Annotated in this window: 36 protein-coding genes; 10 read left to right on the top strand and 26 right to left on the bottom strand. The window is 38.4% G+C overall.

The window, feature by feature from the left end:
• Positions 1 to 43 precede the first annotated feature (43 nt).
• From CUN59_RS05725 to CUN59_RS05710, 4 genes are all read right to left on the bottom strand, one after another.
• Entirely contained in the window at positions 44 to 1,219 is a 1,176-nt protein-coding gene (locus tag CUN59_RS05725) for a tetratricopeptide repeat-containing S1 family peptidase (protein WP_104386931.1), read from the bottom strand.
• Positions 1,220 to 1,925: 706 nt separating this feature from the next.
• Complete coding sequence (locus tag CUN59_RS05720) at positions 1,926 to 2,447, bottom strand: COP23 domain-containing protein (RefSeq protein ID WP_104386930.1); 522 nt, start codon at positions 2,445 to 2,447, stop codon at positions 1,926 to 1,928.
• Positions 2,448 to 2,702: 255 nt separating this feature from the next.
• Complete coding sequence (locus CUN59_RS05715) at positions 2,703 to 3,209, bottom strand: pentapeptide repeat-containing protein (protein ID WP_104386929.1); 507 nt, start codon at positions 3,207 to 3,209, stop codon at positions 2,703 to 2,705.
• Between the two features lie 363 nt (positions 3,210 to 3,572).
• A complete protein-coding gene (locus CUN59_RS05710; protein WP_104386928.1) occupies positions 3,573 to 5,078 on the bottom strand; it encodes an LCP family protein in 1,506 nt (501 codons plus the stop codon).
• Positions 5,079 to 5,504: 426 nt separating this feature from the next.
• On the opposite strand from CUN59_RS05710, the gene CUN59_RS05705 reads away from it, so the two are divergent.
• The 4 genes from CUN59_RS05705 to CUN59_RS05690 all read left to right on the top strand — a co-directional run bounded on the left by CUN59_RS05705 (position 5,505) and on the right by CUN59_RS05690 (position 10,685).
• The gene (locus CUN59_RS05705; RefSeq protein WP_104386927.1) at positions 5,505 to 6,569 is read left to right on the top strand and encodes a mannose-1-phosphate guanylyltransferase; all 1,065 of its coding nucleotides are present in this window, start codon (positions 5,505 to 5,507) and stop codon (positions 6,567 to 6,569) included.
• Between the two features lie 244 nt (positions 6,570 to 6,813).
• The gene (locus CUN59_RS05700) at positions 6,814 to 8,442 is read left to right on the top strand and encodes an ABC1 kinase family protein (protein WP_104386926.1); all 1,629 of its coding nucleotides are present in this window, start codon (positions 6,814 to 6,816) and stop codon (positions 8,440 to 8,442) included.
• Between the two features lie 465 nt (positions 8,443 to 8,907).
• A complete protein-coding gene (locus tag CUN59_RS05695; RefSeq protein ID WP_104386925.1) occupies positions 8,908 to 9,891 on the top strand; it encodes an ABC transporter ATP-binding protein in 984 nt (327 codons plus the stop codon).
• A 5-nt stretch (positions 9,892 to 9,896) separates the two neighbouring features.
• Complete coding sequence (locus CUN59_RS05690) at positions 9,897 to 10,685, top strand: ABC transporter permease (RefSeq protein WP_104386924.1); 789 nt, start codon at positions 9,897 to 9,899, stop codon at positions 10,683 to 10,685.
• A gap of 103 nt (positions 10,686 to 10,788) precedes the next feature.
• Here CUN59_RS05690 and CUN59_RS05685 read toward each other — a convergent pair whose 3' ends face one another.
• From CUN59_RS05685 to groL, 3 genes are all read right to left on the bottom strand, one after another.
• The gene (locus CUN59_RS05685) at positions 10,789 to 12,129 is read right to left on the bottom strand and encodes a TldD/PmbA family protein (RefSeq protein WP_104386923.1); all 1,341 of its coding nucleotides are present in this window, start codon (positions 12,127 to 12,129) and stop codon (positions 10,789 to 10,791) included.
• Between the two features lie 252 nt (positions 12,130 to 12,381).
• Entirely contained in the window at positions 12,382 to 13,854 is a 1,473-nt protein-coding gene (locus CUN59_RS05675) for a TldD/PmbA family protein (RefSeq protein ID WP_104386922.1), read from the bottom strand.
• A 400-nt stretch (positions 13,855 to 14,254) separates the two neighbouring features.
• Positions 14,255 to 15,961, bottom strand: coding sequence for a chaperonin GroEL (groL, locus tag CUN59_RS05670; RefSeq protein WP_104386921.1), 1,707 nt, complete (start codon positions 15,959 to 15,961; stop codon positions 14,255 to 14,257).
• A 164-nt stretch (positions 15,962 to 16,125) separates the two neighbouring features.
• Between groL and CUN59_RS05665 the strand changes: the two genes are divergently transcribed.
• The gene (locus tag CUN59_RS05665; protein WP_104386920.1) at positions 16,126 to 17,208 is read left to right on the top strand and encodes an MraY family glycosyltransferase; all 1,083 of its coding nucleotides are present in this window, start codon (positions 16,126 to 16,128) and stop codon (positions 17,206 to 17,208) included.
• A 26-nt stretch (positions 17,209 to 17,234) separates the two neighbouring features.
• Here CUN59_RS05665 and fabG read toward each other — a convergent pair whose 3' ends face one another.
• The gene (fabG, locus tag CUN59_RS05660) at positions 17,235 to 17,975 is read right to left on the bottom strand and encodes a 3-oxoacyl-[acyl-carrier-protein] reductase (RefSeq protein WP_104386933.1); all 741 of its coding nucleotides are present in this window, start codon (positions 17,973 to 17,975) and stop codon (positions 17,235 to 17,237) included.
• Between the two features lie 579 nt (positions 17,976 to 18,554).
• On the opposite strand from fabG, the gene CUN59_RS05655 reads away from it, so the two are divergent.
• Positions 18,555 to 19,100: a leucine-rich repeat domain-containing protein gene (locus CUN59_RS05655; protein WP_104386919.1), complete on the top strand. Its 546-nt coding sequence runs from the start codon at positions 18,555 to 18,557 to the stop codon at positions 19,098 to 19,100.
• A gap of 187 nt (positions 19,101 to 19,287) precedes the next feature.
• On the opposite strand, the gene CUN59_RS05650 is transcribed toward CUN59_RS05655, so the two are convergent.
• Positions 19,288 to 19,488 carry a hypothetical protein gene (locus tag CUN59_RS05650; RefSeq protein WP_104386918.1) on the bottom strand — a complete coding sequence of 67 codons (201 nt, stop codon included), beginning with the start codon at positions 19,486 to 19,488 and terminating at the stop codon, positions 19,288 to 19,290.
• 208 nt (positions 19,489 to 19,696) lie between these two features.
• Between CUN59_RS05650 and CUN59_RS05645 the strand changes: the two genes are divergently transcribed.
• Positions 19,697 to 23,452, top strand: coding sequence for a DUF7149 domain-containing protein (locus CUN59_RS05645; protein ID WP_104386917.1), 3,756 nt, complete (start codon positions 19,697 to 19,699; stop codon positions 23,450 to 23,452).
• A gap of 101 nt (positions 23,453 to 23,553) precedes the next feature.
• Here CUN59_RS05645 and atpC read toward each other — a convergent pair whose 3' ends face one another.
• The 4 genes from atpC to CUN59_RS05625 all read right to left on the bottom strand — a co-directional run bounded on the left by atpC (position 23,554) and on the right by CUN59_RS05625 (position 27,976).
• On the bottom strand, positions 23,554 to 23,967 hold the full coding sequence (gene atpC, locus CUN59_RS05640; RefSeq protein WP_104386916.1) for an ATP synthase F1 subunit epsilon: 414 nt from the start codon (positions 23,965 to 23,967) through the stop codon (positions 23,554 to 23,556).
• Positions 23,968 to 24,068: 101 nt separating this feature from the next.
• Positions 24,069 to 25,517, bottom strand: coding sequence for a F0F1 ATP synthase subunit beta (atpD, locus tag CUN59_RS05635; RefSeq protein ID WP_104386915.1), 1,449 nt, complete (start codon positions 25,515 to 25,517; stop codon positions 24,069 to 24,071).
• 676 nt (positions 25,518 to 26,193) lie between these two features.
• A complete protein-coding gene (locus tag CUN59_RS05630; RefSeq protein WP_104386932.1) occupies positions 26,194 to 27,696 on the bottom strand; it encodes a cryptochrome/photolyase family protein in 1,503 nt (500 codons plus the stop codon).
• A 25-nt stretch (positions 27,697 to 27,721) separates the two neighbouring features.
• Positions 27,722 to 27,976 (bottom strand): TIGR03643 family protein, encoded by a 255-nt coding sequence (locus CUN59_RS05625; RefSeq protein ID WP_104386914.1) that lies wholly within the window; start codon positions 27,974 to 27,976, stop codon positions 27,722 to 27,724.
• A 354-nt stretch (positions 27,977 to 28,330) separates the two neighbouring features.
• Here CUN59_RS05625 and CUN59_RS05620 point away from each other — a divergent pair, with 354 nt between their 5' ends.
• A complete protein-coding gene (locus CUN59_RS05620) occupies positions 28,331 to 29,149 on the top strand; it encodes a SirB1 family protein (protein WP_104386913.1) in 819 nt (272 codons plus the stop codon).
• A 4-nt stretch (positions 29,150 to 29,153) separates the two neighbouring features.
• Here the strand turns inward: CUN59_RS05620 and CUN59_RS05615 are convergent, their stop codons facing one another.
• Both CUN59_RS05615 and CUN59_RS05610 read right to left on the bottom strand, forming a co-directional pair.
• A complete protein-coding gene (locus tag CUN59_RS05615) occupies positions 29,154 to 29,354 on the bottom strand; it encodes a PDDEXK family nuclease (RefSeq protein ID WP_207765370.1) in 201 nt (66 codons plus the stop codon).
• Positions 29,351 to 30,712, bottom strand: a complete 1,362-nt coding sequence (locus tag CUN59_RS05610) for a hypothetical protein (protein WP_104386912.1) — start codon at positions 30,710 to 30,712, stop codon at positions 29,351 to 29,353. Before CUN59_RS05610 ends, CUN59_RS05615 begins: the two co-directional genes overlap by 4 nt.
• A gap of 413 nt (positions 30,713 to 31,125) precedes the next feature.
• Between CUN59_RS05610 and CUN59_RS05605 the strand changes: the two genes are divergently transcribed.
• Positions 31,126 to 33,750 carry a DNA polymerase III subunit alpha gene (locus CUN59_RS05605; protein ID WP_104386911.1) on the top strand — a complete coding sequence of 875 codons (2,625 nt, stop codon included), beginning with the start codon at positions 31,126 to 31,128 and terminating at the stop codon, positions 33,748 to 33,750.
• A gap of 232 nt (positions 33,751 to 33,982) precedes the next feature.
• Here CUN59_RS05605 and CUN59_RS05600 read toward each other — a convergent pair whose 3' ends face one another.
• From CUN59_RS05600 to CUN59_RS05555, 10 genes are all read right to left on the bottom strand, one after another.
• A complete protein-coding gene (locus tag CUN59_RS05600) occupies positions 33,983 to 36,067 on the bottom strand; it encodes a prolyl oligopeptidase family serine peptidase (protein WP_104386910.1) in 2,085 nt (694 codons plus the stop codon).
• 168 nt (positions 36,068 to 36,235) lie between these two features.
• The gene (locus CUN59_RS05595) at positions 36,236 to 36,886 is read right to left on the bottom strand and encodes an LON peptidase substrate-binding domain-containing protein (protein ID WP_104386909.1); all 651 of its coding nucleotides are present in this window, start codon (positions 36,884 to 36,886) and stop codon (positions 36,236 to 36,238) included.
• A 171-nt stretch (positions 36,887 to 37,057) separates the two neighbouring features.
• Positions 37,058 to 37,375 (bottom strand): 30S ribosomal protein S10, encoded by a 318-nt coding sequence (gene rpsJ, locus CUN59_RS05590; protein ID WP_015113498.1) that lies wholly within the window; start codon positions 37,373 to 37,375, stop codon positions 37,058 to 37,060.
• A 165-nt stretch (positions 37,376 to 37,540) separates the two neighbouring features.
• Complete coding sequence (gene tuf / locus CUN59_RS05585) at positions 37,541 to 38,770, bottom strand: elongation factor Tu (protein WP_104386908.1); 1,230 nt, start codon at positions 38,768 to 38,770, stop codon at positions 37,541 to 37,543.
• 22 nt (positions 38,771 to 38,792) lie between these two features.
• On the bottom strand, positions 38,793 to 40,871 hold the full coding sequence (gene fusA, locus CUN59_RS05580) for an elongation factor G (RefSeq protein WP_104386907.1): 2,079 nt from the start codon (positions 40,869 to 40,871) through the stop codon (positions 38,793 to 38,795).
• Between the two features lie 177 nt (positions 40,872 to 41,048).
• Positions 41,049 to 41,519 (bottom strand): 30S ribosomal protein S7, encoded by a 471-nt coding sequence (rpsG, locus tag CUN59_RS05575; RefSeq protein ID WP_104386906.1) that lies wholly within the window; start codon positions 41,517 to 41,519, stop codon positions 41,049 to 41,051.
• 384 nt (positions 41,520 to 41,903) lie between these two features.
• Positions 41,904 to 42,287 carry a 30S ribosomal protein S12 gene (gene rpsL, locus CUN59_RS05570; RefSeq protein WP_104386905.1) on the bottom strand — a complete coding sequence of 128 codons (384 nt, stop codon included), beginning with the start codon at positions 42,285 to 42,287 and terminating at the stop codon, positions 41,904 to 41,906.
• Between the two features lie 150 nt (positions 42,288 to 42,437).
• Positions 42,438 to 42,761: a HesB/IscA family protein gene (locus tag CUN59_RS05565; RefSeq protein ID WP_104386904.1), complete on the bottom strand. Its 324-nt coding sequence runs from the start codon at positions 42,759 to 42,761 to the stop codon at positions 42,438 to 42,440.
• Positions 42,762 to 42,887: 126 nt separating this feature from the next.
• Positions 42,888 to 43,307, bottom strand: coding sequence for a cupin domain-containing protein (locus tag CUN59_RS05560; protein WP_104386903.1), 420 nt, complete (start codon positions 43,305 to 43,307; stop codon positions 42,888 to 42,890).
• A 248-nt stretch (positions 43,308 to 43,555) separates the two neighbouring features.
• Entirely contained in the window at positions 43,556 to 45,484 is a 1,929-nt protein-coding gene (locus tag CUN59_RS05555; RefSeq protein WP_104386902.1) for a phosphodiester glycosidase family protein, read from the bottom strand.
• Positions 45,485 to 45,984: 500 nt separating this feature from the next.
• On the opposite strand from CUN59_RS05555, the gene CUN59_RS05550 reads away from it, so the two are divergent.
• Positions 45,985 to 50,670: a glutamate synthase-related protein gene (locus CUN59_RS05550; protein ID WP_104386901.1), complete on the top strand. Its 4,686-nt coding sequence runs from the start codon at positions 45,985 to 45,987 to the stop codon at positions 50,668 to 50,670.
• 117 nt (positions 50,671 to 50,787) lie between these two features.
• Here CUN59_RS05550 and CUN59_RS05545 read toward each other — a convergent pair whose 3' ends face one another.
• Positions 50,788 to 51,735: a polysaccharide deacetylase family protein gene (locus tag CUN59_RS05545; protein WP_104386900.1), complete on the bottom strand. Its 948-nt coding sequence runs from the start codon at positions 51,733 to 51,735 to the stop codon at positions 50,788 to 50,790.
• Positions 51,736 to 52,444: the final 709 nt, after the last annotated feature.

Raw genomic sequence — 52,444 nt, 5'->3', positions numbered from 1 at the left:
ATCTTCAACCGTCTTGTCACCCGTTAAGGATTCTGACAAAATATTATTGTTGTAATTCTCTAATTCTATCTTGGGCTTTTATTAACCATTCTTCATTACCTCCCTGTTGTTGATATAGTTTCACAGCTTGCTGAAAGTCGGATATAGCCTGAGATTTATCTCCTAAATCAGATTTAGCATTTCCCCTTCCATGATAAGCATAGGCATAGTTAGGATTAATCTTAATAGCTTGGTTGTAATCTTGTATTGCAGCTTGCTTATCTCCTAAATCATATTTAGCATTTCCCCGGTTGTTGTAGGCACCGGCATAGTTAGGATTAATCTTAATAGCTTGGTTGTAATCTTGTATTGCAGCTTGCTTATCTCCTAAATCATATTTAGCATTTCCCCGATATATATAAGCATCTGCATTATTAGGAGTAAGACGAATAACTTCTGTAGAAGCTACTATCGCCCCTTGATAATCCCCTTTAGCATACCTATCACTAGCCAAAGCAAAATAATCATCCGCCTTTAAACCTCCTCCTTGGGGTTTAATAGGCTGACGCGCCGCAATTCGCATATAAGTATTAATAGGAACAGCAGCATATCTATCTGTGTTTCCTTGGTTATTTTCCTCTATTAATCCATTAATGCCAATTAACTCACCCTTTTGATTTAAAACCGGTCCCCCACTCATCCCCTTGAGAATTTTATTATTATAAATTAAATTATATCCACCATCTATAGTTACTTGAGTAGCATTAGCGTTAATTTGTCCATCTCGACATTCAAACAAATAAGCATTAATTACACCAGTTTTAGCGGGAAAACCAGCAGCATAAACATTATCCCGACGTTTAGCGTTATCAGAATCACCTATTTTAGCCACTTGATAACTCTTACTACTATTAAACTGCACCACAGTTAAATCTATATTTCCTCCCAAAGGTTTAAGATTTTTAACATCTATTGGATAACGTTGGCCATCAGGAGTGACAAGGGTATATTGTACAGTTTTATCTGCAACGTTATGAAAGGAAGTGAGAACTGTATAAGTATTACCATCACGCTTGATGATAGTTCCTGAACCACCATTTCTATTTTCAATCAAAACAGTGATGTTTTGGGCTGTGTCATCAATTTCTTGAGGACATGGCAAGATTTGTCCTCTCGCTGGGGATGTGAGAGCTATAGATGTGAGAATAAATAAGGTGGGGATAGTATATTTGTAATTCATATAGTTTGTCTGAATCAGGATGTCCAGGATTACAGGATGTACAGGATAGGTTTATTTGGTGTTATTTTAATCTATTATTTGTCTGAATCAGGATATCCAGGATTTCAGGATGTACAGGATGGGTTTATTCGTGGGTATTTTTCAAACTTATAACCATAAGAAATGAGCGCGAAAAGTTTTTTTCACCCCCTTGACAGTTCCTAAAAAACTTGTTATCATGATTTTGATGAGGAAGAACTATCTTTTGTGCATAAGCGAAACATATTAAGACTAATAGTATATTAAACTAATCTTCTTGTGACGTAACCTAAAACAATGAAAGTGTGATCCTAGAAATAGGATAAATAAAGGTAGGTATTCAGTTATAGCAATCCTTCATACCCAGATCCCCGACTTCTTTGACTTATTGTGTCTAAATGATACATTGATCACAGAAGTCGGGGATCTTTTTACATCACCTTAATTCTGATAAATAATACCATTTCTTTGTAAAGTTGCATATAATTTACCCCCCGGCTACGGTGTACAGTCTAATCAAGTTGCCTAATAAGCTGTTACACAGCTAGATCCAATAATCCTAATATTGTTATTTCTTGTAGTGCGGGCATCTTGCCCACAAAAATTTAGGACTTACGCAAAAAACTCTCAAACTCGTGCGTAAGTCCTAGAATTATACAAATTAAATGCACAACAGCTTATGAAGTATTTACTCGCTGGGTAAACTCTCCAAATATCTGTCAAAATCAATCATGATATTGTCTGAACCATTAGCAGTCAAAACTTTGCGACTATCTTTCTCCACAATATTAAATAGTCTCTTGGCAATATCTTGACCTTTTGATTTGCCTATCAAAGTAAATAATATGTTGCTGCGATCGCAAGTGTCAAATACATCTTTTACAGCACAAACCACAGGTTGATTATTCAGTCTACCGACAATAATTTTTTTCAATGTCCCATTATCGTAACTACGCTGAAATCTGGATGATACTTCCTCACAACGATTTCTAATCTTATTGTATGGTCGCGGAAAATCCGTAGATGCAAATTTCATCACTGGATATTTTTTACTATCTTCAGTACGGACGACGGTAAAATATTCACCACCCCTTCTCTCACAGGAGAATTTAGTTCCTGTAGTATAGCCGTAGCTAGACTGATTGCTAGTAAATACACTGGTTAAAACAGTAACACAAGCCAACATTAAGGTTTGGGTTAATCGTGACATATATTTCTATTTTTTTCCTGATAATTTATAAGACTAAGTAGGTGAACCGAAAAATTTAAAGGTATGTGAAGAAAAGTAAAATCGCCCAAAACTCTCTTCGGTGTTCCCCGTTCCCCGTTCCCCGTTCCCTTGCCCCAACGACAAATTTTAACGCTAACCTACTTATGTGCTATTTTATATAATCTTAATCAAGATGTCCAGGATTTAAAAAAGTTTAAAGTTGGGGTTATTTACCTGAAAATGGCTGTAACTATCCTATCTACAACCCAAACTATCCCGTGTAGAAATACCTGTTACCGGGTTAACACCATCAGCCCTTTTACATAGTAGCGATACTTGATAACGATCAATAATTGCGTCTGTAAAATCAGCCCCGGTGATATCCGCATCATAAAAGCGACTACGGGTTAAAGTTGCTGCGGTGAAAATAGCGTTTTTTAGATTCGCACCATCTAGGGTGACACGATCAACTAAAGCATCGCTTAAATTAGCAGATTCTAAGTTGGCTTTTAATAACACCCCTTTAGTCAAAATTGCATTAGTCAAATTCGCACCTTGAAAATTTGTACCGCGCATTTCCGCCGCTACAAAAGTTCCACCAACTAAATTATTATAGGAAAAATCCTGATTTTCTAAACTAGCATTATTGTAATTAATACCATTAGCTTGAGCTAAAACTGATTGAGGATTGATAATTACTAAAAATCCTACTCCGATCACAATTAATATCAAACTGAAAAGGTTTAAAAAAATTTTGTTCATAAATTTGTTTAATTGTTGGCTATCTGTTTCCAGATCCCCGACTTCTCAGATAGATTTATCCTTTGCGAATACAATCAATTAAAGAAGTCGGGGATCTTATCACCTCACCTGTTTCCAGATCCCCGACTTCTCAGACAGATTTATCCTTTGCGAATACAATCAATTAAAGAAGTCGGGGATCTTATCACCTCACCTGTTTCCAGATCCCCGACTTCTCAGATAGACTTATCCTTTGCGAATACAATCAATTAAAGAAGTCGGGGATCTTATCACCTCACCTGTTTCCAGATTTCCGACTTCTCAGATAGATTTATCCTTTGCGAATACAATCAATTAAAGAAGTCGGGGATCTTATCACCTCACCTATTTCCAATCCTTACCAATACGAATAGTGAGATCAGATTCTAAGTCCCCATTGCCTGAAACTTGAATTTCTCCTAAACCTAAAACCTCTCGCAAATCAATCCCCGGTTGTCGGTTGCCATTTTGGACAATAATCTGGGTTTGACGTTGGGTATCTGGCCAGTCAGGAATGGGGTAAACATTAGTAAAACCTTTTCGCTTAAGATAGGTAATTACTTTTTCCGTTAACTGAGGTTGATTAGTCGTATTTTGAACAGCAACTCTACGAATAGACACTGGCCGATTATCTGATGTAAGACTAGCTAAATTTACACCAACATAATCATTTAATAAGCTTTGTTGGCCAGTCATATTCAACCAATAGCTATTGGGATCTTGACTGAATTTACTAAAAGTACCAGGTAACATAGCCATTTGGAAATTATCCCGTTCTACATTAACGGAAAAATTAGCCAAGGCCATAATTTCCTCCATTTTGAGATTAGTATCAAAATACTTTCTCATAATGCGAGTCAATTGGGGCAACTTCGGTAGAACAGTGGGACTGTTGAGACGTTGCAATAGAGAAGTTATGAGTATTTGTTGTCGTTGAACCCTGGGTAAATCTCCTATCCCTTGTTCCTGAAAGCGCGAAAACTGTTCGGCTTGTTCACCGTTGAGATTTTGCCAACCAGGCGCTAAATTGATGGATAAGCCACCATACTGATCTTGATAATTCATGGTTTCGGGTACAAACACATCCACCCCACCCAACTGATCAACTAATTGCCGAAATCCGCTAGTAGAAATACGGATATAACGATCTATGGGGGCGTTACTTAGACTGCGGCTAACCACTCGTGCAGCTAGAACTGGTCCACCCTTAGCATTAGCTTCAGATACCTTAGTTAATCCCTGTTCTGGGATGGCGATCATTGTCCCTCTGGGAATTGAGAGGACACGAATAGATTTATCACTAGGATTTAATCTAACCAACATCATGGTGTCGCTGTTACCAGCAAAACTTTCCGGTGAACCTTCTACAGTACCGGGAACTGGCTCAATACCCATAATTAAAATATTCATGGGTCTTGATAGTTTATACTGAGAAAGCCTAGTCCATAAATCTCCGGGGACTTTAGCTTGATCTTGTCTATTAGTAGCAAATTCGTCGTCTTTTGCTTGGTCTAGGTTACTCCAAAGAGGAGTCCATAATGCCAAACTAGATGCTAACGAGCCAGATAAAATTATACCTAAAACAACGGTTAATACCCATAATAACCAGCGAGGAACTGTTAAGCCTAAACGGTCATAGAGTTCGTTAGGGATAGCACCCACGGATTCAACCACATTGAGGGAAGATTTGCCTGATGGTTTTGGTTTAACTGGGGAATTGGCTACTGGAACTTTTGGCAGTGTTGCTTGATGTTCTGACTGTTGAACTGGTGGTTGTATCACCCCCGGTTCTGAGGTTGCTGCTTGTTGAGGTGTTACCTGATTTTCTGAGCATTGAATTTGTTTAATCACAATTTTCTCCCCACTCAACCACTCCTTAAAGGTATGTTAATACAAGCTACAAATACTGGAAGATAATACAGCAGAAGGAAGAGGGCAGTGGTATGGCTAACGCCACGCTTTGCGAATGACTACGCTCACCAACCGGAGGCAGGACGTGAAACACAGTTCCTATTTGACAACCCAGCCTGGTCTAAACTATGTTTTGGTCTTCAGTCTGTACCTCATTTACCTCGAAACTGCTGTACTAACTATGAAATTTTAGATTGAAGAAACACCAATGAGATATTTTTTTGGTAAAGCTATAATCTATTTCCTATTGCTTGATTCAATATGTAATGATTGCAACATATTTTCTACCAAAATGCTTCAATGAAGACGATCTAAAATTAAATAAATGTACACTTGTATTGTTTTGAATTAGGTGTGTATGCGAACATGAATAATTTATTTTTTCCTGTGATTTTGGCAGGTGGTAAAGGTGAACGTTTTTGGCCTTTGAGCCGACTAGACCGACCCAAACAGTTTTTAAGTCTTGATGGTAGCTCAAGAAGCTTACTACAATCAACTGCTGACAGATTATTAACACTTGTCGCCGGTTGGGAAAACCTGTGGGTGATCACTTCTAGTGCCATTGCTCAAGGGGTAAGAGAACAACTTCCCGATTTACCTGAGTCAAATTTACTGATTGAATCACAGGGACGAGATACGGCGGCGGCTGTTGCTTGGACAAGTTTAGAAATTAAAAAGCGTTACGGGGAAGATGCTATTATTGGTTTTTTCCCTGCTGATCACTGGATTGCTGACCCAGATATATTTGCAGAAACCTTGGCTGCTGCTACTGAATTAGCGACTAATAAAGCCGCGATTGTTACCTTGGGGATAAAACCTAATTTCCCATCAACTGGTTATGGTTATATTGAGCAAGGTGAAAAAATAGGTAGTTTTCACGATTTGCCAGCCTATCACGTTAACCGTTTTACGGAAAAGCCTGACCGAGAAACGGCAGAAACTTTTTTAGCAACGGGACGGTTTAGCTGGAATAGTGGTATATTCGTGTTTCGAGCAGGTGTTGTTTTGGCAGAATTACACACCCATGCACCAGAAATTATTGAACCTTTAGAAGCACAAGGCCCTGATATTTATCCCCAATTACCTAAGAAAAGTATAGATTATGCGTTGATGGAAAAAACAAGTCTAGCTTATGTTTTGCCTGTGTCATTTGGGTGGGATGATTTGGGCGATTGGAATGCTATTGAACGGTTACTGAAGCAGGATGATAATCCTAATGTAGAACTTGCTACTCATGTAGGATTGGATACTCAAGGAGCAATTGTTTATGCCCCCAGTCCTGATGATGTGATTGTTACTATTGGATTAGAAGATGTGGTCATTGTGCGCGATCGCAATGTTACCCTAGTAGTCAAAAAAGACCGCACCCAGGAAATTAAGCAGGTCCTCAAAATCCTGCAAAACGATGGGCGATTTACAGACTTGTTGTAAAAGTTAAAACCCTTGGTAGATGGCTCAAAGTCCTGTTTTTCATTAGACTATTGATAGTATTTTGTGACAGTATATGTCAATTAGTAGATTTGAGCCTCTTTTTTTGGCGATCGCAAACAATCTTTATTATTGCTGAACAAAAACACAATATTTCCCCAGTGGGAGCAGGGGAGCAGGGACGCAGGGGGAAAAATTAACTCTTTCCTGTCAATAATTAACAGTCAACAGTCAACCATCACCAAAAATGTTCTTAACCCAAACAGTTCCTCGTCAACGTGAGATTATCGAAGTAGTCCTCCGCAATGGTTGGGACTATATGAGAACACTGTTGACTGGTGGTAAAGCCGATCAACCCCAGCTACCTCCCCCGGCTGTGTTAAAAAATATTTTGGTAGATTTGGGACCTGTCTATGTCAAACTTGGTCAACTGCTTTCTACCCGTCCTGATTTACTCAGTGCTGCTTATATTGAGGAACTATCAACTCTTCAAGATGAAGTTCCCCCAGTTTCCTGGTTAGAGGTAGAAATCCTGATTCGTAAACAGCTAAAAACTCCACTGGAAGAAACTTTCACTACTATTAATCATAGTCCTGTAGCGGCGGGATCAATTGCCCAAACCCATCGCGCTACTTTGATAGATGGTCAAGAAGTAGCTATCAAGGTACAACGTCCAGGAATTGATGAAACTATCGCCCAAGATATCACTTTAATTCAAGGGATTGCAGATTTAGTCGCCCTGACAGAATTTGGACAAACTGCTGATATTAAATCAATTGCACAGGAGTTTACCAAAGCTTTAGAAGCTGAATTAGATTTTACAAGGGAAGCAGGTTTTACAGATCAATTACGCCGCAATTTATCCCAAAGTCGGTGGTATGATCCCCAAAAGATAGTAGTAGCAGAAATTTACTGGCATTTAACTACAGAAAAAGTGCTAGTTATGGAATGGTTAGATGGTGTACCCTTACTAGCCGCAGACTTGAGCCGTGATGACGATAAGCGCGAAGAAATTACTACTTTACTATTTCGCGCCTTTTTTCAACAAGTATATATTGATGGTTTCTTTCATGCTGATCCCCATCCTGGTAATTTATTTTATTTAATAGATGGTCGCATTGCCATTTTAGATTGTGGGATGATGGGTAGACTTGATCCCCGCACTCAACAAATATTAACAGAAATGTTATTAGCAATTGTTGATTTAGATGCCCAAAGATGCGCTCAATTAACTTTGCAACTTTCAGATTCTGCCCAACCAATTATTTTAGCTAGACTGGAAAATGATTATGATCGTATGCTGCGAAAATATCATAATATTAGTTTGACAGACATGAATTTTAGTCAAGTAATTTATGAAATTTTGCAAATTGCTAGAAATAATCAAATTAGATTACCTAGTAATATGGGTTTATATGCTAAAACCTTAGCAAATTTGGAAGGAGTAGCCAGAAGTTTTAATCCCAATGTAAATTTATTAGATGAAGTTAAACCGTTAATTACAGATTTATTTCGTCGTCAATTATTGGGAGATAGTCCGGTCAGATCCCTATTACGTACAGCCCTAGATATTAAAAGTCTATCTTTACAATCTCCCCGACAAATTGAATTATTATTAGATCGGGTCACTTCAGAAACCTTACAGTGGAACTTATCATTAAATGGATTAGATGGTATGCGTCGCACATTAGATGATGCCGCTAACCGTCTTTCATTTAGTATTTTAGTTGGTTCACTGATTATGGGTGCTGCTATTATTTCTAGTCAAGCACAAACATCACAGCTATCATTTATTAGTATTATTTTATTTACTGCTGCTAGTTTATTAGGATTATGGTTAGTTATCAATATTTTACGCTCAGGGCGTTTAAGATAACTATATTAGACATCTAAGTAGGTTGGCGTTAAAACCGAAGAGAGTTTTGGGCGATTTTACTTTTCTTCACATACCTTTAAATTTTCCGGTTCACCTACTTAGTGAAAATAATTTATCCCTACTACAGGTTGGGATCATGTTACAAATTTTTGGCAATGTGATGGTACATTAATGAGAAGTCTTAAATCATTTCCGGTTGAACACTTATCATATCTGTTGAGGCTAGTAATGGGTTGATGATGGCCAGTTTATGGCTAAGCTGTTGTGAATTTAATTTGTATAATTCTTGCGGGCAAGATGACCGCACTACAAGAAATAACAACATTAGGATTATTGGATCTAGCTGCGTAACAGCTTACTGGGAGTAATGATTCTCCTGGAGAGATCCTTTCTAATCGCCATCTGTGCGATTCTAAGTAAAGAACAGAATATCAAAGTTATCAGCTAGAAGGAAATAAACTTTTTATGTCAATTATTATTGCAGAAAACCTCAGTAAATCCTATTCAGTAGCCATTAAAGATCCTGGTTTAGCAGGAACAATTGCCCATTTTTTCCGCCGCACTTATCGCAATATTACCGCAGTTCAAGATGTTTCTTTTACCATTGAACCTGGGGAAATGGTCGGTTTTTTAGGACCCAATGGTGCAGGTAAAACCACAACTTTAAAAATGCTCACAGGCTTAATACATCCTTCTGGTGGTACAGTCAAAGTAGCTGGATTTACTCCCTTTAAGCGTCAAGAAGCATTTTTACAAAAAATTACTTTAGTCATGGGACAAAAACAGCAATTAATTTGGGATTTACCCGCCCTAGATTCTTTAAGAATTAACGCCGCAGTTTATAATCTTTCTGATAGAGAATTTCAGCGTCGCGTGGGAGAATTAACAGAAATGCTATCTTTAGCAGGTAAATTAACCCAACCCGTGCGAAAATTATCATTAGGTGAACGGATGAAAGCAGAACTTTTAGCCGCGCTTTTGCACCGTCCCCAAGTCTTATTTCTCGATGAACCAACTTTAGGATTAGATGTTAATGCTCAAGTAGGAGTAAGGGATTTTTTAAAGGAATATAATCAGCTATATCAAGCAACCATATTATTAACAAGTCATTACATGGCAGATATTACCGCTTTATGTGAAAGAGTATTATTAATTCATCAAGGACAACTCATGTATGATGGGAAGTTAAATGGATTATTAGAAACTTTTGCTCCCTATCGAGAAATTTACATCGAGTTAGCGCAACCATTAGGACTAGAAAAACTGATATCCTATGGTGATGTGCAAATGTTAGAAGGAAGATCAGTGAGATTTATTGTTCAACAAGAAGCAATGACAAGGACTGTTTCGGAAATTTTAGCTAACTTAGACGTAGTAGATTTAACAGTTCAAGAACCACCAGTAGAAGAGGTAATTGGCAGAGTTTTTCAAAAAGGATTTAACAATTAATAACTATGAAAAAACATTTAAAAAAAATCTCCACATTACTATCTGTATACTATGCCTATATGCTAGAATACAGATCGGAATTATTATTCTGGGTTTTATCGGGATCTTTGCCAATTATCATGATGGGGATTTGGGTAGAAGCCGCAGCCAGTGGTAAATTTGCTTTTAAATCTATAGATTTTGCGCGATATTTTTTTGCTGTTTTTATAGCTAGACAAATTACCATTGTTTGGGTAATTTATGACTTTGAGAAAGAAGTCATAGAAGGTAAACTTTCACCAAAATTATTACAGCCTATAGATCCTATATGGCATCATATTGCTAACCATGTTGGCGAAAGATTAGCTAGAATTCCTTTTGTATTAATTGTATCAATATTATTTTTTGTTCTTTATCCCCAAGCAATATGGTTGCCGGATATAGGGAATGTATTACTATTTACATTAGCAGCAATGATGGGTTTTGCTTTAAGATTTATCATGCAATATACCATAGCTATGTTTGCATTTTGGACAGAAAGAGCAGCAGCTTTAGAAAATTTATGGTTATTATTTTTTCTATTTTTATCAGGTTTAATTGCACCATTAGAGATGTTTCCCGAACCTGTAAGAAACATAGTTATGTTAACACCTTTTCCCTACATAATTAATTTTCCAGCTAGTATTTTAGTAGGACTCCCAGTAGATTTAACCAGAGGATTTTTATCAATGTTAGGTTGGTTTTTCATATTTTTAGGTGCAAATCGTCTATTATGGCGTATAGGTTTAAAGCACTATTCAGGTATGGGGGCTTAAATAATTTATCAAATAGTTATTTCTTTTCTATCTCCGTGTCCTCTGTGCCTCTGTGGTTCAATAAATTACTATTAAGCCGCAGACGCACAAGGTAAAAAAGAGATTAATCTCCAGTAATAGAAAGTTCACTCACCCAAACTCTGGGAGCAACACCTCCCGGTGTTAACTCCACTTCTTTCTCCACATAAACAATTGATTTCAAAAGTTCCAAGAAATCACCGGCTACCGTTGCCGACTCAATACTGGTTTTCTCACCTTTATTCACTAACCAACCATCAAAAGGCAAGGAAAAAGAACCTTGTAAAGCCTTAACACCCGCATGAAGAGCTTGTAAATCATCAATTAAAATTACATTTTCCGCAGTTGCTAAACTCAATTCTTGCTCAGGAGTTCCTGCTGCAAAAACATGATAAAAATTAGGACTGACACTAACTTTCGCGCCAATACTAGCATTACCTGTGGGTTGAGCATTTAATCTTTTAGCAGTTCCCGCGCTATGCAAAAAACTGGTTAAAATGCCCTTTTCTATTAACTTAATTTGGCGGGTTGGTGTACCTTCACCATCAAAACTTTCTGCCCCAATATTAGCAGGGTGTAAAGCATCATCATAAACTGAAAGTAAAGGTGAAGCAATTTCTTTACCAATATCATCAGCTTTCGATAAACTTTGATTATCCAGAATATTTTGGGCGTTAAATAAATTAGAAAAAGCCCCCAATAAACTTAAAAAAGCTTCAGGAGAGAAAACTACTTGATATTTACCAGTTTTGATTTTTTCATAATGCAAATGACTGATAGTTTTCTCGGCAGTTTCTTTAATGCAACCAGCAATATCTAAATCAGCTACACTTTCCTTAACTCGATAAGCACCAGCACTGCGAGGTTTTTTACCTTCTTCTTCAGTTTTGCTGTACAAATAAATAGAAGCCAAAGAATGGGATTCAGTTCTTAAAGCCCCTGCACTATTGAGATAAAATCTGTCAATATCCCTTTGTGCTAAACCATTGTAAGGCACGCTGGTAATAGCAGAATGACTGGCCATTAATTCTTTTTCTGCTACTAATAATTTTTCTATTAGTTCAGAAACAGGTGCTTGCAGGGCTTTTTCTTGGTGTTTATTAGGGATAGGAATAGTTGCTTCTGGACTAAAATCAGGAATATTTTCTTTCACACCAAAAAAACTGGCTTCGTAAGCTGTTTTTAATGCTAATTCTAATCCTTTGGGATCTACATCTGTGGTGCTGGTAACACCCATTGTATTTTCTTCATTCCAAACCCGAACTGTTACCCCAGAACGATTGGAAGCTTTGACTTGTTTGGGTTCACCTTGGTCAACTTGAACGCTGGTATCATCTACAGTTGAGCCGTAAATATCGAATTTTTTAATGCCAAGTTTGGCGGCATTTTCTTGGGCGTAGGTGGCGATTTCTTGAATGTTAGACATGATTCAATTTTGGATTTTAGATTTTAGATTTGATAAAGAATTAGATAAATTAGATTCTGAGAAATTAGATTTTGGAGTTTGGATGTTATGATTTTGGTTTTTGTCGGAGAGTTTTAATTGAAGCCACAGTCATAGCTAGAATTTCATTGGTAAGGACTCAACTAGGCGAATAACTCTTAATGCAAGTGGTTTTGTTCTAGTTTTAAACTGTTGCTCATTCACAATCCAAAATCCAAAATCCAAAATCTAAAATTATCTGCCGCCAACAGTAATAGAATCAACCTTAATATGGGGTTGTCCAACTGTGGTGTAAATACTGCCACTTACCGAACCACAAAAGCCGGGAGCTAGTTCTAAATCTTGGGAACATAGGGATATCTTATTCATGATTTCTTTAGCTTCACCGATGAGGGTAGCACCTTTTAATGGTTTAGTAATTTTGCCATTTTCTATTAAATAAGCTTCGTCAACGCTAAAGTTAAATTGTCCTGTTGCACCGACACTGCCGCCACCCATTTTCTTACAGTAAATACCTTTATCAACGGAGGCAAATAGGTCTTCCGTGGTGTGTTCTCCACAATCAATATATGTATTTCGCATCCGACTGGCGGCGGCAAAAGTGTAATTTTGACGGCGGCCACTGCCTGTTCTGGGGTGTCCTGTCCGCACTGAACCGGTTCTATCAGCGAGGAAGTTTTTGAGTATACCTTTTTCAATTAATAATGTTCTTTGGGCGGGCATTCCTTCGTCATCCATATCAATTGTGCCAAAGGCATTATCAGCCCTTCCTTCATCCCAAGCTGTTAAACTTTCATGGGCGATTTTTTCACCTTTTTTATCCGCAAATGGTGTAGTTTGGCGTTCAATTTGGGTGGTTTCTAAAAGGTGTCCGCAAGCTTCATGGAAAATTACACCCCCAAAATGATTGGCCATGATAATGGGGTAAGTTCCTGATTCTACATAATCTGCGTAAAGCATTTTACCCGCAGATTCGGCGATTTGTTCGGAGGCTTGGTTATAATCCCAGGTTTTGAGGAAGTTAGGATCACTGGTGTTGCCAGCACGTTCGCCAATGGAGGCACGGTTAGCACCGTCAGCACAAAGCAGGTTAAACCCAACGGACTGAGTAAGGCGGATATCACGGGCAAATGTGCCGTCACTGGCAGCAACTAATACTTCTTGCCAATCACGGAAGTAGGAAGCGCGGCGAGATTGGACGTGGGTAGCTTTTTTGTTAAGTTGGGCTGTACCATCCAAGAGAACTTCTCCCATTTCGCGGATAGAACTGCACAAGGGCAGCCAACCGTCTTTACCGCGTTTTGTGGCGTAGTCTCTGAGTAATTCTAGGTTAATTTCGGGGATGAAACCAGTCGGTCCGGGTAGTTGTAAGCCTAGGATGGAAAGGGCTTTTTCTAAAGCAGCTTTTAGACCGGCAAATGTGAGGTTATTGGTGCTAACATAGCAGTCAGCTTTACCGCGAAATACTCGCACTCCTGCACCGGTGGCTAAACTAGGGGAAATGCTGGTGATGGTGTCTTCTTCGGCTAAACAACTGATGTAGTTGCGGCGTTCTAAGAAGTATTCTACAAAATCTGCCCCGGCAGCGCGTCCTAGTCCCAAAAGGGTTGCCAGGGGAGCTTCCCAAGTGTCATCAAAGCGTTCTGTGGTAGATGAATATTGTAAGTTAGGAAGTTGATTCGAGAGAAGTAGGGTATTTGTAAGCATGAAGTGCCTCGTCTGCTGGCGTTATCTACAGATGTGACTGAAAGAAAACCTGGTGTGTTCAGTCTAACAAATCTGTGAAAGCTGTTGTTGGCAGTTAGGCTGTAGGGTTTTCCGCCATATTGTCTTTTAAAAACCGGAGAGAATATATTTTTTTTGTGTTTTAGCTTGTTTAAGGCCAAGATAGTCAAGCAAAATTAATAAGGTAGCGATCGCAGGCAAAAAAATCAAGCTCTAAGGTATTCAAAAATGCGATAGCGGAGGGCGGCGTTATCCATAATCACCGATTATGACACCGAGGAAGGTGGGTAGTAAACTCAAACTAAAAACCCACCCCTAAAAATATTAGGAGTGAGTATTTTCAATTAATTGTGATCAATGATGGTTGTGGGAAAGTGGCAAATTAGAACATACCCATGCCGCCCATGCCGCCCATGCCGCCCATGCCGCCCATACCACCCATACCACCCATACCACCCATACCACCCATACCGCCCATGCCGCCCATGCCAGCATCACCACCAGGTGCTTTTTTCTCAGGCTTTTCAGCAATGATGGCTTCGGTGGTTAATACCATACCAGCGATAGAAGCAGCATTTTGTAAGGCGGAACGAACTACTTTGGCCGGATCAATAATACCAGCCGCAATTAAGTCTTCAAATTCCCCTGTAGCAGCGTTGTAGCCGACATTTAGGTCAGTTTCTCGCACTCTGGCGACAATGACAGCACCTTCTACCCCAGCGTTTTCTGCAATTTGACGTAGGGGTGCTTCTAAAGCTTTTTGGAGAATATCGGCGGCAATTTTTTCTTCACCTATGAGGGTGTTTTTAAAAGCTTCTATCTTACTAGATAGATGAATCAAGGTTGTACCACCACCGGGAACAATGCCTTCTTCTACTGCTGCTTTGGTAGCGTTGAGTGCATCTTCAATTCGCAGTTTTCTGTCTTTTAGTTCGGTTTCTGTCGCTGCACCGACTTTAATCACAGCAACACCACCAGCTAATTTAGCAATGCGTTCTTGTAGTTTTTCACTATCATAATCGGAATCAGTTTCTTCTAACTGTTTCCGAATTTGAGCAATGCGTTTTTGGATTTCTGGTTTTACAGAACTGCCAGCAACAATGGTGGTACATTCTTTATCAATGTTGATTTTTTGGGCTGTTCCCAACATTTCTACAGTAGCTGTATCCAAGGTGAGGCCAATTTCTTCAGAAATCAATTGTCCATCGGTGAGAATGGCAATATCTTCTAACATGGCTTTGCGGCGATCGCCAAAACTAGGAGCTTTAATAGCAGCTACATTCAAGACACCACGGGCTTTGTTAACAACCAATGTTGCTAAGGCATCGCCGTCTACATCTTCAGCAATAATTAGTAAGGGTTGACCTAAACGGGCAACTTTTTCCAAAATGGGGACTAAATCTTGGATGGAACTGATTTTTTTATCAGTGATTAAGATGCGAGCATTTTCAAACTCTACTGTCATCCGGTCGTTGTTAGTGATGAAGTAGGGAGAAATATAACCTCTATCAATCTGCATCCCTTCAACTACTTCTAATTCAGTTGTCAAGGATTTAGATTCTTCAACAGTTATTACACCATCTTTAGTCACTTTCTCCATGGCTAATGCCAGCATATTGCCAACTTCAGGATCATTACCAGAGGAAACTGTGGCAACTTGAGCGATGGCGCTTCCTTCTACGGGTTTAGCAATTTTGGCAATTTCTGCTACCAACACCTCTACGGTTTTATCAATACCCCGTTTTAAAGCTATGGGATTTGTACCAGCAGCTACATTCTTTAAACCTTCCTTAATCAGGGCTTGTGCTAAAACTGTGGCAGTAGTAGTTCCATCCCCAGCTATATCCTTGGTTTTTGATGCTACTTCTTGAATCAGTCTAGCGCCAGTATTTTCTAAAGGGTCTTCTAATTCAATTTCTTTGGCTACAGTGATACCATCGTTCACAATTTGGGGAATACCAAATTTTTTCTCTAATAGAACGTTCCGACCTTTGGGACCTAGAGTGATTTTTACCGCATCCGCTAGGGCATTAATACCCTTTTCTAAAGCACGCCGTGATTCTTCATTAAATGCAATAACTTTTGCCATGTTTGATTTCTCTATATACTTCCATTAGACAATTTAGCACTCACTCGCAAAGAGTGCTAACCCTTTTTCCCAATTTAGATCAATAGTCAAAATCCCAAAATTGATTAATATTAACAGTTGATAGTTATGTTTGACCATAAAACTAATGATGAGATTGGGAGCAGATGAACTTAGAAAACTCCCTTAAATCCCTTGGCATTGCTGACCCTAGCGGCACCGGCTGGTTAGCTGTATTATTTACGTTTCTATTAGCTTTAGCTGTTACCTGGCGTTTAATTCCCACAATTCGCAAATTTGCCTTGGAAGTAGGTTGGGCAGATCAACCCAATGCCCGCAGACTCAATCAAGAACCTTTACCCAATGCCGGAGGTTTGGCTATCTACGCTGGAGTAATTGCGGCTTTGGTCTTGGCTAGTCTCTTGCGGCCAATTGAACTACAAGGGGTTTTAGCTCAGGTTCTCACCATTCTTCTGGGTGGTTCAATCTTGGTTTTGGTTGGCTTTATTGATGATCAATTTGGTTTACCGCCTTCTGTGCGGCTATGGGCGCAGGTAACGACGGCACTGTTACTTGTTGGTAATGGTATTAGCATTAAAGTCGCCTTTGGTACACCCATTGATTCTCTTTTGTCAATGGGGTTAACTGTCCTCTGGGTGGTGGGAATCACTAATGCTATTAATCTCATGGATGGAATGGATGGTTTGGCTGGTGGGATCAGTTTTATTACGGCCATGAGTTTGTTGGGAGTTTCTGCCCAGTTTGATAATCGGGCTGCGGCTACTTTAGTTTTAGCGGCTTTGGGCGGGGCAGCATTGGGCTTTTTACGCCACAATTTTCACCCCTCACACATTATTATGGGTGATGCTGGAGCATACTTTTTTGGTTATGTGTTAGCAGCAACCAGCATCTTAGGTAAACTCCAACAAAATACAGTTTACGCGCTGATTCCCACAGTTTTATTTTTGCTGTTGCCAGTTATTGATACTACTCAAGTGTTTGTCCGCCGATTGATGGCAGGAAAAAACCCTTTGAGTACACCGGGTAAAGACCATTTACACCACCGCTTGTTGGCCTGGGGACTTTCTCAACGTAATGCGACTTTTATCTTGTGGTCAATTACCCTGGGCTGTAATTTACTGGCGATGAAAGTACAGGGTATGAGTTTACCAGTGATGTTGACTTCTGCCACAAGTATTATCTTGCTATTGGGCTTTACCGTTTGGCAAAGAATATTGAATAATCGGTGATTAATTGACAACTGACAATTGACAAATTACATCACCATACCGCCATCCACGTTAAAGACTTGACCCGTAATGTAGGCTGCGGCGGGATCTGATGCTAAAAAGCGCACCATGCCAGCAATTTCTTCTGGTTGGCCAAAACGCCCTAATGGGATATATTGCAGGATGCCTTCGGCTTTGATATCGCTGGTCATGTCGGTAGTAATAAAACCAGGGGCAACGGCATTGACAGTGATACCACGGGAAGCAAATTCTTTGGCGACGGTTTTGGTAAAGCCAATTACCCCAGCTTTGGCAGCACTGTAATTGGCTTGCCCTGGGTTGCCCATTTGTCCCGCAACGGAAGCGATATTAATAATCCGCCCGGAACGTTGTTTGAGCATAATTTTACTGACGGCTTTTGTGCATAAAAATACACCCGTCAAGTTAAGGTCTATAACTGCTTGCCATTCTTCTAACTTCATTCTTAATAAGAGAGTATCACGAGTAATACCTGCATTGTTCACTAAAATATCCACTCGCTGGAATTTTTCTAAGGTGGTATTTATCAGTGTATCTACTTGTGCTGATTGAGAAACATCTGCTTGGAGGGCAATGGCTTCTCCCCCGTTTGCTGTAATTTCTGCTACTACTTCGTCTGCTGCGGTGCTAGAACTAGCGTAGTTAACAACTACTTTCGCACCTTGGGATGCTAGTTGTAAAGCGATCGCTCTACCAATTCCCCGTGATGCACCTGTGACAATTGCAACCTGATCTTTTAATAAACTCATCTCATTTTCCTCAATTTCTGGAGATACCGCGTTAATTATCTTAGAATAACAGGACTTACGCAAACCACCTTGATTACTTCGTGCGTAAGTCATAAATAATTTGGTGAGGAGATAACTTGAACAAAGTTTATGGTTATAAGAAACAGTTATGATGGTCACAACTCAAATCTTTTTTACGTAATTTTTCACCAACTACAATCAAAATGGTTGATACCATCATCTCAGTTGCTTTTGACTTCATCAATCTTCAACATTTAAAAAACTGATTTAGTAATTGTTACTATTGCACCTTATAACAGAGGGAAGTACTTTATTTAACAAGAACTTTGCTAAATTGAGAGCCGACAAAAATTTTGTCAATTTGTCCAAAACAACTCATAAATCAGTGTTACTTTACAAGAGACTACACTCTCAAAACCTCTATACAACAATCAATAGGCTAAAAAATACCTGGTGAGAAACCTTCAGGGAATTTTTAGGACTTATTGTTTTGCTTTAGAGAACAGCGAGTTATTAGTTAAGGCTTTATCAACTTACCTTCGTAAATTGGCGAAGGTACTAAAATAGAGAAATAAATTTATGATCAACAATAATTTTTTTGGTAGAATTGTAAAAAAGCAAGGAACTGAATTAGACCTTGAAGATTTACAGCTAACTAGTCCAAATCTTCAAAAAAATATTCATAAGATTTTAGAACATCCTCTAACAAAACTAGATATTGGGGAAAATAGATTAAAAATATTACCTACTGAAATTGGGCAGTTGGTTAACTTGAGAATATTAGTCGTTAGCAACAATCAACTTAGATATTTACCTAGCGAAATTGGAGAACTCACTAATTTAGAGACCTTAGACCTCAGCAATAATTACTTAGAGTCACTGCCACCTGAAATCGGTAGATTGAGAAAACTTAAAAATCTTTACTTAAAAGGTAATAGTCTAAGTTTAATGCCATCTGAGATTTTAAGACAAGGAACTAGAGTAATTTTGCTTTATTTACAAGAGCAACTTCAGAAACAAGTTGTAACCAAGGGTTTAGAACTCACTCTGGATAGTTATCCCGGACTCAATATCACTCGTTTGCGTTCCTGTACTGATTCTACAAGAGAAATTGATTACGTTTAATCAGGAACTGATCAGGAACATTCATCATGCTGTAGCGACCTGTAATACTAATCGCTCAAACCTGTAATCAGGACATTTTCAACCCAGAATTATTGCCAACTTCGGCAAGACTTGGACCGATCTCACGCCAAAGCCTTGTCGAAGTGCGGACTTTGTTTATATAACTGCGACTTGGAGTTGCCAAAGCTTAACTTAAACCTACATTCTGAGTATTGTGATTAGTAGATTCAGGTTTAGGAACTACAGGATTAGGAAGAGGTGGAGGTGTAGGTATTCTTGATTCTGGATGGGTTTTGCTGCATATTGCCAAGGCCGCTATTGCAGATGTGGCCAAGCGGAAAAATTTATTGTGTTTACTTTTACCAGGGGAAAACCGAAAGCTTTTCATATATGTGCCTCTTTGGGCAACTAATTATCTAAATTATCACTTCATTTGCAGGTAATGATTTTTCTTAAACTTAATGTAATTTTTGATCAGACTTCCGAGTTCTTGAAGAAGTGTTAAAAAACATTACAATATATTTATTGCCTTTAATTCATGCTACAGTATCAACCTAAATATTAATAATAAAATTATAATTTTTGGTAATTGAATTATGATAACCAATAAAATTAAACCTAGACAAGCATTAAACAAAGCATTTCTGAGAATTAAACCAATTAGAAATGAGTTTGAGATGTTTAAAAGGCATCTGATTACACTACTTAATCAAATTGATGAAAAGGAAAGAGAGGAATTTCATAAAAATATTCTCACTGATTTTTTGAAAAATACCTATTATGGTTCTGATTGCTTGATAAATATTAAAGCAAGTAATGACCTAGTAATTTATAATGGAAAAGATACTAAAAGCACTGTCGGTGTGATTATAGAAGCTAAAAAAGTAAATAATAATGAAATGCTCAAGGTTGATAATTTAAATACTAAGGCATTACAACAATTAGTTTTATACTTTTTACGAGAACGAATTATCAATAAAAATTCAGAAATTAAATATTTAATTGCTACTAATATTTATGAATGGTTCATTTTTGATGCAGCAGTTTTTGATAGTTTTTTTGCTCAAAATAAACAATTGGTTAAGCAATTTACTGATTTTGAAGAAAAACGTTTATCCACTTCTCGCACGGACTTTTTTTATAAAGAAATTGCTCAACCTGCAATAGATAAAATTCAAAATCAATTAGTTTTTACACATTTTGATATTAGAGATTATGAACGGTATTTAATTCATCAAAATCCTGAAAATGATCAAAAACTGATTCCGTTATTTAAGCTATTTTCGCCACAGCATTTATTGAAACTACCTGTTATTAATGATAGCAATAGTTTAAATAAAAACTTTTATAGTGAATTACTGCATATCATTGGTTTAACGGAAATTAAAGAAGGTAGTAAAAAATTAATTCAGCGTAAACCAATTAATGAACGAGAACAGGGTTCATTAATTGAAAATACTATTAGTCGGTTGCAAGAATTACGCAAGATTGATAGATTAGAAAATTCAGAACAATTTGGAGAAAATACCGAAGAGAGACTTTTTAATGTTAGTTTAGAATTAGTGATTACTTGGATTAATCGCATTCTCTTTTTAAAATTATTAGAATCCCAATTAATTAACTATCATCAAGGTAATAAATCTTTTGCATTTCTCAATATAGGGAAAATTCCTAATTTTGACCATCTTAACCGTTTATTTTTTGGTGTTTTATCTCAAAAATTAGAAGCAAGAGATCAACATATTAAACATCTTGTTGCTAATATTCCTTATTTGAATAGTTCTTTATTTGAAGTATCAGAAATTGAACATCAAACCATAGTGATTAGTAATTTATTCAATGATGACAAACTTTCTATTTTTAATCATACAGTTCTTAAAGATAATCATGATAATAGACGTACAGGAAAATTAAAAGCACTAGAATATATTTTTCAATTTCTTGATGCTTATGATTTTAGTAGTGAAGGTACAGAAGAAATACAAGAAGAAAAGAAAACTTTAATTAATGCTGCTGTTTTAGGGTTAATTTTTGAGAAAATTAACGGTTATAAAGATGGTTCTTTCTTCACTCCTGGATTTATTACTATGTATATGTGTCGGGAAACTATTCGCAGAGGAGTGTTACAAAAGTTTAAGGAAATTAAAGGTTGGAACTGTGCAAATATTGATGAATTGTATGATAGAATTACAGATAAAAAAGAAGCTAATCAGATTATTAATAGCTTAAAAATTTGTGATCCAGCAGTGGGTTCTGGACATTTTCTAGTATCAGCTTTAAACGAAATTATTGCTATTAAAAGTGATTTAAAAATTTTACTTGATCAAGAAGGAAGAACTTTAAGAGATTACCATATAGTAGTAGAAAATGATGAGTTAATTATTATAGATGATGATGAAAAACCCTTTGCATATAATCCTAAAAATCCAGAAAGTAGACGCATCCAAGAAACGCTATTTCATGAAAAACAGATAATTATTGAAAACTGTTTATTTGGTGTAGATATAAATCCTAATTCTGTCAATATTTGTCGTTTACGTTTATGGATTGAACTTTTAAAGAATGCTTATTACACATCTAATAGTAATTATCAGGAATTGGAAACTTTACCCAATATTGATATTAATATTAAACCGGGAAATTCTTTAATCAGTCGTTTTCCTTTAAATTGGGATTTACGGACGATTTTGAAAAGAAGCAATTGGAATATTGAAAGTTATAGAAATGCTATAAAAACCTATCATCACACTGATAACAAGGATCAAAAACAGGAAATAGAGCGGTTAATTAATGATATTAAAGGTAAGATACGTACAGAAATTAGTAGTAATGATCCGAATATAGAAAAGCGAAATCAAAAAGTTGCAGAACTTCGTCATTTACGAGATCAAAAGTCATTATTTACAGAAAGTAAAGCAGAAGCAAAAAGTCGTCAACAAAAGCAAGAAAAATTAGAACAGGAAATTAATCAACTTAATAGTGAAATTGAAGATAAAAAAAGTGGTAAAATTTATCAAAATGCTTTTGAATGGCGGTTTGAATTTCCTGAAGTTTTAAATGATGAAGGTGATTTTATCGGTTTTGATGTCATGATTGGTAATCCTCCTTATTTTTCACTATCTAAAATTAAAGAAAAAAATCAAACTGCTTATTTTGAAAATAATTATCAAACTTATACCAAGGGTTCAGATATTTATTGCTTGTTCTACGAAAGAGGAAGTTGTTTGTTAAGAAAAGAAGGATTTTTAACCTACATTACTTCTAATTCTTGGTTAAGAACTATTTATGGTGATGCACTGAAAAAGTATTTAATTGAAAATCTACAACCTCAGAGTTTATTAAATATTGAGGATATTCAAATTTTTGAGGAAGCTACTGTAGAATCAAATATTATAGTCCTGAAAAAAGATAAAGTTAATGAATTTTTTGATGTTGCTAGTTTAACGAATAATTATCTGATTGGTTCTTCATTAGATGAGTATTTTGATAAAAACTATTTTCAATTTACAATACCTAATACATCAGAATGGATTATAGGTAATGAAAAAACAACTGATTTGAAATTAAAAATAGAGCAATCTTCTAAGCTGTTAAAAGAATTCGATATTAATATTAACAGAGGTTTGCTTACTGGACTAAATGCAGCTTTTATTATCAACGAAGAAACTAAAAATCAATTAATTGCTGAAGGTTCTAATTCTGCTGAAATAATTCAGCCAATTTTAAGAGGTAGAGACTTAAAAAAATATTATTATGAATTTGCTGGGTTTTATCTAATTAATACACATAATGGAGTAGCAAAAAATAACATCGAGAGAATAAGAGTTAAAGAAAATTATCCATCTATTTATAATTATTTACTTTCTTTTCTTCCTCAAATTGAACAAAGACAAGATCAGGGTAAAGATTGGACAAATTTAAGAAACTGTGCTTATTTAGAAGATTTTAATAAACCTAAAATTGTTTGGGGTGAAATTTCTGATCAACCCAAATTTGCTTTTGATGACTCTAACTATTATGCTGAAGCTACTACATTTTTAATGACTGGTGAAAAACTTAAATATTTGTTAGCAATTTTAAATTCAAAACTATCACAATGGTATTTTAACCAAATTTCAACTACTACAGGAATGGGTACAAATAGATGGAAAAAGTATAAAATTGAAATGTTACCCATTAAAGAACCTACGGAAACTGAAGAATTGTTATTAGAAACAATAGTTAATCAAATCCTCACCGCTAAAAAATCAGATCCAAAAGCAGATACAACCGCATTAGAAACAGAAATAAATCAACTTGTTTACCAACTTTACGAACTAACAGCAGAAGAGATAGAAATTATAGAAGGATAAACACCACAAATCCCAAAGATACAGCTAATGAAATTAAAATACCAATAAATAAGGGTGGACAAAATAGCCCACCCTCATTAATATTTGATGCTTTATGCAATTTACACCAAACCGCCGGCAGCTTGAAAACGAGCGCGAGCGCGTTTATAAGCTTGTGTAGCTTGTATTTGTGCTTGACGGTCTTCTGAATTAACTTGATTCAGACGATTTTGTGCTTCATTAAAGGCTGTGCGGGCTTCTTCTAGTTGAATTACATCCCCACGTTCAGCGCCGTTGACTAGGATTATCACTTCATCTTGATCAACTTCTGCAAAACCACCCAAAAGGGCGATCGCTTGCCAACTAGTATTTTTACTAGCACGAACACGCATTACACCTGTATCTAACGCTGTCAACAGTGGTGCGTGTCCACTCAAGATACCTAACTGACCAGTAGTGCTAGGTAAAATTACTTCATCAGCTTGGGCATCCCAGACAGTCTTATCTGGGGCAATTACACGAACAGTCAGAGTCATATTCTTTAGTTTCTACTTAGTAATTAGGTGATTGGTAATTGGTAATTGGTAATTGGTAATTGGGAAAAATTTCTTACCCATTACCTATTACCCATTACCTATTAGCCTTTGAGCTTTTCAGCTTTAGCGATCGCTTCGTTGATATCGCCCACCAAGTAGAAAGCTTGTTCTGGCAAAGCATCCAACTCACCAGCAAGAATTTTTTGGAATCCTTTGATGGTGTCTTCCAACTTCACATATTTACCAGGAGAACCGGTAAATACTTCAGCCACGAAGAAGGGTTGAGACAAGAACCGTTCAATCTTGCGAGCGCGTGCTACAGTCAGACGGTCTTCTTCAGACAATTCATCTAAACCCAAAATTGCAATGATGTCTTGCAATTCTTTGTAACGTTGTAGGGTTGATTGTACAGCACGGGCAGTGTTGTAGTGTTCATCACCAACGATGTTGGGTTGCAACATGGTGGAGGTAGAACCCAAAGGATCAACCGCAGGATAGATACCCTTAGCAGCCAAACCACGAGACAATACTGTTGTACCGTCTAAGTGAGCAAAGGTGGTTGCAGGTGCAGGGTCAGTTAAGTCATCGGCAGGTACATATACAGCTTGAATAGAAGTAATAGAACCTTCAGTAGTAGAAGTAATCCGTTCTTGTAAAGCACCTACGTCTGTACCCAGGGTAGGCTGATATCCTACCGCAGAAGGCATCCGACCCAAGAGAGCGGATACTTCAGAACCAGCTTGTACGAAACGGAATATATTATCAACGAACAGCAATACGTCTTGCTTGTTCACATCACGGAAATACTCAGCCATTGTCAAACCAGACAAACCAACCCGCATTCTTGCTCCGGGTGGTTCGTTCATTTGACCATAAACTAGAGCAATTTTAGATTCGTTGAGGTTGTCTTTATTGATAACCCCAGATTCAATCATTTCGTTGTAGAGGTCATTACCTTCCCGTGTGCGTTCACCCACACCAGCGAATACAGACACACCACCGTGTTGGGTAGCGATGTTGTTGATCAACTCCATCATGATCACGGTTTTACCAACACCCGCACCGCCGAATAGACCGATTTTGCCACCACGACGATAGGGAGTTAACAAGTCCACAACTTTAATCCCAGTTTCAAACACAGAAGGCTTGGTTTCTAAGTCTGTGAGTTTGGGAGCGTCACGGTGAATAGGTAAAGTCTCGGTGTTATTTACGGGACCTTGGTTGTCTACTGGTTCGCCTAAAACGTTGAAAATCCGACCCAAAGTGGCTTTACCAACGGGTACGTTGATAGGTGCGCCGGTATCAACAACTTCTAAACCACGAACTAAACCATCAGTTGTACTCATCGCAACTGCGCGAACTTGGTTGTCGCCCAATAATTGCTGTACTTCAACAGTCAAGCTGAGATTTTGTCCAGCTTCGTTAATACCTTTGATGGTCAGAGCGTTGTAGATTTGGGGTAATTTACCGCCAGGGAACTTAACGTCTACAACGGGGCCAATGACTTGGGTAATGTAACCTATGTTTGTTTTTTCTGCGGTGGTGACCATGCTGCGCCTAATTGATGGAAGCTATTTTTGAGAGTTGCTCTTTACAGACCTGTGATCAAGCAATATCATTTTTTAGGTTAGCATTGAATGACCCCTTCTTTGCCTTAAATTCATTATTAAGAGGAGATCCCCGATTTTGTGAAAATCCTGGAACGGCAAAATAAATTACTTTCACAAAAAAAGCGTAAAAGGAGAGTATTGGGGGTTGACAAGGGATTTTATATTTGTTACGATAAATGCGATAAGGAAGAACTACTTTATAATAACTGTGGGTGATCTGGTAGGAGTTTAGCATTGCTAAACCCCGTTGCCTGGGAACTATACAAACTCACTACAATGTGTATAAACGAAGATCCGTAGTTTCAGGCTTTTAGCGATTAACTTCCATTCAAAATAAATAGCGAAGTGCTGCTGCAAGCAGTTCGCTCACAAAGCATCAAAAAATCACGCTAAAATGCCCGAAAACCATACGCCATATTTGGTTGATCCTGTCAATAAGCAGAATTCCACAAAAAAGGGAAGATACTAGAACACAAGCTCAAAGAAAGAGTTTAAATTCAGTTAAGTTCCGCATCTCAATTTAATGCTGGTAAAGGATATTTGATCAGAGTTTGGGGAGCTAAGATCATGGATGAGTTCCCCAGCTTAAAAACTTACTCTGTATCCACTAAACTAATTAATTCTGATGAAGATTCCACCAGTTTTCAGCCTGTTGATGGATAGATTGCAATTCTTCTGAAGACATTTTATCTAGATGTTTTAAGATTAAGCTCATTCGTCCTTGAGTTTGCAGTTTTTCTCTGTGTCTGTTCAGAAAATCCCAATAAAAGAAATTGAATGGACAGGCATTTTCACCTATCCGTTCTTTATGATTATAAACACAACTTTTACAATAGTCACTCATCTTATTTATATAGTTAGCAGAAGCAGCATAAGGTTTAGATGCTAATACTCCTCCGTCTGCGAATAAACCCATACCAATTACATTAGTTTGCATCACCCAGTCATAAGCATCAATAAATACGGCATGAAACCAATTTTCTACAGCTTGGGGTGAAATTCCCGCAATTAAAGCAAAGTTACTCAATACCATTAATCGTTGGATATGATGAGCGTAACCCGTACTTTTTATCTGGGTGATAATTTGGTGTAAACAATTCATTTTTGTTTCACCCGTCCAGAAAAATTCGGGTAATAGTTGGGTGTGCTGAAACCAATTTTTTTCGGCATATTCTGTATCTACAAAATGATAGATACCATACATATATTCTCGCCAACCCAATACTTGGCGAATAAAACCTTCCACACTATTTAAAGGCAGTTGGTGTTGTTTATATGCAGTTTCAGCGGCTTGAATTACTTCCAATGGTTGGAGTAAGCCAATATTCAAATAAGGAGAAATTAATGCGTGCCACATTGTCTGTTCTCCGGTAATCATCGCATCTTGGTAAGTACCGAAATCTGATAAACGATGTTGAATAAACCAGTCTAATACCTGAAGTGCTTGTTGACGATTTACTCCCCAAGAAAAAGGTTCTACTTCTCCATAAGTTAAAAGAGAAAGAGAGTTAACTTTGTCTATAACATCAAGAGTAATTGCATCTGGTGCAAACCATTGGGCTGGAGGTGGATGTAATTTACCTTTAGGAGGTTGACGATTTTCTTTATCTAAATTCCACTGCCCTCCAATTGGTTGTTTATCCTCCATTAAAATTTGAAAATTTCGTCTCCCTTCTCGATAAAAATCTTCCATTAATAGGCGTTTACGACCTTTTGCCCAATTAGTGAATTCTTCTGTACTCCATAAAAATTGATTATTAGAAATTAAGGTGATTGGACAAGGTAATTGTAAATTTTGAATTATTTGGGTGAATGGTTTATCATTGGGAATCATTACCCGCAATTCGGTAATTTGATTGATGTTAATCCATTCTTGTAGTGCTGTTTGAAAATCTGTAGCTATTTTGTATGTGACTACATATTTTAGTTGTGCTAATTCCTCTGCAAAATGGCGCATTGCTGACCAAATTAACACTAATTTTTGACGATGATATGGTCTGATTTGGATATGATGTAATGATTCAATGAAAATTACAGGTGTATTTGTTTGATGATGACAGCTTTTTAAGGCTGATTGTTGTTGGGAAAGTTGATCGCCTAATATCCAAATTCCAATCATAGGTAATTTTATATTTTCGGTAAATTTATGTTTTTTGATTTTGGGATTTAAATCTCCCTGCAATAAATTCTCTTTTTTCTAAATGTTTGGTTTTGCGTTTAGTAACTCTTTCTCTCCACATTTGAAAACTAGATGATTTCATTTCCCTTCTCATGAGGGCAATTACTTGTTTTTCTAAAAGTCCAAATTGTTTTTCTATGACATCAAATGGTGTTCTATCTTCCCAAGCCATTTCGATGATTCGATCTATGGTTTCAGTATCTAAGTGGGGTAGTTTCATGTTTTGAGAACTTGAATAAAAATGACACAATTATAAATCTATATTTATCATACTATAGCAATCGTCAATAAGATGTAAACAACTCCTTCTTCTGTTCCTCTACGCCTGTGTGGTTAGTTAAAAAAATCCGTTGACAAATCAAATAGGATCATTATATATTAATTCTCTTTTCTCTTGTTCCTAGGTTTTGGGTGGGAACAGATATGGAAGGTACAATCTCTAAGATAGCATTCCCAGTCTGGAGACTGGGGACGAGGAACGAGAAAACGATAAATAAATCTCCCGAATACTCTAAAATAGGAGTAGGTACAAAAAACTCTGTTCTTTTCTTTAGTCGCTTCATCCTTATTGCTTATGAACATCTCGTCGGCACGACAGTATTTTTACCAAGAGATTCAACAACCTGACGAGTATATTAACCTAGCTAGAGCAGCTTTGTATATTGCCCAGGAAGAATATCCCAATCTTGATCCAGAAGAATACTTAAATGCGCTTGATACCATGGCAATGGAGTTAGAGGATCGTTTACCATCTTCTCGCTATCCCTTGCGAATCATTCAAAGTATTAATCAATATTTATATGAAGAATTGGGTTTTCATGGTAATAAAATTGATTATTATGACCCTCATAATAGTTTTTTAAATGATGTCATTGAACGCAAAACAGGTATTCCTATTACCTTAGCATTGGTTTACATGGAGGTGGCAAAACGGATTGATTTTCCCATGGTGGGGGTGGGAATGCCGGGACATTTTCTCATTCGTCCAGATATTAAAGATATAGGCATTTTTGTGGATGCTTTTAATGGTGGGGAGGTGATGTTTCCCCAAGACTGTGAAGCTAGACTTTCTCAAATTTATCACCAACAAGTAACTCTAAAACCTGAATTTTTATCTATAGTCACTAATCGGCAATTTCTGGTGAGAATGTTGACAAATTTAAAATATATTTATCTGGAACAGCAAGATTTAGAAAGAAGTTTAGGCACAGTAGAACGGATTTTGTTATTATTCCCAGAGAGGATTTTAGAAGTAAGAGATCGAGGTCTATTATGTTATCAACTGGGACAATTTTCCCAAGCGGCGGAAGATTTGCAAGTATATCTATTCAAAGTTCCTGATGCTAGAGATGGCGATGTAATCCGCCAATTACTAGATAAGTTAAGTTTTTAATGTCCTAATTCATTTTTAACCAGTTAAATACTTCTTCTACTGTTGAATTTAACTTAATTTCTGGCAAAATAATTAAATCATCTTTTCCATATTTTAATTCTGGCTCTTTTTGCGGCTGAAAAATTAAAATTGAACGATCATCTGGATCAAGTAACCATCCCAGTTTGCAACCATATTTAATACAATGTAAAATATTCCCAGTCAACTTAGCGACTTCTGACTGTGATATTCAGCTTGAGGATAGACGCTAATAATGGTATCACCAACTTCAAAAAATGTTCCAGCTTGTTCATGTTTTGACAACTGCAAATGAGGATATTTAGCAGCCAACTCATCAGCATTTATCGCCCTAGCTGATATTTTATTGGGTAAAAGTCCCGTTGTCCCAATGTAAAATACTATAGGAGAAATATTGGCTTCGTAAATTTGCTCAACATCAGCAGCTAATTTTTGGTAAGCTGTAGTCATAGATGCAATTAAATCTTCTTTGTTTACAGATTTACCTGCGTGTTGAGCATATAATAACAATGCTAAACTATGTTCACCAACTTGGTTGAGAATTTCGCCAACTTTGCCATTAGTATTAATGCCGAGAAAATCGTCAAAAATCGGTTTCATTAAATCATCAACGGCAGTTAATTTCATTCTCTTAGAAATAGCTTTTTGTCGGACGGCAATATTTTGGTTAAATACCATGTCCCAAGTTGGTTTTGTGAAAATCTCTCCGGTTTCTGAGTGGTAAACTTCATATCTCCTAGCTAGAAATTGGTTAGCAGAATATAATTTACCCAAATTCAGAATATCATGACTACCAAACTCAATTTTATAACTGATATGGGTATCAATACTCTCTGTATATTCTGGAGTTGTGGGAAAATTTAGGTAGAGGTTTTTTGACAAATAATGCTGTTTTAATTCCTCAATTTGGTTACTGACAAATACATCAGATTGATGGCGTAAATAAGCGGCTAAAATACTGATAACAACTTTGACTCCTGCTAATTGAGTAAATAAGCCATCCACACTAGCAAAATTGATATTAGAAGGAACTAATGGTAAATTGTCTAACTGAATTGTGTACTCGGAACGAAAATTAAATTTATCGGCAATAATTACCCCTTTAGATTGCAATAAATCAAATACTTTCTTATTGCTAATTTTGATATTTAAAGTAGAAATATTGACTTTTCCATCTTTAACAATGGTATAATTATTGAAGTTATCCAAATCGTTTGTGAGTAAGCCCGCAACCTCAGTCATCGGTGTCTGATCTTCAGATTTGACTAACTTTACTTTCCGTTTAATCAACATATTAATAGTCGCGGTATTGCGATTTATAGCAAATACACCCACTTGCACAAAATCACTAGGATAAATATCTTCTGTTTTTAACCAAGGACTAATCAAATCGCCATTGGTATCTCTCACACCTCGGACTCTTTTAATACCAGTTCTGTGGTAATCTTCCTTTAATTTGTGTAAGTTCAAAATGATATGATCACGATATTGAGATAAAATTCCGATCAATTCTAACAAGGAAATTTTGTGATTTATTTGTGACATGATAAACCCCCTCCATCTGCAATTGATGGTTGCAATTGAATATGTACAAAATCTAAGGATTTAGGTAAGCGATAAGATCCCCGACTTCTGACATCAATTGATAATTTGTGGACATAATAAATAAAAGAAGTCGGGGATCTAGTTGTAGGGTGCATCAGACAGCATAAATCATGTAAATAACAAAGTTCTTGATATCTGACGCACCCCAGGAATGTGCCAATCCTGTTAAATTGGTAAATTAGTCTATCTTTTGATTCCCCTGACTATTTGTATAGTACAATAATACTATGAAAATGTCAAGGAGATGCTAAAAATGATGTTAAAATCATTACATTAAGACTTATTCCTGGTGCTGAAAGTGCTGACGTGAAAACTGATATATTGAAGATTCTCTTACTTTATTAAAGTCTCCTATGTCTTTTGTGCCGTTACATATTCATAGTGATTACAGTTTGCTTGATGGTGCTAGTCAACTACCAGAGTTAGTAGATCGAGCGATCGCCCTGGGAATGAAAGCGATCGCCCTTACAGATCATGGTGTCATGTATGGTGCAGTTGAACTGATTAAAATCTGCCGTAGTAAGACGATTAAGCCAATCATTGGCAATGAAATGTATATTATTAATGGTGATATTGAAAAACAAGAACGTCGTCCCAAATATCATCAAGTTGTCTTAGCTAAAAATACCAAAGGTTATAAAAATTTAGTTAAAATTACCACAATTTCCCATCTCCAAGGTGTGCAAGGTAAAGGTATTTTTTCCCGTCCTTGTATTAATAAAGATTTACTCAAACAATACCGTGAAGGTTTAATTATCACCAGTGCTTGTTTAGGTGGAGAAATTCCCCAAGCAATTCTTAGTAATAGGCCAGATGCAGCCAGAAAAATCGCTAAATGGTATCAAGAAGTATTTGGCGAAGATTTCTATTTAGAAATACAAGATCATGGTTCACAAGAAGATAGAATTGTGAATGTGGAAATTGTCAAAATTGCCAAAGAATTAGGTATTAAATTTATCGCTACCAATGACTCCCATTTTATCTCCTGTTTTGATGTAGAATCTCACGATGCCTTATTATGTATTCAAACAGGTAAACTCATTAGTGAAGATAATCGGATGCGGTATTCTGGGACAGAATATCTCAAATCTGCTGAAGAAATGCAGCAACTATTCCGTGATCATTTACCCGATGATGTCATTGCTGAAGCCATAGGGACAACAGAAGAAATAGCTGATAAAGTTGAACCCTATCACATCATGGGTGATCCCCAAATTCCTACCCCTACCATCCCTTCAGGACATACCGCCGACACCTATGCAGAAGAAGTTGCATGGCAAGGACTTTTAGAAAGATTAAATCGCAAATCTCGCAACGAAGTAGATCCAGTCTATAAAGAAAGATTGGAATATGAATTAAAAATGATTCAACAGATGGGATTTTCTACCTACTTTTTAGTAGTGTGGGACTACATCAAATTTGCGCGAGATCATAATATTCCTGTCGGTCCAGGACGGGGATCTGCGGCTGGTTCTTTAGTCGCCTATGCCATGAAAATTACGAATATTGACCCCGTACATCATGGCTTACTTTTTGAAAGATTTCTCAATCCTGAACGGAAATCAATGCCTGATATTGATACAGATTTCTGCATTGATAAACGGGATCAAGTTATTGATTATGTGACTCAAAAATACGGTGTTGATCGAGTTGCCCAAATTATCACTTTTAACCGTCTCACCTCGAAAGCAGTATTAAAAGATGTCGCCAGAGTATTAGATATTCCCTACGGTGAATCTGACAAAATGGCGAAAATGATTCCTGTAGTTCGGGGTAAACCAACAAAATTAAAAGTGATGATTTCTGATGAAACCCCCGAACCAGAATTTAAAGCCAAATATGATAATGAACCTCATGTACGGCACTGGATTGATATGGCCATGCGAATTGAAGGTACTAACAAAACCTTTGGTGTTCATGCTGCTGGTGTCGTGATTTCCGCAGAACCATTAGATGAACTTGTTCCTTTGCAACGCAATAATGATGGTTCTGTAATTACCCAATATTTCATGGAAGATTTAGAATCATTGGGATTATTGAAAATGGACTTTTTGGGTTTGCGGAACTTAACCCTAATTCAAAAAACCATTGATTTAATTGAACAAAGTAAAGGCTATCTAGTTGACCCAGATGAAATTACAGGTCAGGAAAGAAAAGCACAAAAAATCTTAGCTAAAGGTGAACATACCAGTTTACCCAAAGATGTTGCTAAAGCTTATTCATTATTAGAAGCAGGTGATTTAGAAGGTATATTTCAATTAGAATCTTCTGGGATGAAACAGATAGTCCGGGATTTAAAACCTTCCAATATTGAAGATATTTCTTCCATTCTCGCACTTTATCGCCCAGGTCCATTAGATGCAGGATTAATTCCTAAATTTATTAATCGTAAACATGGACGAGAAGAAATTGAATATGATAGTCAAATTTTACAACCCATCTTAAATGAAACCTACGGCATCATGGTGTATCAAGAGCAAATTATGAAAATTGCTCAAGATATGGCTGGTTATAGCTTAGGACAAGCTGATTTACTCCGTCGCGCTATGGGTAAAAAGAAAGTAGCAGAAATGGAGAAACAAAAGCAAAATTTTATTGATGGTTCTGCGAAAAACGGTGTAAAACCCCAAGTTGCTGAACATTTATTTGGGGATATGTTGAAATTTGCCGAATATTGCTTAAGTTATGAGACAGAAATTTTAACCGTTGAATATGGGTTTTTAGAGATTGGGGAAATTGTCGAAAAACAAATTGAATGTCGGGTGTATACAGTTGATAGTAATGGCATACTTTATACTCAACCTATTGCCCAATGGCATCATCGAGGACAGCAAGAAGTGTATGAATACTTATTAGAAAATGGGGTAATTATTCGCGCTACAAAAGATCATAAATTTATGACTCAAGAGGGGGAAATGTTACCCATTGATGATATTTTTACCCAAGGATTAGATTTATTACAATTGGCAGATTTATAGCAGAAGGCAAGAGGCAGAAAAATCTCTATTCTTACAAGGGAATTTAGAAATCAATACAGTTAATCCCAAAACTCTTTTTGAAAACGAACCACAGAGTCACAGAGAACACAGAGAAAAGGAATAATACAGCATATTTCATTCAAATGAGGTACAACCATAATCAAACTTTTGTGGTGCGGGCATCTTGCCCGCAAAATGTATACCTTATACCTTCGCAAACTGCTGTAAGTTTTTACTTAGATGGGATTGAATTAGAAATTCCCAAAACTCTGACTAAAAAACCCCATTTATCTGCTGCTTCTTCAATAATTTTTGTCGTTGGTTTACCTGCACCATGTCCAGCTTTAGTTTCAATTCTAATCAAAACAGGTGCATCACCATTATGGGCAGCTTGCAAAGCGGCAGCAAATTTAAAACTATGGGCAGGAACAACGCGATCATCATGATCTGCGGTAGTAATTAAAGTAGCAGGATAAGCTGTTCCTGGTTTGAGATTATGCAAAGGAGAATAAGCAGACAAAATAGGAAAATCTTCTGCATTTTCCGCCGAACCATATTCAGGAACCCACGCCCAACCAATGGTAAATTTATGGAAACGCAACATATCCAAAACACCCACAGCAGGTAAAGCAGCACCAAATAAATCTGGCCGTTGTGTCATGCAAGCACCTACTAATAAACCGCCGTTACTACCGCCACCAATAGCTAATTTTGCAGGTTGAGTATATTTACTAGTAATTAACCATTCAGCCGCAGCAATAAAATCATCAAAAACATTTTGTTTTTTCTCTTTCATCCCCCCTTTATGCCATTCTTCTCCATATTCACCACCACCTCGCAAATTAGGTACAGCATAGACTCCACCCATTTCTAGCCAAATTAATAAACTCACGGAAAAACTTGGTGTTAAGGAGATATTAAAGCCACCATATCCATATAAGTAAGTGGGATTATTGCCATCTAATTTTATCCCTTTTTTATGGGTAATAAACATGGGTAATTTAGTCCCATCTTTACTGGTGTAGAAAATCTGTTTTGTTTCATAATCATCAGCATTAAAATCTACTTGCGGCTGACGAAAAATTTCACTTTTACCAATTTTCATGTCATAACGGTAAATAGTTCCTGGTGTAGTAAAGCTGGTGAAACTATAAAATGTCTCTGTATCATGACGCTTACCACTAAAACCACTGACCGAACCAATACCAGGTAATTCTACTTCTCTAATTAAATTACCTTCCAGATCGAATATTTTTATTTGGCTGTGGGCATCTTGTAAATAATCAGCTACAAATTGATTATTTAAAATGCTGACACTTTCTAATGTTTCTACAGCTTGAGGAATAATTTCTGGCCAATTTCCTAATGTAGGATTTTGAATATCAATGGCAATGACTTTGCCTTTTGGTGCATTTAAATCTGTGCGAAAATAAAAAACATTATCATCATTACCAATAAAGCTATAATCAGCTTCAAATTTGTTAATTAGTTCAATAACTTCACCCTGGGGATTTGTTAAATCCTTGTAAAAAACTAGGTTTTTCGAGTCAGTTCCTAGCCATACAGAAATAATCAAATATTTGCCATCTTCGGTTACACTACCACCAAATCCCCATTCTTTTTGCTCAGGACGATGGTAAATTAAAATATCCTCAGATTGGGGTGTACCAAGTTGATGATAATATAACTTTTGGTAATAATTAACATCTTCTAATTTAGTTTTTTCATTGGGTTCATCATAACGACTATAGAAAAAACCTTGATGATCATGAGTCCAAGAAGCACCAGAAAATTTAATCCATTGTAGATGATCTTGTAAATCTGCACCTGTGGTAATATCTCTAACTTTCCATTCTTGCCAATCTGAACCAGAAATAGATAAACCATAGGCTAAAAGTTGACCATTTTCACTAATAGAAATTCCTGAAAGGGCAACTGTACCATCTTCTGAAAGTTTGTTAGGATCAAGTAATACTCTTGGTTGTCCATCTAATGTGGGGAGAGTGTAGAGAACACTTTGATTTTGCAGTCCATCATTTTTGAAATAAAAGTAATTATCACCTTCTTTAAATGGTGTTCCATATTTTTCATAATCCCAAAGCTTGGTAAGACGCTGTTTAATGTCTTCTCTGGCGGGAATTTCGTTTAAGTAGGTAAAGGTAACTTGATTTTGTGCTTCTATCCAAGTTTTCGTTTCTTCTGTATCTGGATCTTCTAAAACTCGGTAAGGATCTGCAACTATAGTTCCATGATATTCGTCTACTTGATTACTGCGGCTAATGGTGGGATAAATTAAGGGTTTTTGCAAGTCAGACATAAATGGAATCTGGATAAGAGTGTTCTATCTATCTTAATCTTTGATTTTCCTCTACTCAAAAACTCTGGGAAACCAGATGTTTTCCTTTCCTATCCCTCATGATGCGATCGCCCAAAATCTGATCATAAAGGGCGATCGCCAACTTTGGCCTTGGCCAATAGCATAAAATTATTGCATCTCATTAAACGTATCTTTGAGAACAGAACGTGCTGCTAAATGATTACGAGTAGAAGTGAGAATTTCCACCTCTCGTTCTAAACGAGCCACAGTGTCCTGTATTTCCAGTAATGCTTGCTGTTCTGGTGCTACACCATAGAGATTACTAGCCACCCAATAAGATAATTCTGTAGGTAAATCTGGTAAATCCTCTGGTAATTCAATCTCCTGCTCTGTTAACTTAGCCGAAAGCCGCACGACATCGCCTAATAGTTGTTCTACTTCCGATGCTAAAGGACGCAAATCTCTAGATGGAGGTTGATCTTCAATCCATTCTACCAAACCGACACGATAAGGTTTTTCCCTGATATACTCTAAAACGCGAAATCTTTGTTGTCCTAGAGTTAACATTTTCATCCTGTCATCAGGTAGTCTTTGATAATGAAGAATTTCCGCACAGCAACCCACGTTAGCAATTGTCCCTTTCACGGGATCGATCATTAATACCCCAAATCGGCGATCGCTTTGCAAAATCGTGTTCATCATGATTCTGTAGCGAAATTCAAAGACATGCAGGGGCAATGGTCTGGTAGGAAATAGAACTACTTCAGGCAATGGAAACAGAGGTAGTTCACGAACTGCAATTTTAGAAGAAGATGTCATGGTTATTTGAGTATAAATTGTATTCTTAAAATATATTTTTCCCTAATTTCCCCATACTTTGCTTATATTTTATCACTATGTTTTATGGCTAATAAATTTTCTCATCAAAACAGATCCCCGACTTTTCTAAAAAGTCCGGGATCTTAGGGATCTTATTGAAGAAGGATAAATTTACAATTTGACTTCAATATCTACACCAGAGGGCAAATCTAGCTTCATGAGTGCATCAATAGTTTTAGAAGAAGGCTGATAAATGTCAATTATCCGACGATGGGTGCGGGTTTCAAAATGTTCACGGGAATCCTTGTCCACGTGAGGAGATCGCAGTACACAATATATCTTACGTTTTGTGGGTAAAGGAATCGGTCCTATAGCTGTAGCGTTGGTTCGGTTAGCAGTATCTACAATCTTCTCGCAAGATGTATCCAATAACCGTCTATCAAATGCCTTTAAACGAATTCTAATCTTCTGCTGCTGTAGAGTTGCCATATGAAAGTTTTCCAGGTTCGGTAAATTTTAGATTTTAGATTTTAGATTTTAGATGTTACAATTTCACCTCAAATCCAAAATTTAAAATTGTTTATGGGAATAGAAAGGAGCAGAGATTTTATGATTCATCTCCGCTCCTTTTTTAATAGAGCAAAAAGGTGAGTGTTATTTCAAGATTTTGGAGACAACACCCGCACCGATAGTCCGGCCACCTTCACGAATAGCGAAGCGCATACCTTGTTCAATCGCAATGGGGTTAATTAATTCCACTGTCATCTTGATCCGGTCACCGGGCATCACCATTTCTGCCGCAGCACCATCATCGGAAGTGAAAGCGGTAATAGTTCCAGTTACATCAGTTGTCCGCACATAAAACTGAGGACGGTATCCAGAGAAAAATGGAGTCTTACGACCACCTTCTGACTCTTTGAGTACGTATACTTCCCCTTCAAATTGAGTGTGAGGAGTAATTGATTTGGGTTTAGCAATTACCATACCCCGTTCAATATCAGCTTTTTGGATACCCCGCAGTAATACACCCGCGTTATCCCCAGCTTGACCTTCATCGAGACTCTTCTTGAACATCTCAATTCCAGTTACGGTAGTAGCGCGAGTATCTCTGATACCTACCAACTCCACGTTATCACCGACTTTCACAATACCGCGTTCAATCCGACCAGTAGCAACTGTACCACGACCTGTGATGGAGAATACGTCTTCTACAGCCATCAAGAATGGTTTGTCTACATCCCGCTCAGGAGTAGGAATAGAAGCATCTACAGCATCCATCAGTGCATAGATTTTATCTACCCACTCATTTTCACCACGCTGAGTTTTAGGATTAGCGGTCATTGCTTCTAGAGCTTTCAGACCTGAACCTTTGATAATGGGAATATCATCACCAGGGAAATCGTAGCTGCTGAGTAGTTCTCTCAATTCTAGTTCTACTAATTCCAGCAATTCTGGGTCATCCATCATATCTTCTTTGTTCAAGAAGACTACGAGACTGGGAACACCTACTTGTTTTGCCAAGAGGATGTGTTCACGGGTTTGGGGCATAGGACCATCCGTAGCCGCAACTACCAAGATACCTCCGTCCATTTGTGCCGCACCAGTGATCATGTTCTTCACATAGTCAGCGTGTCCTGGACAATCCACGTGAGCATAGTGACGCTTTTCAGTTTCGTACTCAACGTGAGCCGTATTGATTGTAATACCCCGTGCTTTTTCTTCAGGTGCATTATCAATTTGGTCATAGCCTTTAGCTACAGCTTGACCCATAGCAGCCAAGGTCATTGTAATAGCTGCTGTTAAAGTAGTTTTGCCGTGGTCAACGTGGCCAACAGTACCGATATTAACGTGAGGTTTAGTTCTTTCAAACTTTGCGCGTGCCATGTATACTCGTTTCCTTTTTTAATTAAGCGTTCCCTTTACTTTTGGCAATGATAGTTTCAGCTACACTCCGAGGTACTTCTTCGTAGTGACTAAACTCCATCGTAAAGATACCCCGACCTTGGGTTTTTGACCGGATATCAGTAGCGTAACCAAACATGGTTGCCAGTGGAACTTTCGATGCCACCTTAGCCAGTCCTTGTTCAGTGCTTTGGCTTTCAATCTGTCCTCGACGGGAGATTAAATCGCCCATCACAGTCCCCATAAAGTCTTCTGGTACTTCAACTTCAACTTTCATCATCGGCTCTAGGATGACAGGTGAAGCTTTCGATACAGCCTCTTTCATTGCCATTGAGCCAGCGATTTTAAAAGCCATTTCTGAAGAGTCTACATCATGGTAAGAACCGTCTACCAAAGTGGCTTTAACATCAATGAGTGGATATCCAGCAACAACACCAGATTCACAACATTCTTTCATTCCCTGTTCTGCAGGTCCGACGTACTCTTTAGGTACTGTACCACCAACTATTTTGGAGACGAATTCAAATCCAGTGCCTACTTCTCCTGGTTCTAGGTCAATAACTACATGACCATATTGACCTTTACCACCACTTTGGCGGATAAATTTACCTTCTATTCTAGTAACAGCTTTGCGAATTGTTTCTCGGTAAGCTACCTGTGGCGCACCCACGTTAGCTTCTACCTTAAATTCCCGTAACATCCTGTCTACTAGAATTTCTAGGTGTAATTCTCCCATACCAGCAATCACTGTTTGATTAGTTTCTGGATCTACGCTCACGCGGAATGTAGGATCTTCCTCACTCAGAGATTGTAGTGCTTTGGAGAGCTTATCCATATCATTCTTGGTTTTGGGTTCAACCGCTACCGAGATCACAGGCTCAGGAATAAATAGGGATTCTAGAATTACTGGGGCTGTTTCATCACAAAGGGTATCACCTGTTAAAGTGTCTTTTAATCCCAGTGCTGCTCCTAAATCACCCGCCCGTAGTTCATCTACGTCTTGTCTGTCATCTGCTTTCATCAGCACTAACCGAGAAATCCGTTCTTTTTTATTCTTGCTGGCATTAAGAACGTAACTACCTTTCTTCAGCACACCAGAATAAACACGAACGAAGGTCAGACGACCGTAAGGATCGGCCATAATCTTAAATGCCAAAGCTGATAATGGTTCGTTATCATCAGCATGACGTTCTACGGTATCACCATTGAGGAGTGTACCTTGAATTGGTGGTACTTCTGTTGGTGCTGGCAGGTAATCTATCACTGCATCCAACATTAATTGCACACCTTTGTTCTTAAAGGCTGAACCGCAAAGCACGGGCACAATTGTACCTGCAATTGTCCCTTTTCTTAAGGCAGAACAGATTTCTGCTTCTGTTAGTTCTTCACCCTCAAAGTATTTTGTCATCAGAGCATCTTCTGTTTCAGCTACTGCTTCTATCAGCTTTGTCCGATACTCTGCTGCCTGTTCTTGTAAGTCTTCAGGAATTCCTGTTTCCTGAATATCCGTTCCTTGGTCGTTGGTGTACATATATGCACACATCCGCACCAAGTCAACAATGCCTTTAAATTCGGTTTCGCTACCGATGGGCAATTGAATGGCAATGGCATTGGCACGCAAGCGATCGCGCATTTGCTCATGAACTCTATAGAAGTTCGCGCCTGTGCGATCCATCTTGTTAATAAAAGCAATCCGAGGCACTTTATAGCGATCTGCTTGTCGCCATACTGTTTCTGATTGTGGTTGTACACCACCTACGGAACAAAATACAGCAATTACACCGTCTAACACTCGCATGGAACGTTCAACTTCAATTGTGAAGTCTACGTGACCTGGAGTATCAATAATGTTAATTTGATGATCTTTCCAACTGGTACTAATGGCAGCAGCGGTGATGGTAATTCCCCGCTCCCGTTCTTGATCCATCCAGTCTGTAACAGCAGTTCCTTCGTGAACTTCACCAATTTTATGAATTATCCCAGAGTAAAATAATATTCTCTCTGTTGTCGTTGTTTTTCCCGCATCTATATGCGCCGCAATACCGATATTGCGTACTTTCTCCAGCGGGTTCGTGCGTGCCACAGTTACCTCCTATCGTTGTCGCCTCATGATATCTTGTATATTAATCTTTGTTAAGATTCTATACTCTTACGGAAAACCGTATTTTTCTTAGTGTAGCTAGGCTGTTGCCTTGGTTGGGCATTAGCCATAAATTCTACGATATACTGCACACAATAAGACCATATATCGCTTTTCTGGTTAGTAACGATAGTGTGCAAATGCTTTGTTTGCTTCCGCCATCCGGTGCGTTTCTTCGCGCTTACGAATAGCACTGCCAGTTTCATTTGCAGCGTCCATTAGTTCATTAGCCAGTCTAGCAGCCATAGTTCTGCCAGGACGCTGGCGAGAATATTGTACTAACCAACGCAATGCTAAAGTAGTACCACGATCTGAACGTACTTCCATGGGAACTTGATAAGTCGCTCCACCTACACGCCGAGCCTTTACTTCTACCAGTGGTGTAGCGTTACGTACTGCTCTTTCAAAGGTTTCTAAAGGACTAGATCCTGTGCGCTCTTCAATTGTTTTCAAAGCGTCATAAACTATTCTTGCAGCAAGTGATTTCTTGCCATGACGCATTATCCGTCGCATCATCATACTGATCAAACGGCTGTTATACACTGAGTCAGGCGGCACTGAGCGCCTTTGACTAACACCACGACGAGACATACTTCATCCTTGAATACGGAATTTGGACACGAAATTATATGCTATCAGAACACTGGAAACTAAAAGCGGTTGAATTATCCACTGATTTTTCCTGAGTTTTTCTCTATGGCTTACGCCGCGCTATCGCTATCAGTTGCAGGGAGGCTGAATTAACTCACTTATTTATCTGCTACCAGACACAGAAGACGACAACGTTATCAACTTTAAAATTTAAATTAAAGTGCTGTTATCGTTTACAAGATTATCCTCTCCACACTCATGCAACTTGTTTTTATGCCAGATACAGTTTGATTTCTTAAAAAAAATTCGTTACTGCTGGTTTTTGATTGATCTAGGCTTAGGCAGGACGATTAATCGTAATTGGTGCGATTAACCGCCACCCACCTATTTTTTACCTGCTTTTTGGCGTTTAGTTCCATATTTGGAACGCCCTTGTTTCCGGTCTTTAACTCCGGCTGTATCCAATGTGCCACGGATGATGTGATATCTAACTCCGGGCAAGTCTTTGACCCGACCACCACGAATCATAACTACGGAATGTTCTTGTAAGTTATGACCGATACCTGGGATGTAAGCTGTGACTTCAAATCCAGATGTAAGTCTGACTCTCGCTACCTTACGGAGGGCTGAGTTCGGCTTTTTAGGTGTAGTTGTATATACTCTGGTACATACGCCCCGGCGTTGAGGACATTGTTTCAGAGCAGGGGACTTGGTTTTCTGACGCGCTAGTTCGCGCTCACTACGTATTAACTGCTGTATAGTTGGCATGAGTTACAGCGCGTGAAGCTGCTTTATAATCTAAGTTTTAACAAATCCTGATTATATCTTTTTTTCTGATTTTCTGTCAATCATTTATTTTAGAAGGTAATAGGGAAGAGACAGGGAGCAGAGGAGAAGATTTTAAATGACAACTGACCGCTAACCAATAGAAAAAGAATTGCCACAACTACAGGTAGATATTGCTTGGGGGTTATGGAAGCGGAAAGCACCACCCATTAAGTCTTCTGAATAATCTATTAACAAGCCATTGATGTAATTTAGGCTTTGAGAGTCTATAACTACATGAATATCATGTAACTCTAGTACCTGATCCTGAGATTGCACTGTTGTATCAAAAGCCAGATCATAAAACAAATCAGCACAACCCCCTGATTTGACTCGCAAGCGAAATAAAATATATGTTGGTTGTTTAGCTTTTAAGCGTTCGATTTCCTGAATGGCGGCTGAACTCAAATGAATCATGGAATTTTTTTATTAGTCAGTTGTCCGTTGTCAGTAGGAAAAATTTTCTGCCCTGCTCCCGGTCAGTGAGCGAAGCCGTTCGCAAAGTGTGGCGTTAGCCATACCGCTGCTCCCTTGCTCCTCTGCTTATTTTTCCGAACGGGCATAGTCATCTTGATAGCGAATAATATCATCTTCTCCCAAATATTCACCATTTTGAACTTCAATCAAAACTAAGGGAATAACACCTGGATTTTCTAAGCGATGAGTTGTACATTGGGGAACATAGGTTGATTGATTATTGCTTAATAAGATTTCGTTATCGCCACAAACTACTTTAGCTGTACCAGAGACAACAATCCAGTGTTCACTACGGTGATGGTGCATTTGTAAACTCAGCCGATGGCCGGGTTTAACTTCAATGCGTTTAATTTTATATCCCCGTCCTTCTTCCAAGACGGTAAAAGAACCCCAAGGGCGTAATTCACTGGCCGCAGCAGTTTTAGAATTAATTGTAGGTTGTAGCGTCAGGGTGGTGGTTGGCAGAGTTTCCGATAATTTAGCCATAGTTACCTCATGAAGAGACATAAAAAAACCCGTTTTTAGTCTTAAAAATTAATGCCAGTGGGGCGAGATTGAGCCACCTTGCTCAAGATAACAAAACTCATCATCAATCGTTAATATTTCTTGCTTAAACTCATGTTTCTACATAAAGTCTTTATCAAAAAAAAGATTTCTTGTTGTCAACTTCAAAATTGAGAAGTTCAAAAATCTGATTTAACGGGAGTTGTTATTTTTGTTACTAACTTTTATTTTTACCTCCTGCCCCGGTTGGTGAGAGACTTGCCCTGAGGGAAGTCGAAGGAAGCCGAACCACTGCTTTCTGCTATAGATTCTAGAAAAATCCCAATACCATTATGAACACGCGCCGCAGTATTGGGGGAACGGTTAAGTAATTGACCACCCAAATAAAGACTTGTAGAACTACCACCATCTAAATTTAAGGCATGAATACAACCCATAGCTTGCATTAATTTTGCTTGTTCCTCTAGAGTTGGACCACCACCACTAGCACGATTATGTACAGCAGCAATCATTAAATTACCTGTAGAAGTAGTGCAAATACTGCTGCGAACTGCTTGACCTTTCATAAAAGCCGGGTTGAATTTTTCTCCTAGACCATCAAGAACTATTTGCCGATTTTCTACTAATAGAGGACCTGCACCAACAATATGGGGATAGCGACTAAATTCGGGAGTGGTAGTGGTGCTGGTAAGATTAACTTTTGTTCCTATGGGCAACTGTGGGGTTTGATTACGGAAAATCAGAAGATAACCGGTTTCGGGTATGGGAATAGGAGTTATACCGCTTTTACCCCCTAGTAACTGATTTATTACTTGATTGTTTTGCACAACTACTATAGTTTCATTATCAGTTAGGGGTGTATAAGTATTTCCCCAGGTTGGAGTATAACGAGCTATACCGCTTTGCACATAGCCACTATTGAGTAAGAGTATGGGTAAACGCTGATTATTGGTAACTAGAGTTTCTGTGAGTGTGAGACGGCCAAAATAAAATTGTCCGTTATTATTCCAAGCGATCGCTCCTCGGTTGAGAATTGGTCCTGATATCCATTCATTATCCCGACGAATTGCCCCTAAAGGTAATTTATTATTGCGGTTAAAATAACCACCATTAATGGCAGCTACAGCTAAGTAATTTTGAGCAGTCTGTAATAAGGGGGCAATACCCATGACGGTTTGTGGGTTAGTCACTATGGGTTTAATACTTAATCCCACACTGCGGGGGTTGATATCCAACCAAACTACAGGAAAGCGGTCTGTGCCTAAAGTTACCCACTGCTGTCGCCATTGTAATCCCTGCGCCCAGGCAATAGTTCTCTCTCGTAAAGCATCAGGACGAAGATCCAAAACTAGGCGATTAGGTTGGGGAATGGTGCTAACTTGGACTGATTGCCCAAAGGGAACACTAAGACGGATAATGGTTTGATTATTCACCACTTCCACTTTTTGAATTAGTGATTGAGGATTTAGTGGTATGGGCGGTTGGGGGTTATACCGTTGGATTAAAGCCGGATCAGCAATACCATCTAAGGTGACAGTCCATTCTCGATTGGGTCGTGTGGTAGATTTAGGGATAATTTCGTCAGGATCAACAACTTTTTTGACTGGTAACTCTTGTCTAATCTGCCAAGGAGTTGGTATATCTAAATCTAGAACAACCCTATCTCCTTGCGGTTGTTTACCCAAACGAATATTTTTCAGTTGGGATGGAGGAGTAGAAATTATTAAGCTCTTACCATTAGCTTGAATTTGCCAACCTTGTTTCATTGCTAATTGAGTAACATCTAAATAGCGATGTCCTCCCCTCAAGTCAGTATTTAAAATTAGGGGATATGTTGAGCTAGAAAACCACTGTATCGGTTGTTGATGAGGATTGTTACTATTAAGTAAATCTACACCGACAAATTGCCTAATTGCGCCATCGCTGATATAAGTTCGTACTCCCATCGAGGTTGCTGTTGACTGTAACCATGCTCCTGGTAAAGTGCGTCCATTCAGAATAATTTGATTACCTCCACTCCCTGTAGATGCAGCTTGGCTTACAGTCATGGCCGTTAAGGGTGTGGGTAACTTGGGCATATTTTGAGCAAATACCCCATGGGTATCAGTAAAATACAGTGCTATTGACAGTAGCGGTAACACGGGATTCAACAATTTCATAGATTTGGCAAAGTTATCATGCTAAACGTCAGGCTAACCCATTAGTCATACAAAAATTTATCCACAAATTGAAAAAATAATGATCTTTTTTACAAATAATCGTGATAATATCTACATTGGGTTTTTATCTCTTCTCAAGAGAAGTCAACAATTATGATGCTAAAAATACTAGCAATAATTGTGTAAAATAATATAATTGCTTCTCCTTAGTCATTGGTAAAATTATTCACTCTCATTGGTCATTGGTAAAATTATTCACTGTCACCTGCTACCTGCTATATTTTTTTTCAACAGTGCATAAACAAATAGAAAATAGATAGGCATTGGTAACACAGCTTTGGCTAAATGTCAAGCTAAGGCTAAAATTGTTATCCCTAAATTTTAGTAATTATGTATTTTTACCCAGTGCCGATAGTATCAGTGTGGCATTAGCCATAATTGAGATATTGTCCTCCAGGAGCAATAGCAACATCCGTACCTCAAAATTTCAGGAATAGAGTATGAGTTATCAATCATTGAATCAGGGTCAGCAAACTTCCGATATGAATTCTCAAGAGACATACCCCGGTCAAAGGTGGTTAGTAGAAGAAAGAGATGCTTGTGGAGTTGGGTTTATTACCCATCGTCAAAATATTGCCAGCCATGAAATTTTAGAAAAAGCTTTAACTGCTTTAACTTGCTTAGAACATAGAGGTGGTTGTAGCGCTGACCAAGATTCTGGTGATGGTGCAGGAATATTAACCGCTATTCCTTGGGAATTATTGGCATGGGAAAACGCTGGTAAAATTGACCTCTCTAACTTAGGTAATATGGCAGTGGGGATGATATTTTTTCCCCAAGACCCCATAGCTGCCGAAACTGCTAAGACGGCATTTGCACAAATAGCAGCAGAAGAAAAATTGACTATACTGGGGTGGCGAGTAGTTCCAGTACATCCAGAAGTATTAGGGGTACAAGCTAAAGAAAATCAGCCTCAAATAGCACAAGTTATCATTTCCTGTGCTGACAAAAGCGGCGATGAACTAGAAAGAGAATTGTATATTGCTCGTCGCCGAATTATGCAAGCGGGCAGAAAAATTTCCGCAGATTTCTATGTATGTTCCTTGTCTAGCCGGACAATTGTTTATAAAGGCATGGTGCGTTCCGCCGTATTGGGGGATTTTTACCAAGATTTAAAAAATCCGGCTTTTAAAGTGGCATTTGCGGTGTATCATCGCCGTTTTAGTACCAATACGATGCCGAAATGGCCTTTAGCCCAACCCATGCGCCTATTAGGTCACAACGGGGAAATTAATACCCTCTTAGGGAATATTAATTGGATGATGGCACGGGAAGCCACCCTGAGTCATCCGATTTGGGAAGATCGGTTTGAGGAACTCAAACCAGTTGTAAATGTTGATAATAGTGACTCTGCTACCTTAGACAACGTATTGGAGTTATTAGTGCGTTCGGGACGCAGCCCCCTAGAAGGATTAATGATGATGGTTCCCGAAGCTTATAAAAATCAACCTTCCTTGGCTGAATATCCAGAAATTGTAGATTTTTATGAATATTACAGCGGTCTGCAAGAAGCATGGGATGGTCCAGCGCTGTTAGTATTTAGTGATGGTAAGAAGGTAGGGGCGACATTAGACCGGAATGGGTTAAGACCTGCACGATATGTGATTACTAAAGATGATTATATCGTCGTGGCTTCTGAAGCGGGAGTAGTAGACTTCCCGGAAGAGAATATTCTCGAAAAAGGCAGACTCGGACCGGGACAAATGATTGCGGTGGATTTAAACACCCAAGAAATTTTGAAGAATTGGGAGATTAAACAACGCATTGCTAAACAACATCCTTATGGGGAATGGTTGCAACAACATCGCCTAGAATTGAGTAACTTAGTTAAAGGCCAGTCAGTAGTTAATGGTAACAGTAATGGACACCATAGCCACAGTAATGACAATGGACATTTATCACAAACTCCTGATAAAATTGATACACAACTACTATTACAGCAGCAAATAGCCTTTGGTTACACCATAGAAGATGTAGAAATGGTGATTCATCCCATGGCTAGTACCGGTGCAGAAGCAACTTTCTGTATGGGGGATGATATTCCTTTGGCTGTGTTGTCAGAAAAACCCCATTTGCTGTATGACTATTTTAAACAGCGCTTTGCCCAGGTTACTAACCCAGCCATTGACCCGTTACGGGAAAAGTTGGTGATGTCTTTAACTGTGGAGTTGGGTGAAAAGGGGAATTTATTAGAACCTAAACCAGAATACGCCCGCAGACTCAAGTTAGAGTCCCCTGTACTTACCCAAGCAGAGTTGGAAGCTATTAAGCTGTCAGGATTTGCAACGGGTGAATTGTCAACTTTGTTCCCTATTGCTACAGGACCAGATGGTTTAAAGATTGCTGTGGAAGCTTTGCAAAAACAAGCGGCTGAATCCGTGCGGGCCGGGGCGAAAGTTTTAATATTAAGTGACAGAACAGGTACGGGTATTGCGGCGGAATATACTTATATTCCCCCCTTATTAGCTATTGGTGCGGTTCACCATCATTTAATCCGCGAAGGTTTGCGGATGAAAACATCTTTAATTGTGGATACTGCCCAATGTTGGAGTACCCATCATTTTGCTTGTTTGCTGGGTTATGGTGCGGGGGCGGTTTGTCCTTACATGGCCTTAGATACTGTCACTGCTTGGTGGTCTGAACCCAAAACCCAACAGTTTATGGAAAGGGGTAAAATCGCCACACTGACTTTAGAACAAGCTAAAGAAAATTATCGCAAAGCTGTAGAATCGGGATTGCTGAAAATCCTCTCGAAGATGGGTATTTCTCTGCTTTCGAGTTACCAAGCCGCACAGATATTTGAAGCTATTGGTATTGGTGGTGATTTGTTGGCTTTGGGTTTCCGAGGTACAACTTCCCGCATTGGTGGTTTAAGTGTGGGTGAGTTAGCACAAGAGGTGTTATCTTTCCACAGTAAGGCTTTCCCCGAATTGACAGCGAAAAAGTTGGAAAACTTAGGTTTTGTTCAATACCGTCCCGGTGGTGAATACCACATGAATAGCCCAGAATTAGCTAAGGCGCTACATAAGGCGGTAAAAGGCAAGCACTATGACCATTATGAAGTTTACAAAAAACATCTGCAAGATCGCCCTGTGACGGCGTTGCGTGATTTGTTAGACTTCCAAAGCGAGCGCTCGTCAATTCCTCTAGAAGAGGTAGAATCAGTTAGTGATATTGTGAAGCGGTTCTGTACGGGTGGGATGTCTTTAGGGGCGTTATCACGGGAAGCCCATGAAACCTTAGCGATCGCTATGAATCGCATTGGTGGTAGGTCTAACTCTGGTGAAGGTGGCGAAGATCCCGTTCGTTACAATATTTTGAGAGATGTAGATGTTAACGGTAAATCTCCTACTCTCCCCCATCTTCATGGGTTACGGAATGGTGATACGGCTGCAAGTGCCATTAGACAAATTGCCTCAGGACGGTTTGGCGTTACTCCCCAATACTTAGCTACAGCCAAACAACTAGAAATCAAAATTGCCCAAGGTGCAAAACCAGGAGAAGGTGGACAACTACCTGGACCCAAGGTAAGCCCCTATATTGCCATGTTACGCCGTTCTAAGCCCGGTGTCACCTTGATTTCACCACCACCCCACCATGATATTTACTCCATTGAAGACTTAGCCCAGTTAATTTTTGACCTGCACCAAATTAACCCTAAAGCTCAAGTTTCGGTGAAATTAGTCGCAGAAATCGGAATTGGGACAATTGCGGCGGGTGTAGCTAAGGCTAACGCCGATATTATCCAAATTTCGGGACATGATGGCGGTACTGGTGCATCACCGCTTTCTTCTATTAAACACGCGGGTAGTCCCTGGGAATTGGGTTTAACAGAAGTACATCGAGTATTGATGGAAAACAGCTTGCGCGATCGCGTCATCCTGCGGGTAGATGGTGGTCTCAAAAGCGGCTGGGATGTCCTAATTGGGGCGTTAATGGGGGCAGAGGAGTTTGGCTTCGGTTCGATAGCTATGATTGCGGAAGGCTGCATTATGGCGCGGATTTGCCACACTAATAACTGTCCTGTGGGTGTAGCTTCTCAGAAGGAGGAACTGCGGAAACGCTTTACTGGCATTCCTGAACACGTTGTTAACTTCTTCTACTTCATCGCCGAAGAGGTGCGGAGTCTGTTGGCAAAATTGGGATATCGTTCTTTATCAGAAGTCATTGGCCGGGCTGACTTGTTAACAGTTCGTTCGGATATCAACTTGAATAAAACTCAGGCTTTGAATTTGGATTGTTTAACTAAGTTACCAGATGCAAAACTTAATCGCAGTTGGTTAGTACATGAAGAAGTTCACAGTAACGAATCTGTTTTAGATGATCAATTACTGGCTGATGCAGATATTCAAGCTGCAATTGGCAATCACGGCACAGTTAGTAAAACCCTCCTGGTTGTAAATACCGATAGAACAGTCGGTGCAAGGTTAACTGGGGCGATCGCTAATAAATACGGTGACGACGGTTTTAAGGGTCAAATTAACCTTAATTTCCACGGTAGTGTAGGGCAAAGCTTCGGTGCATTTAACCTCGATGGTGTCACCCTTACCCTAGTTGGTGAAGCTAACGACTATGTAGGCAAAGGTATGAACGGTGGGGAGATTATTATTAAGCCCCCAACCAATGCCACCTACAACCCAGCCCAAAACGTAATTGTCGGGAATACTTGTCTTTATGGTGCTACTGGTGGGGCGTTATTTGCCAATGGTTTGGCTGGAGAACGGTTTGCGGTGCGGAACTCCAAAGGAACAGCCGTCATTGAAGGGGCTGGTGATCACTGCTGTGAATATATGACGGGTGGTGTCATTGTCGTTCTGGGTAAAGCAGGCCGCAACGTGGGCGCAGGTATGACAGGCGGTTTAGCTTATTTCTGCGATGAAGTAGGTAATTTCCCTGATTTTGTCAATCATGCTATTGTCAAAGTGCAACGGGTTGTCAGTGAAGCAGGTGCAAAACAATTGTATGAGTTAATTGAAACCCATGCCCGGAAAACTGGTTCACCCAAAGCACAGGAAATTATTGCTAATTGGGAAGTATACTTACCCAAATTCTGGCAATTGGTTCCACCATCGGAAGCTGATAGTCCAGAAGCCAAAATAGCAGAAAAACAATTAAGTTCTGTGTAATTTGTCTGAATCAGGATGTACAGGATTTTAGGATTTAGAGGATTTAATTAAATACTTTGTTTGTATTCATCCTGTTTATCCTTTCATCCTGGATATCCTGATTCAAACGTTATTTCCTTAAGGTTTTTGGGGTTTTTGAGGTTTTTGAGATTTTGTTTTATTCTGAGCAACTAGCTGTGGGTATTGATCTTGCATTTCCAAGAGTTCGGGAATAGTAACAAATTCATAACCCTGTTTGCGAAACTTGTTAATGATTTCTGGTAGGGCTTTGATAGTGTGAGAGCGATCGCCTCCACCATCATGCATCAATACAATACCACCTGGTTTAGCTTCTCTAAATATATTATTTATCAATTTTGGTACAGTCGGACGGGAGTAGTCTACTGAATCAGATGACCACATAATAACAGCATATTTATTACTTTTAGCATAATCTACTACCCCATTCTTCATATTCCCACCAGGTGGACGGAACAGACTGGTTTTCACTCCAGTAGTTTTATAGATTATGTCTGTAGTATTAGCAACTTCATAAGCAGCAGTTTGGGGGTTCATGTGATGATACCAGTGATGCCAGGTATGATTAGCTATGGTATGACCTTCTGTAACTATCCGTTTTGTTAATTCAGGATAATTCTTGACATTCTGCCCAACGACAAAAAATGTGCCTTTGATATGATTTTTTTTGAGAATATCTAATACTTTTGCGGTGCTACCAGGCCAGGGGCCATCATCAAAAGTTAGGGCAATAACTTTTTTGCTAGCTGGCAGTTTTGCCTGTTCGATCACAGCCCCTTCAAATCTAGATGGTACATCGGTTGCAAACCCTTTTGCTTGGGCTTCTTCCTGCCAACTAGTGAGCATTTCGGCTTTAAATTGTTCTAATCGCTGCTGAGTTTTGACATTAACAGCAATTTCCTTATCCTTAACACTGGTGCTTTTAATTTGAGCATCAGACGTATTAACTTTAAAAAGAATCATCAAAGCAATTGCTAAAGTGCCCGTTAGACCGACGATAGCAATTAATGTTGTCTGTGTCTCAAAAAATGGCTTATTATTTTCCACAGTGTAACTCCTTTAAGGGGTAAGCAATCAATGATGGCAGTGATAGCTCTGACGGTAGGTTATAACACATTTTTCTATATTAGGACTTACGCATTCACAGGATCAACCAAATATGGGGTATGGTTTTCGGGCATTTTAAGGTTATTTTTTGATGATTTTTAAGCGATAGCAAAGCGCTGCTGCAAGCAGTTTGCTATTGAACAGAAGTTAATCGCCAAAAGCCTGAAACGACTGATTTTCGTTTATGCACATCATGGTTAATTTGTACAGTGCCTAAGTCCTGTTAATCACTTTATTTATATAGGATTTACACAAGATATAACTGAAACCCTGATTATTTCCTAGGGGTAATTCATGAATTACTCCTACTTTCGTTCTGTTGTGCGTAAGTCCTGTTATAGTTGATGCTGTCAAAATCCTTAGACTTTCTTCAATACTATCTAAGAGCTAGACGATAATTAACTGAATATAGTTTCGCATCTTTAAATTATCTTTAGTAGTGATTATGGCTACTATTATCTATTTAAAGCCAGATATTTTTATCAGCAATTGATAACTTTTGATAATTTATCATTGACTGGAAATATTTTCAATTATCTCAATTTTATTTTTTCCAATATTTATAGGACTTACGCAAGCGGCACACCAAAAATCTGTCGTAGTGGGGTGCTTTAATTTACTTCTTTAATACCCACATTCCGCACTTCAA

It is taken from the genome of Cuspidothrix issatschenkoi CHARLIE-1, from assembly GCF_002934005.1.
GTDB classification, from domain to species: Bacteria; Cyanobacteriota; Cyanobacteriia; order Cyanobacteriales; family Nostocaceae; genus Cuspidothrix; species Cuspidothrix issatschenkoi.
Note: the sequence above shows the minus strand (reverse complement) of the source record. Positions and strands in the feature narration are given on the sequence as shown.

Excerpts from the sequence above, each read along its gene's own strand:
- CUN59_RS05725 (WP_104386931.1), bottom strand. The coding sequence starts at position 1,219 with ATGAATTACAAATATACTATCCCCACCTTATTTATTCTCACATCTATA.
- CUN59_RS05720 (WP_104386930.1), bottom strand. The coding sequence starts at position 2,447 with ATGTCACGATTAACCCAAACCTTAATGTTGGCTTGTGTTACTGTTTTA.
- CUN59_RS05715 (WP_104386929.1), bottom strand. The coding sequence starts at position 3,209 with ATGAACAAAATTTTTTTAAACCTTTTCAGTTTGATATTAATTGTGATC.
- CUN59_RS05705 (WP_104386927.1), top strand. The coding sequence starts at position 5,505 with ATGAATAATTTATTTTTTCCTGTGATTTTGGCAGGTGGTAAAGGTGAA.
- CUN59_RS05700 (WP_104386926.1), top strand. The coding sequence starts at position 6,814 with ATGTTCTTAACCCAAACAGTTCCTCGTCAACGTGAGATTATCGAAGTA.
- CUN59_RS05695 (WP_104386925.1), top strand. The coding sequence starts at position 8,908 with ATGTCAATTATTATTGCAGAAAACCTCAGTAAATCCTATTCAGTAGCC.
- CUN59_RS05690 (WP_104386924.1), top strand. The coding sequence starts at position 9,897 with ATGAAAAAACATTTAAAAAAAATCTCCACATTACTATCTGTATACTAT.
- CUN59_RS05685 (WP_104386923.1), bottom strand. The coding sequence starts at position 12,129 with ATGTCTAACATTCAAGAAATCGCCACCTACGCCCAAGAAAATGCCGCC.
- CUN59_RS05675 (WP_104386922.1), bottom strand. The coding sequence starts at position 13,854 with ATGCTTACAAATACCCTACTTCTCTCGAATCAACTTCCTAACTTACAA.
- groL (WP_104386921.1), bottom strand. The coding sequence starts at position 15,961 with ATGGCAAAAGTTATTGCATTTAATGAAGAATCACGGCGTGCTTTAGAA.
- CUN59_RS05665 (WP_104386920.1), top strand. The coding sequence starts at position 16,126 with ATGAACTTAGAAAACTCCCTTAAATCCCTTGGCATTGCTGACCCTAGC.
- fabG (WP_104386933.1), bottom strand. The coding sequence starts at position 17,975 with ATGAGTTTATTAAAAGATCAGGTTGCAATTGTCACAGGTGCATCACGG.
- CUN59_RS05655 (WP_104386919.1), top strand. The coding sequence starts at position 18,555 with ATGATCAACAATAATTTTTTTGGTAGAATTGTAAAAAAGCAAGGAACT.
- CUN59_RS05650 (WP_104386918.1), bottom strand. The coding sequence starts at position 19,488 with ATGAAAAGCTTTCGGTTTTCCCCTGGTAAAAGTAAACACAATAAATTT.
- CUN59_RS05645 (WP_104386917.1), top strand. The coding sequence starts at position 19,697 with ATGATAACCAATAAAATTAAACCTAGACAAGCATTAAACAAAGCATTT.
- atpC (WP_104386916.1), bottom strand. The coding sequence starts at position 23,967 with ATGACTCTGACTGTTCGTGTAATTGCCCCAGATAAGACTGTCTGGGAT.
- atpD (WP_104386915.1), bottom strand. The coding sequence starts at position 25,517 with ATGGTCACCACCGCAGAAAAAACAAACATAGGTTACATTACCCAAGTC.
- CUN59_RS05630 (WP_104386932.1), bottom strand. The coding sequence starts at position 27,696 with ATGATTGGAATTTGGATATTAGGCGATCAACTTTCCCAACAACAATCA.
- CUN59_RS05625 (WP_104386914.1), bottom strand. The coding sequence starts at position 27,976 with ATGAAACTACCCCACTTAGATACTGAAACCATAGATCGAATCATCGAA.
- CUN59_RS05620 (WP_104386913.1), top strand. The coding sequence starts at position 28,331 with ATGAACATCTCGTCGGCACGACAGTATTTTTACCAAGAGATTCAACAA.
- CUN59_RS05610 (WP_104386912.1), bottom strand. The coding sequence starts at position 30,712 with ATGTCACAAATAAATCACAAAATTTCCTTGTTAGAATTGATCGGAATT.
- CUN59_RS05605 (WP_104386911.1), top strand. The coding sequence starts at position 31,126 with ATGTCTTTTGTGCCGTTACATATTCATAGTGATTACAGTTTGCTTGAT.
- CUN59_RS05600 (WP_104386910.1), bottom strand. The coding sequence starts at position 36,067 with ATGTCTGACTTGCAAAAACCCTTAATTTATCCCACCATTAGCCGCAGT.
- CUN59_RS05595 (WP_104386909.1), bottom strand. The coding sequence starts at position 36,886 with ATGACATCTTCTTCTAAAATTGCAGTTCGTGAACTACCTCTGTTTCCA.
- rpsJ (WP_015113498.1), bottom strand. The coding sequence starts at position 37,375 with ATGGCAACTCTACAGCAGCAGAAGATTAGAATTCGTTTAAAGGCATTT.
- tuf (WP_104386908.1), bottom strand. The coding sequence starts at position 38,770 with ATGGCACGCGCAAAGTTTGAAAGAACTAAACCTCACGTTAATATCGGT.
- rpsG (WP_104386906.1), bottom strand. The coding sequence starts at position 41,519 with ATGTCTCGTCGTGGTGTTAGTCAAAGGCGCTCAGTGCCGCCTGACTCA.
- rpsL (WP_104386905.1), bottom strand. The coding sequence starts at position 42,287 with ATGCCAACTATACAGCAGTTAATACGTAGTGAGCGCGAACTAGCGCGT.
- CUN59_RS05565 (WP_104386904.1), bottom strand. The coding sequence starts at position 42,761 with ATGATTCATTTGAGTTCAGCCGCCATTCAGGAAATCGAACGCTTAAAA.
- CUN59_RS05560 (WP_104386903.1), bottom strand. The coding sequence starts at position 43,307 with ATGGCTAAATTATCGGAAACTCTGCCAACCACCACCCTGACGCTACAA.
- CUN59_RS05555 (WP_104386902.1), bottom strand. The coding sequence starts at position 45,484 with ATGAAATTGTTGAATCCCGTGTTACCGCTACTGTCAATAGCACTGTAT.
- CUN59_RS05550 (WP_104386901.1), top strand. The coding sequence starts at position 45,985 with ATGAGTTATCAATCATTGAATCAGGGTCAGCAAACTTCCGATATGAAT.